49 protein-coding genes, 4 tRNA genes and 1 pseudogene (1 of these 54 running past the window's edge) are annotated in these 57,671 nt (G+C 71.3%); 15 read left to right on the forward strand and 39 right to left on the reverse strand.

Annotated features, from left to right (window positions below):
• A pseudogene (locus tag AB0I42_RS11590) lies at positions 1-90 on the forward strand (MaoC/PaaZ C-terminal domain-containing protein); the annotation flags it as partial.
• Positions 91-113: 23 nt separating this feature from the next.
• On the opposite strand, the gene AB0I42_RS11595 reads toward AB0I42_RS11590, so the two are convergent.
• The 17 genes from AB0I42_RS11595 to AB0I42_RS11675 all read right to left on the reverse strand — a co-directional run bounded on the left by AB0I42_RS11595 (position 114) and on the right by AB0I42_RS11675 (position 17,575).
• Entirely contained in the window at positions 114-4,001 is a 3,888-nt protein-coding gene (locus tag AB0I42_RS11595) for a DNA-directed RNA polymerase subunit beta' (protein ID WP_357536457.1), read from the reverse strand.
• 129 nt (positions 4,002-4,130) lie between these two features.
• Positions 4,131-7,562 carry a DNA-directed RNA polymerase subunit beta gene (locus tag AB0I42_RS11600; RefSeq protein ID WP_357536458.1) on the reverse strand — a complete coding sequence of 1,144 codons (3,432 nt, stop codon included), beginning with the start codon at positions 7,560-7,562 and terminating at the stop codon, positions 4,131-4,133.
• A gap of 539 nt (positions 7,563-8,101) precedes the next feature.
• A complete protein-coding gene (gene rplL / locus AB0I42_RS11605) occupies positions 8,102-8,491 on the reverse strand; it encodes a 50S ribosomal protein L7/L12 (protein ID WP_357536460.1) in 390 nt (129 codons plus the stop codon).
• 50 nt (positions 8,492-8,541) lie between these two features.
• Positions 8,542-9,090, reverse strand: coding sequence for a 50S ribosomal protein L10 (gene rplJ, locus AB0I42_RS11610; RefSeq protein WP_357536462.1), 549 nt, complete (start codon positions 9,088-9,090; stop codon positions 8,542-8,544).
• 419 nt (positions 9,091-9,509) lie between these two features.
• Complete coding sequence (gene rplA, locus AB0I42_RS11615) at positions 9,510-10,226, reverse strand: 50S ribosomal protein L1 (protein WP_357536464.1); 717 nt, start codon at positions 10,224-10,226, stop codon at positions 9,510-9,512.
• 86 nt (positions 10,227-10,312) lie between these two features.
• The gene (rplK, locus tag AB0I42_RS11620; protein ID WP_357536466.1) at positions 10,313-10,744 is read right to left on the reverse strand and encodes a 50S ribosomal protein L11; all 432 of its coding nucleotides are present in this window, start codon (positions 10,742-10,744) and stop codon (positions 10,313-10,315) included.
• A 162-nt stretch (positions 10,745-10,906) separates the two neighbouring features.
• A complete protein-coding gene (nusG, locus tag AB0I42_RS11625; protein ID WP_357536467.1) occupies positions 10,907-11,635 on the reverse strand; it encodes a transcription termination/antitermination protein NusG in 729 nt (242 codons plus the stop codon).
• Between the two features lie 38 nt (positions 11,636-11,673).
• Positions 11,674-12,072, reverse strand: coding sequence for a preprotein translocase subunit SecE (gene secE, locus AB0I42_RS11630; RefSeq protein ID WP_357536469.1), 399 nt, complete (start codon positions 12,070-12,072; stop codon positions 11,674-11,676).
• A gap of 229 nt (positions 12,073-12,301) precedes the next feature.
• Positions 12,302-12,374 (reverse strand) — tRNA-Trp (locus AB0I42_RS11635).
• A gap of 126 nt (positions 12,375-12,500) precedes the next feature.
• Complete coding sequence (locus AB0I42_RS11640) at positions 12,501-12,893, reverse strand: MaoC/PaaZ C-terminal domain-containing protein (protein ID WP_357536470.1); 393 nt, start codon at positions 12,891-12,893, stop codon at positions 12,501-12,503.
• 1 nt (position 12,894) lies between these two features.
• Positions 12,895-13,347: a MaoC family dehydratase N-terminal domain-containing protein gene (locus AB0I42_RS11645; RefSeq protein WP_357536472.1), complete on the reverse strand. Its 453-nt coding sequence runs from the start codon at positions 13,345-13,347 to the stop codon at positions 12,895-12,897.
• Between the two features lie 149 nt (positions 13,348-13,496).
• Positions 13,497-13,664: a 50S ribosomal protein L33 gene (gene rpmG / locus AB0I42_RS11650; protein WP_203860687.1), complete on the reverse strand. Its 168-nt coding sequence runs from the start codon at positions 13,662-13,664 to the stop codon at positions 13,497-13,499.
• A 128-nt stretch (positions 13,665-13,792) separates the two neighbouring features.
• Positions 13,793-13,865 (reverse strand) — tRNA-Met (locus AB0I42_RS11655).
• Positions 13,866-13,893: 28 nt separating this feature from the next.
• Positions 13,894-13,966, reverse strand: a tRNA-Thr gene (locus tag AB0I42_RS11660).
• 114 nt (positions 13,967-14,080) lie between these two features.
• The gene (locus tag AB0I42_RS11665; protein WP_357536474.1) at positions 14,081-16,639 is read right to left on the reverse strand and encodes a bifunctional diguanylate cyclase/phosphodiesterase; all 2,559 of its coding nucleotides are present in this window, start codon (positions 16,637-16,639) and stop codon (positions 14,081-14,083) included.
• Between the two features lie 45 nt (positions 16,640-16,684).
• Entirely contained in the window at positions 16,685-16,882 is a 198-nt protein-coding gene (locus AB0I42_RS11670; protein ID WP_357536476.1) for a hypothetical protein, read from the reverse strand.
• A gap of 612 nt (positions 16,883-17,494) precedes the next feature.
• Positions 17,495-17,575: transfer RNA gene (locus AB0I42_RS11675), tRNA-Tyr, on the reverse strand.
• Between the two features lie 145 nt (positions 17,576-17,720).
• Here AB0I42_RS11675 and AB0I42_RS11680 point away from each other — a divergent pair.
• Positions 17,721-18,215: a YajQ family cyclic di-GMP-binding protein gene (locus AB0I42_RS11680; RefSeq protein ID WP_357536479.1), complete on the forward strand. Its 495-nt coding sequence runs from the start codon at positions 17,721-17,723 to the stop codon at positions 18,213-18,215.
• Between the two features lie 66 nt (positions 18,216-18,281).
• Here the strand turns inward: AB0I42_RS11680 and AB0I42_RS11685 are convergent, their stop codons facing one another.
• The 10 genes from AB0I42_RS11685 to AB0I42_RS11730 all read right to left on the reverse strand — a co-directional run bounded on the left by AB0I42_RS11685 (position 18,282) and on the right by AB0I42_RS11730 (position 28,796).
• A complete protein-coding gene (locus AB0I42_RS11685; RefSeq protein WP_357536481.1) occupies positions 18,282-19,553 on the reverse strand; it encodes an MFS transporter in 1,272 nt (423 codons plus the stop codon).
• A gap of 96 nt (positions 19,554-19,649) precedes the next feature.
• On the reverse strand, positions 19,650-20,531 hold the full coding sequence (gene htpX, locus AB0I42_RS11690; RefSeq protein WP_357536482.1) for a zinc metalloprotease HtpX: 882 nt from the start codon (positions 20,529-20,531) through the stop codon (positions 19,650-19,652).
• Between the two features lie 107 nt (positions 20,532-20,638).
• Entirely contained in the window at positions 20,639-22,105 is a 1,467-nt protein-coding gene (locus tag AB0I42_RS11695; protein WP_357536485.1) for a proton-conducting transporter membrane subunit, read from the reverse strand.
• A gap of 111 nt (positions 22,106-22,216) precedes the next feature.
• Positions 22,217-23,743 (reverse strand): NADH-quinone oxidoreductase subunit M, encoded by a 1,527-nt coding sequence (locus AB0I42_RS11700; protein WP_357536487.1) that lies wholly within the window; start codon positions 23,741-23,743, stop codon positions 22,217-22,219.
• Positions 23,743-25,629 carry an NADH-quinone oxidoreductase subunit L gene (locus AB0I42_RS11705; protein WP_357536793.1) on the reverse strand — a complete coding sequence of 629 codons (1,887 nt, stop codon included), beginning with the start codon at positions 25,627-25,629 and terminating at the stop codon, positions 23,743-23,745. The genes AB0I42_RS11700 and AB0I42_RS11705 overlap by 1 nt, the downstream gene beginning before the upstream one ends.
• Entirely contained in the window at positions 25,626-26,003 is a 378-nt protein-coding gene (nuoK, locus tag AB0I42_RS11710; protein WP_357536794.1) for an NADH-quinone oxidoreductase subunit NuoK, read from the reverse strand. Before nuoK ends, AB0I42_RS11705 begins: the two co-directional genes overlap by 4 nt.
• Positions 26,000-26,518 (reverse strand): NADH-quinone oxidoreductase subunit J, encoded by a 519-nt coding sequence (locus AB0I42_RS11715; protein WP_357536489.1) that lies wholly within the window; start codon positions 26,516-26,518, stop codon positions 26,000-26,002. Before AB0I42_RS11715 ends, nuoK begins: the two co-directional genes overlap by 4 nt.
• A 13-nt stretch (positions 26,519-26,531) precedes the next feature.
• Positions 26,532-27,068 (reverse strand): 4Fe-4S binding protein, encoded by a 537-nt coding sequence (locus AB0I42_RS11720; RefSeq protein ID WP_357536796.1) that lies wholly within the window; start codon positions 27,066-27,068, stop codon positions 26,532-26,534.
• Positions 27,069-27,210: 142 nt separating this feature from the next.
• Positions 27,211-28,170: a complex I subunit 1 family protein gene (locus AB0I42_RS11725; RefSeq protein ID WP_357536491.1), complete on the reverse strand. Its 960-nt coding sequence runs from the start codon at positions 28,168-28,170 to the stop codon at positions 27,211-27,213.
• Positions 28,170-28,796 (reverse strand): NADH-quinone oxidoreductase subunit C, encoded by a 627-nt coding sequence (locus tag AB0I42_RS11730; protein ID WP_357536493.1) that lies wholly within the window; start codon positions 28,794-28,796, stop codon positions 28,170-28,172. Before AB0I42_RS11730 ends, AB0I42_RS11725 begins: the two co-directional genes overlap by 1 nt.
• Positions 28,797-28,899: 103 nt before the next feature.
• On the opposite strand from AB0I42_RS11730, the gene AB0I42_RS11735 reads away from it, so the two are divergent.
• On the forward strand, positions 28,900-29,952 hold the full coding sequence (locus AB0I42_RS11735) for a glucose 1-dehydrogenase (RefSeq protein ID WP_357536495.1): 1,053 nt from the start codon (positions 28,900-28,902) through the stop codon (positions 29,950-29,952).
• Positions 29,953-30,001: 49 nt separating this feature from the next.
• Here the strand turns inward: AB0I42_RS11735 and AB0I42_RS11740 are convergent, their stop codons facing one another.
• Together AB0I42_RS11740 and AB0I42_RS11745 are read right to left on the reverse strand one after the other, a co-directional pair.
• Positions 30,002-31,312: a DUF2252 domain-containing protein gene (locus AB0I42_RS11740; RefSeq protein ID WP_357536497.1), complete on the reverse strand. Its 1,311-nt coding sequence runs from the start codon at positions 31,310-31,312 to the stop codon at positions 30,002-30,004.
• Between the two features lie 29 nt (positions 31,313-31,341).
• Positions 31,342-31,887 (reverse strand): NADH-quinone oxidoreductase subunit B family protein, encoded by a 546-nt coding sequence (locus tag AB0I42_RS11745; protein ID WP_357536499.1) that lies wholly within the window; start codon positions 31,885-31,887, stop codon positions 31,342-31,344.
• A 152-nt stretch (positions 31,888-32,039) separates the two neighbouring features.
• On the opposite strand from AB0I42_RS11745, the gene AB0I42_RS11750 reads away from it, so the two are divergent.
• The 5 genes from AB0I42_RS11750 to AB0I42_RS11770 all read left to right on the forward strand — a co-directional run bounded on the left by AB0I42_RS11750 (position 32,040) and on the right by AB0I42_RS11770 (position 37,025).
• Positions 32,040-32,606: a SigE family RNA polymerase sigma factor gene (locus AB0I42_RS11750; protein WP_357536501.1), complete on the forward strand. Its 567-nt coding sequence runs from the start codon at positions 32,040-32,042 to the stop codon at positions 32,604-32,606.
• Positions 32,599-33,825 (forward strand): hypothetical protein, encoded by a 1,227-nt coding sequence (locus AB0I42_RS11755; protein ID WP_357536503.1) that lies wholly within the window; start codon positions 32,599-32,601, stop codon positions 33,823-33,825. Before AB0I42_RS11750 ends, AB0I42_RS11755 begins: the two co-directional genes overlap by 8 nt.
• Positions 33,826-33,986: 161 nt before the next feature.
• Positions 33,987-34,553, forward strand: coding sequence for a SigE family RNA polymerase sigma factor (locus AB0I42_RS11760; protein WP_357536505.1), 567 nt, complete (start codon positions 33,987-33,989; stop codon positions 34,551-34,553).
• A complete protein-coding gene (locus AB0I42_RS11765) occupies positions 34,546-35,769 on the forward strand; it encodes a hypothetical protein (protein ID WP_357536507.1) in 1,224 nt (407 codons plus the stop codon). The genes AB0I42_RS11760 and AB0I42_RS11765 overlap by 8 nt, the downstream gene beginning before the upstream one ends.
• Before the next feature lie 125 nt (positions 35,770-35,894).
• On the forward strand, positions 35,895-37,025 hold the full coding sequence (locus AB0I42_RS11770) for a hypothetical protein (RefSeq protein ID WP_357536509.1): 1,131 nt from the start codon (positions 35,895-35,897) through the stop codon (positions 37,023-37,025).
• A 44-nt stretch (positions 37,026-37,069) separates the two neighbouring features.
• On the opposite strand, the gene AB0I42_RS11775 is transcribed toward AB0I42_RS11770, so the two are convergent.
• From AB0I42_RS11775 to AB0I42_RS11785, 3 genes are all read right to left on the reverse strand, one after another.
• Positions 37,070-38,572, reverse strand: a complete 1,503-nt coding sequence (locus tag AB0I42_RS11775; RefSeq protein WP_357536511.1) for an aminotransferase class V-fold PLP-dependent enzyme — start codon at positions 38,570-38,572, stop codon at positions 37,070-37,072.
• Positions 38,573-38,603: 31 nt separating this feature from the next.
• Positions 38,604-40,061, reverse strand: a complete 1,458-nt coding sequence (locus AB0I42_RS11780) for an MFS transporter (RefSeq protein WP_357536513.1) — start codon at positions 40,059-40,061, stop codon at positions 38,604-38,606.
• A 125-nt stretch (positions 40,062-40,186) separates the two neighbouring features.
• Positions 40,187-40,495: an MGMT family protein gene (locus AB0I42_RS11785; protein WP_357536515.1), complete on the reverse strand. Its 309-nt coding sequence runs from the start codon at positions 40,493-40,495 to the stop codon at positions 40,187-40,189.
• A 61-nt stretch (positions 40,496-40,556) separates the two neighbouring features.
• Between AB0I42_RS11785 and proB the strand changes: the two genes are divergently transcribed.
• Both proB and AB0I42_RS11795 read left to right on the forward strand, forming a co-directional pair.
• Positions 40,557-41,666 (forward strand): glutamate 5-kinase, encoded by a 1,110-nt coding sequence (gene proB / locus AB0I42_RS11790; RefSeq protein ID WP_357536517.1) that lies wholly within the window; start codon positions 40,557-40,559, stop codon positions 41,664-41,666.
• A gap of 22 nt (positions 41,667-41,688) precedes the next feature.
• Complete coding sequence (locus AB0I42_RS11795) at positions 41,689-42,933, forward strand: glutamate-5-semialdehyde dehydrogenase (protein ID WP_357536519.1); 1,245 nt, start codon at positions 41,689-41,691, stop codon at positions 42,931-42,933.
• Between the two features lie 41 nt (positions 42,934-42,974).
• Here AB0I42_RS11795 and AB0I42_RS11800 read toward each other — a convergent pair whose 3' ends face one another.
• The 6 genes from AB0I42_RS11800 to AB0I42_RS11825 form a co-directional block, all read right to left on the reverse strand.
• Complete coding sequence (locus AB0I42_RS11800) at positions 42,975-43,853, reverse strand: prenyltransferase/squalene oxidase repeat-containing protein (protein WP_357536520.1); 879 nt, start codon at positions 43,851-43,853, stop codon at positions 42,975-42,977.
• A gap of 325 nt (positions 43,854-44,178) precedes the next feature.
• Complete coding sequence (gene moeZ / locus AB0I42_RS11805) at positions 44,179-45,426, reverse strand: adenylyltransferase/sulfurtransferase MoeZ (protein WP_357536523.1); 1,248 nt, start codon at positions 45,424-45,426, stop codon at positions 44,179-44,181.
• A 41-nt stretch (positions 45,427-45,467) separates the two neighbouring features.
• Complete coding sequence (locus tag AB0I42_RS11810) at positions 45,468-46,457, reverse strand: DUF3152 domain-containing protein (RefSeq protein ID WP_357536524.1); 990 nt, start codon at positions 46,455-46,457, stop codon at positions 45,468-45,470.
• A gap of 152 nt (positions 46,458-46,609) precedes the next feature.
• Entirely contained in the window at positions 46,610-47,491 is an 882-nt protein-coding gene (locus tag AB0I42_RS11815; protein WP_357536526.1) for a DUF3152 domain-containing protein, read from the reverse strand.
• A 70-nt stretch (positions 47,492-47,561) separates the two neighbouring features.
• Positions 47,562-48,521, reverse strand: coding sequence for an alpha/beta hydrolase (locus tag AB0I42_RS11820; protein WP_357536528.1), 960 nt, complete (start codon positions 48,519-48,521; stop codon positions 47,562-47,564).
• A 34-nt stretch (positions 48,522-48,555) separates the two neighbouring features.
• Positions 48,556-51,276 carry a hypothetical protein gene (locus AB0I42_RS11825; protein ID WP_357536530.1) on the reverse strand — a complete coding sequence of 907 codons (2,721 nt, stop codon included), beginning with the start codon at positions 51,274-51,276 and terminating at the stop codon, positions 48,556-48,558.
• Between the two features lie 298 nt (positions 51,277-51,574).
• On the opposite strand from AB0I42_RS11825, the gene AB0I42_RS11830 reads away from it, so the two are divergent.
• Positions 51,575-52,213: a TetR/AcrR family transcriptional regulator gene (locus AB0I42_RS11830; RefSeq protein ID WP_357536532.1), complete on the forward strand. Its 639-nt coding sequence runs from the start codon at positions 51,575-51,577 to the stop codon at positions 52,211-52,213.
• A 64-nt stretch (positions 52,214-52,277) separates the two neighbouring features.
• Positions 52,278-52,502: a DUF3107 domain-containing protein gene (locus AB0I42_RS11835; protein WP_357536534.1), complete on the forward strand. Its 225-nt coding sequence runs from the start codon at positions 52,278-52,280 to the stop codon at positions 52,500-52,502.
• A gap of 103 nt (positions 52,503-52,605) precedes the next feature.
• Here AB0I42_RS11835 and AB0I42_RS11840 read toward each other — a convergent pair whose 3' ends face one another.
• Positions 52,606-53,325 carry a ferritin-like fold-containing protein gene (locus AB0I42_RS11840; RefSeq protein WP_357536536.1) on the reverse strand — a complete coding sequence of 240 codons (720 nt, stop codon included), beginning with the start codon at positions 53,323-53,325 and terminating at the stop codon, positions 52,606-52,608.
• A gap of 314 nt (positions 53,326-53,639) precedes the next feature.
• Between AB0I42_RS11840 and AB0I42_RS11845 the strand changes: the two genes are divergently transcribed.
• The 3 genes from AB0I42_RS11845 to AB0I42_RS11855 form a co-directional block, all read left to right on the forward strand.
• Positions 53,640-55,361: a DEAD/DEAH box helicase gene (locus AB0I42_RS11845; RefSeq protein WP_357536538.1), complete on the forward strand. Its 1,722-nt coding sequence runs from the start codon at positions 53,640-53,642 to the stop codon at positions 55,359-55,361.
• Between the two features lie 146 nt (positions 55,362-55,507).
• The gene (locus AB0I42_RS11850; RefSeq protein ID WP_357536540.1) at positions 55,508-56,494 is read left to right on the forward strand and encodes an MBL fold metallo-hydrolase; all 987 of its coding nucleotides are present in this window, start codon (positions 55,508-55,510) and stop codon (positions 56,492-56,494) included.
• Positions 56,495-56,497: 3 nt separating this feature from the next.
• Positions 56,498-57,671: the 5' portion of an SAM-dependent methyltransferase gene (locus AB0I42_RS11855; protein ID WP_357536542.1), read on the forward strand. Its footprint extends 131 nt past the window's final position; the window shows 1,174 of its 1,305 coding nt (coding positions 1-1,174); the start codon lies at positions 56,498-56,500; the stop codon falls past the right edge of the window.

A 57,671-nucleotide genomic window follows, 5' to 3' on the forward strand; every position in this document is an offset into this window, starting at 1 on the left:
GGCGACCGCAACCCGCTGCACTCCGATCCCGCGGTGGCCGCCCGCGCCGGCCTGCCCCGGCCCGTCCTACATGGACTGTGCACGTACGGCCGCCCGGTTCCGTGCTTTCGTGCCTAGCGGTACGACCCGAAGTCGAAGTCGTCCAGCGGTACGGCCTGCCCGCTGGCCGGGCCGAAACCGTAGTCGGTCTCGGGGTATCCGGTCATCGAGTAGACCTTGGCCTTCGCCTCCTCGGTGGGCTCCACCCGGATGTTGCGGTACTTGCTGATGCCGGTACCGGCCGGGATGAGCTTTCCGATGATGACGTTCTCCTTCAGACCGATGAGCGAGTCGCTCCGGGCGTTGATCGCCGCATCGGTCAGGACCCGGGTGGTCTCCTGGAAGGAGGCCGCCGAGAGCCAGGAGTCGGTCGCCAGCGACGCCTTGGTGATACCCATCAGCACCGGCCGGCCGGCGGCGGGCTCGCCGCCCTCAGAGACGAGCCGGCGGTTCTCCGACTCGAACAGTGCCCGGTCGACCAGCACGCCCGGCAGGAACTCGGTCGCGCCGGAGTCGATGACCGTCACCCGCTTGAGCATCTGGCGGATGATGATCTCGATGTGCTTGTCGTGGATGAGCACACCCTGCGAGCGGTAGACCTCCTGGACCTCCTGGGTCAGGTGGACCTGGACCGCGCGCGGGCCGAGGATGCGCAGCAGCTCGTGCGGGTCGATGGTGCCCTCGGTGAGCTTCTCGCCGACCTCGACGCGGTCTCCGTCGTGGGCCCGCAGCCGGACCCGCTTGGAGATCTTGTCGTGGACGATCTCGTCGCTGCCGTCGTCCGGCACGATGATGATCTTCCGCGACCGCTCGCCGTCCTCGATCCGGATCCGGCCCGGGGTGTCGGCGATCGGCGCCTTGCCCTTCGGCACCCGCGCCTCGAAGATCTCCTGGACACGGGGCAGACCCTGGGTGATGTCCTCACCGGCGACACCACCGGTGTGGAAGGTACGCATGGTCAGCTGCGTACCCGGCTCACCGATGGACTGGGCGGCGATGATGCCGACCGCCTCGCCCACGTCGACGGTCTTGCCGGTCGGCAGCGAGCGGCCGTAGCACGCACCGCAGACACCCAGCTTCGACTCGCAGGTGAGCACGCTGCGCACCCGTACCGTCTCGACGCCGGCGGCGACGAGCTTGTCGACCAGGATCGAGTTGAGGTCCGCGCCCCGCTCGACGACCAGGGTGCCGTCGGCGCCCTTGATGTCGTCGGCGATGGTGCGGGCGTGCACGCCGGTCTCGGCGTGCTCGTGCACCACCAGCTTGCCGTCGAGGTATTCGCCGACCTGCATCGGGATCGCCCGGTCGGTGCCGCAGTCCTCTTCGCGGATGATGACGTCCTGCGAGACGTCGACCAGACGACGGGTCAGGTAACCCGAGTCGGCGGTCCGCAGCGCGGTGTCGGCGAGACCCTTACGGGCACCGTGCGTGGAGATGAAGTACTCCAGCACGGACAGCCCCTCCCGGTAGCTGGCCTTGATCGGCCGCGGGATGATCTCACCCTTCGGGTTGGCCACCAGACCACGGATCGCGGCGATCTGGCGGAGCTGGAGCAGGTTACCGCGGGCACCCGAGTTGATCATCTTCCACAGCGGGTTCTCCTGCGGCAGCGCGGTCTCCATCTCCTTGGCGACCTCACCGGTCGCCTTGGTCCAGATCTCGATGAGCTCGCCGCGACGCTCCTCGGCGGTCATCAGACCCCGCTGGTACTGCTTGTCGATCCGGTCGGCGTCGGACTCGTACCGCTCCAGGATCTCCCGCTTGCGCGGCGGAGCGATGACGTCCTCCATGCCGATCGTGACACCCGACCAGGTGGCCCAGTGGAAACCGGCCTCCTTGAGCCCGTCGAGGGTCGCGGCCAGCGCCACCTTCGGGAACCGCTCGGCGAGGTCGTTGACGATCGCCGACAACTGACCCTTGCGGATCTCGTAGTTCACGAAGCGGTAGCCCTGCGGCAGCGTCTCGTTGAAGAGCACCCGGCCCAGCGTCGTCTCGACCGTCAGCGGCTCGCCCGGCGTCCAGTCCTCCGGCTCGGTCCACTTGGTCGCGCCGGCGCCGTTGTCGACCCCGACGACGCCGTGCAGGCGGATCTTCACCGGCGCCTGCAGATCCAGCTCGCGGTTGTCGTACGCCATCCGCGCCTCGGCGTCCGAGCTGAACGCCCGGCCCTCGCCACGCGCACCCGAGGTGAGGTGGGTGAGGTGGTAGAGGCCGATGACCATGTCCTGGGTCGGCATGGTGACCGGCTTGCCGTCGGCGGGCTTGAGGATGTTGTTGGACGACAGCATCAGGATCCGCGCCTCGGCCTGCGCCTCGGCGGACAGCGGCACGTGGACCGCCATCTGGTCACCGTCGAAGTCGGCGTTGAACGCGGTGCAGACGAGCGGGTGGATCTGGATCGCCTTGCCCTCGACCAGCTGCGGCTCGAAGGCCTGGATGCCCAACCGGTGCAGCGTCGGTGCCCGGTTGAGCAGCACCGGGTGCTCGCCGATGACCTCTTCCAGCACGTCCCACACGACCGGGCGGTGCCGCTCGACCATCCGCTTGGCGGACTTGATGTTCTGCGCGTGGTTGAGGTCGACCAGCCGCTTCATCACGAACGGCTTGAACAGCTCCAACGCCATCTGCTTGGGCAGACCGCACTGGTGCAGCTTGAGCTGCGGGCCGACGACGATGACGGAACGGCCGGAGTAGTCGACGCGCTTACCGAGCAGGTTCTGCCGGAACCGGCCCTGCTTGCCCTTGAGCATGTCGGACAGCGACTTCAGCGGACGGTTACCCGGGCCGGTGACCGGACGACCGCGGCGGCCGTTGTCGAACAGCGCGTCGACGGCCTCCTGGAGCATCCGCTTCTCGTTGTTGACGATGATCTCGGGGGCACCGAGGTCGATCAGCCGCTTGAGCCGGTTGTTCCGGTTGATGACCCGACGGTAGAGGTCGTTGAGGTCCGAGGTCGCGAACCGGCCACCGTCGAGCTGCACCATCGGGCGCAGGTCCGGCGGGATGACCGGTACGCAGTCCAGCACCATGCCGAGCGGCGAGTTGCGGGTGTTGAGGAACGCCGCGACGACCTTGAGCCGCTTGAGCGCCCGGATCTTCCGCTGGCCCTTGCCGGAGCGGATGATCTCGCGCAGGTTCTCGGCCTCGGCGTTGAGGTCCATGTTCTGGACCAGCGCCTTGATCGCCTCGGCACCCATGCCACCGGTGAAGTACTCACCGAAGCGGTCCCGCAGCTCGCGGTAGAGCAGTTCGTCGGTGACGAGCTGCTTGGAGTCCAGCTTGCGGAAGGTGTCGAGGACCTCGTCGAGCCGGTCGATCTCGCGCTGCGCCCGGTCGCGGATCTGGCGCATCTCGCGCTCGCCGCCCTCTTTGACCTTGCGGCGGACGTCGGCCTTGGCGCCTTCGGCCTCCAGCTCGGCGAGGTCGGCCTCCAGCTTGGCGGCCCGCTTCTCGATCTCCGAGTCGCGGCTGTTCTCCGACTGCCGCTTCTCGGCGAGGATCTCGTTCTCGAGCGTGGAGATGTCCCGGTGCCGGGCTTCCGCGTCGACGCTGGTGACCACGTACGAGGCGAAGTAGATGATCTTCTCGAGATCCTTGGGCGCCAGGTCGAGCAGGTAGCCCAGCCGGCTGGGAACGCCCTTGAAGTACCAGATGTGGGTCACGGAGGCGGCCAGCTCGATGTGGCCCATCCGCTCACGCCGCACCTTGGACCGGGTCACCTCGACGCCGCAGCGCTCGCAGATGATGCCCTTGAAGCGGACGCGCTTGTATTTACCGCAGTAGCACTCCCAGTCCCGCTGCGGACCGAAGATCTTCTCGCAGAAGAGCCCGTCCTTTTCCGGCTTCAGAGTGCGGTAGTTGATCGTTTCAGGCTTCTTGACCTCGCCGTGCGACCACTGACGGATGTCGTCTGCGGTGGCCAGGCCAATGCGCAGCTCGTCGAAGAAGTTGACGTCGAGCACGTTACGTGTCCCCTATGTCGTCGTCGTCATACTGCTGAAACTCGGGGCTGGAGCTTGGGGGCGGGCCGTCCCGCGCGGGGATCAAGCCTGACCGCCCGGAGCGGGTGGCCCGCCCCCAAGCTCACAACCTCACACCTCTTCGACCGAGCTCGGCTCCCGCCGGGACAGGTCGATGCCGAGTTCCTCCGCGGCCCGGAAGACCTCGTCGTCGGTCTCGCGCATCTCCAGGGCCACGCCGTCGCTGGAGAGCACCTCGACGTTGAGGCACAGCGACTGCAGCTCCTTGAGCAGCACCTTGAACGACTCCGGGATGCCCGGCTCGGGGATGTTCTCGCCCTTGACGATCGCCTCGTAGACCTTCACCCGGCCCAGGACGTCGTCGGACTTGATGGTGAGCAACTCCTGGAGGGCGTACGCGGCGCCGTACGCCTGCATCGCCCAGCACTCCATCTCACCGAAGCGCTGGCCACCGAACTGCGCCTTACCACCCAGCGGCTGCTGCGTGATCATCGAGTACGGTCCGGTCGACCGGGCGTGGATCTTGTCGTCGACCAGGTGGTTGAGCTTGAGGATGTAGATGTAGCCGACCGCGATCGGGTCCGGCAGCGGCTCGCCGGACCGGCCGTCGAACAGCTGCGCCTTACCGGAGCCACCGACCAGCTGCACACCGTCCCGGTTGGGCAGGGTGCTGCTGAGCAGACCGGTGATCTCCTCTTCCTTGGCGCCGTCGAAGACCGGCGTCGCCACGTTGGTGTCCGGCTCGGACTCGTGGGCGTCGATCGAGCGGAGGGCCTTCTTCCACTCGGCGTCGTCCCCGTCGACCTTCCAACCGGTCTTGGCGACCCAGCCGAGGTGGGTTTCCAGCACCTGGCCGATGTTCATCCGGCTCGGCACGCCGAGCGGGTTGAGCACGATGTCGACCGGGGTGCCGTCCTCCAGGAACGGCATGTCCTCGACCGGCAGGATCTTGGAGATGACGCCCTTGTTGCCGTGCCGGCCGGCGAGCTTGTCGCCGTCCTGGATCTTCCGCTTCTGGGCGACGTAGACCCGGACCAGCTCGTTGACGCCCGGCGGCAGCTCGTCGCCGTCCTCACGGGAGAAGGTGCGTACGCCGATGACCGTGCCGGTCTCGCCGTGCGGCACCTTCAGCGAGGTGTCCCGTACCTCACGCGCCTTCTCGCCGAAGATCGCCCGCAGCAGCCGCTCTTCCGGGGTCAGCTCGGTCTCGCCCTTGGGCGTGACCTTGCCGACCAGGATGTCGCCGGGTACGACCTCGGCACCGATCCGGATGATGCCGCGCTCGTCGAGGTCGGCGAGCATTTCCTCGCTGACGTTCGGGATGTCGCGGGTGATCTCTTCCGGGCCCAGCTTGGTGTCGCGGGCGTCGACCTCGTGCTCCTCGATGTGGATCGAGGTGAGGGCGTCCTGCTGCACGAGGCGCTGCGACAGGATGATCGCGTCCTCGTAGTTGTGGCCCTCCCAGGTCATGAACGCCACGAGCAGGTTGCGCCCGAGCGCCATCTCGCCCTCGTCGGTGCAGGGACCGTCGGCGATGACCTGGCCGGCCTCGACCCGGTCGCCCTCGAAGACGACCGGCTTCTGGTTGACGCAGGAGCCGGCGTTGGAGCGGCGGAACTTGTGCAGCAGGTAGGTGCGACGGTGGCCGTCGTCCTGGTGCACGGTGACGTAGTCGGCGCACAGGTCCTCGACCACACCGCCGACCTCCGCGACGACGACGTCGCCGGCGTCGACCGCGGCCCGGTATTCCATGCCGGTGCCGACCAGCGGCGACTCCGCCTTGACCAGCGGCACCGCCTGGCGCTGCATGTTGGCGCCCATCAGGGCGCGGTTGGCGTCGTCGTGCTCGAGGAACGGGATCATGGCGGTCGCGACCGACACCATCTGGCGCGGCGAGACGTCCATGTAGTCGACCGCCGCCGGGGCGACGAAGTCGACCTCACCGCCCTTCCGGCGGACGAGGACGCGGTCCTCGGCGAACTGGCCGTCGCTCATCAGCGGAGCGTTGGCCTGCGCCTTGACGAACCGGTCCTCTTCGTCGGCCGTCAGGTAGTCGATCTGGTCGGTGACCCGACCGTCCACGACCTTGCGGTACGGCGTCTCGATGAAGCCGAACGGGTTGACCCGGCCGAAGGTCGACAGGGCACCGATCAGGCCGATGTTCGGGCCTTCCGGGGTCTCGATCGGGCACATCCGGCCGTAGTGGGACGGGTGCACGTCACGGACCTCGAAGCCGGCCCGCTCCCGGGACAGACCACCCGGGCCAAGCGCGCTCAGCCGGCGCCGGTGGGTCAGGCCCGCCAGCGGGTTGGTCTGGTCCATGAACTGCGAGAGCTGCGAGGTGCCGAAGAACTCCTTGATCGCAGCCACCACCGGGCGGATGTTGATCAGGGTCTGCGGCGTGATCGCCTCGACGTCCTGGGTCGTCATCCGCTCGCGGACCACGCGCTCCATACGGGAGAGCCCGACCCGGACCTGGTTCTGGATCAGCTCGCCGACGGTACGCAGGCGACGGTTGCCGAAGTGGTCGATGTCGTCGGCCTCGTAGCCCTCCTCACCGGCGTGCAGCCGGCAGAGGTATTCCACGGTGGCGACGATGTCGTCCTCGGTCAGCGTGCCCTTGTTCATGGGGACGTCGACTTCGAGCTTCTTGTTGAACTTGTAACGACCGACCTTGGCGACGTCGTACCGCTTCGGGTTGAAGAAGAGGTTGTCGAGCAGGGTCTGGGCGTTCTCCCGCGTCGGCGGCTCGCCCGGCCGGAGCTTGCGGTAGATGTCGAGAAGCGCCTCGTCGACCCCGGCGATGTGGTCCTTCTCCAGGGTCGTCATCATCAGCTCGGACCAGCCGAACCGTTCGCGGATCCGCTCGCCGGTCCAACCGATCGCCTTGAGCAGGACGGTGACCGCCTGCCGGCGCTTACGGTCGATGCGGACACCAACGGTGTCGCGCTTGTCGATGTCGAACTCCAGCCAGGCACCCCGGCTCGGGATGACCTTGACGCTGGAGAGGTCACGGTCGGAGGTCTTGTCCGGCTGCTTGTCGAAGTAGACGCCCGGCGAACGGACGAGCTGGCTGACCACGACGCGCTCGGTCCCGTTGATGATGAAGGTGCCCTTGGGCGTCATCATCGGGAAGTCCCCCATGAACACCGTCTGGCTCTTGATCTCGCCGGTGGTGTTGTTGGTGAACTCCGCGGTCACGAACAGCGGCGCGCAGTAGGTCAGATCCTTCTCCTTGCACTCCTCGATCGAGGCCTTGACCTCGTCGAAGCGTGGCGCGGAGAAGGAGAGCGACATGGTGCCGGAGAAGTCCTCAATGGGGCTGATCTCATCGAGGATCTCCGCGAGACCCGAGCGGGCGTGCGGGTCGTCAGACGACCGGCCCTGCCAAGCCTCGTTGCCGACCAGCCAGTCGAAGGACTCGTTCTGGATGGCGAGGAGGTTGGGGACCTCGAGGTGTTCCGTGATCCGACCGAATGAAATTCGGTGAGGAGCGAATGCGCTCGACGTACGGCTGGTCTTCGCAGGGCGGGAAGCTGCCAAGATGCGTCCTTCCGAGGACCGTGCTGCAAAACGGCTGTTACGCGTGCACTCCAATGGACCCCACTCTGAACGTCCACATTCGGACATTCTGGACAGGGGTCAAGTCGGAAGGCAGCGCAAACTAGCAGTGTAGCCGAGAGGCTAACCGCTGTCCAGCCCGCCGGGCAGGCCGTCGCGGAACGTGCCTCGGAGCACCTGGACCGGTGCCTCCGGGCCGCTCAGAACGCGGCGGATCCCGCTGGGGTCACCCGAATGCCGCAGCGACAGGCGGGCTGCCGTTGCGTTACCCGGATGAGGGCCGTTGCAAGCGCGGAAGGTCTTGCTGGTGTCAGCGTGCCTGGCACCAGGAGCCGCGTCAAGGGTTGTCGCGCGGGTCGGGCCAGGTGTTTGTGTGACGTACGGGTGCCTCCGGCGGCCCCGTGGGTCCACAGACCGCGCTGATTGCCTGTTCACCGCGTGGTTGCACGCTGTCAGCAGACGAAAGCGGGCGGCGATCCAAACCTGGATCGCCGCCCGCTTCGAACGCGGTGTGCGTCAGCTCACTTAAGGGTGACCTTCGCGCCCTCGGCCTCGAGCTTGGCCTTGGCCTTGTCGGCGGTCTCCTTGTTGACCTTCTCCAGGATCGCCTTCGGCGCGCCCTCGACGGCGTCCTTGGCTTCCTTCAGGCCCAGGCCGGTCAGCTCACGCACGACCTTGATGACCTGGATCTTCTTGCCACCGTCGGCCTCGAGAACGACGTCGAACTCGTCCTTCTCCTCCTCGGCCGGAGCGGCGGCGGCGCCGCCGCCCGCACCCGCGGCGGCCACGGCGACCGGCGCGGCGGCGGTGACGTCGAAGGTCTCCTCGAACTGCTTCACGAACTCCGACAGCTCGATCAGCGTCATCTCCTTGAACGCGTCGAGCAGCTCGTCGGTGCTGAGCTTCGCCATGTCTGGCGTCCTTCCTACTTTTGAATGACTGGGTACGGATGCGGGAAGGCTCAGGCGGCCTCCTCCACACCCTCCTTTTCGCGCTTTTCCTGCAGGGCAGCCGCCAGGCGGGCGGTCTTGGACAGCGGCGCCTGGAACAGGGCCGCGGCCTTGCTCAGGTTGGCCTTCATCCCACCGGCCAGCTTGGCCAGCAGCACCTCACGGGACTCGAGGTCGGCGAGCTTGTTGACCTCTTCGGCCGAGATGGCCTTGCCCTCGAATACGCCGCCCTTGATGACGAGCAGCGGGTTGGCCTTCGCGAACTCGCGCAGGCCCTTCGCCGCTTCTACGACATCGCCGGAGACGAAGGTGAGCGCGGTAGGACCGGTGAACAGCGTGTCGAGGCCCTCGATGCCAGCATCCGCCGCGGCACGCTTCGCGAGCGTGTTCTTCGCGACCGCGTAGGTGGTTTCCCGACCCAGCGCGCGCCGCAGCTTGGTCAGCTGAGCGACAGTGAGACCGCGGTACTCGGTCAGCACGGTCGCGCCCGAGCTACGGAACTGCTCGGTGAGCTCAGCGACGGCGGTGGCCTTGTCGGCCCGAACCGGCTTGTCCGCCATGTCCCTCCTCTCTCGTTACTCCAGGCTGGTCGACTTCACAGTCCGTGGAGAAGGGACCCGAAAACGGGAAACGCCCCGGCGCAGGGCGCACGGGGCGGACAAGATCATGCGAACATGACCGGTACGCTGCCGTCTCCCCCTGCGCGGGCCGCCCGCCGAAGCGGGACCTTCGACCGTGCCGAAGCACGGCTACCAGCGGTCTCTGGGTGGTTACGATTTGCCGTCTGACTCACGGCCAGACGCATTCGACACGGTACGCGACCTGATGCCCGACCACCAAATCGGGGTCCGGCACACAGTTTCACCCGGCCCGTCGGACCTGCTCCCTGACCGGCCGGCAAGCATCCCGGCGGCAAAGACGAACCGGGGTGCCCCGAAATCGGGGCACCCCGGTTCGTGATCCGCTGCGGCGGTCGGCGTCACGCCTCGGCGCCGGCCTCCTGGAGGTTCTTCACCAGGTTCGGGTCGACCGGGACACCCGGGCCCATCGTGGTGGTCAGGGTCACCTTCTTCAGGTACTTGCCCTTGGCCGCCGACGGCTTGGCCCGCAGTACCTCGTCGAGCACCGCGACGTAGTTGTCGATCAGCTGCGCCTCGGAGAACGACGCCTTGCCGATGATGAGGTGCAGGTTGGAGTGCTTGTCCACCCGGAAGGTGATCTTGCCGCCCTTGATCTCGGAGACGGCCTTGGTGACGTCCATGGTCACGGTGCCGGTCTTCGGGTTCGGCATCAGGCCGCGCGGGCCCAGAATCCGCGCGATCCGGCCGATCTTGGCCATCTGGTCCGGGGTGGCGATGGCCGCGTCGAACTCCAGCCAGCCCTCCTGGATGCGGGCGACCAGCTCGTCGGTGCCCACCTCGTCGGCGCCGGCGGCAACGGCCTCCTCGGCCTTCGCGCCGGCCGCGAACACGATCACGCGGGCGGTCTTGCCGGTGCCGTGGGGCAGGTTGACCGTGCCACGGACCATCTGGTCCGCCTTACGCGGGTCGACCCCGAGGCGCATCGCGACCTCGACCGTGGGGTCGAACTTGACGGCGGTGAACGCCTTGGCCAGCTTCACGGCCTCGGCCGGGGTGTAGAGCCGGTCCCGGTCGATGGCTTCGGCGGCCTTGCGGTAAGCCTTGCTGCGCTGCATTTCTGTCTACTCCTGTGGTGTCTGGCGGGACGCGCGGCGCGCGTACCCTCCCACGGTCGGGTCGTGCTCGGAAAGGCTCGGCGGCCTCAGTCCTTGACGGTGATGCCCATCGAGCGGGCGGTGCCAGCGATGATCCGCTCGGCGTGCTCCACGTCGTTGGCGTTGAGGTCGGCCATCTTCCGCTCGGCGATCTCCCGGAGCTGGGTACGGGACACCGAACCGACCTTGTCCTTCTGCGGCACGCCGGAACCCTTCTGCACACCGGCGGCCTTGAGCAGCAGGCGGGCAGCCGGCGGCGTCTTCAGCACGAAGGTGAAGGAGCGGTCCTCGTAGACGCTGATCTCGGCGGGGACGACGTCACCGCGCTGCGACTCGGTCTGCGCGTTGTAGGACTTGCAGAACTCCATGATGTTCACACCGTGCTGACCGAGGGCCGGACCGACCGGCGGCGCCGGCGTGGCCTGGCCCGCCGGCAGCTGCAGCGTGAACGTCTTGACCAGTTTCTTCTTCGGAGGCATGTCTCTTCCTGGGCTTGATTCTGGTGGATTGCACCGGGGTGGATTGCACCTGACGCTGCCCGCAGAGCGCGCGCACGGTCAGCGCGGCCTGCGGGCCGACGTTCTAGGTTAACGCAACAGGCAGCCCGGCTGTTCACCGAGGCGGTTGCCGGGGCCGGATCCTCAGATCTTGGCGACCTGGTTGAAGTTGAGTTCCACCGGAGTCTCCCGACCGAAGATCGACACCAGCACCTTGAGCTTCTGCTGGTCGGCGTTGATCTCGCTGATCGTGGCAGGAAGCGAAGCGAACGCCCCGTCGGTGACGGTGACCGAGTCACCCACCTCGAAGTCGAGAACCTTGACCTCCGGCTTGGCCTTCTTCTGCTCCGTCTCGACGGCCGGCGCCAGCCACTTGAGCACCTCGTCGAGCGAGAGCGGCGCGGGACGGTCGGCCCGGTCGGTCGCGCCGACGAAGCCGGTCACGCCCGGGGTGTTCCGGACGCAGGAGTAGGACTCCGCCGTCAACTCCATCCGGACCAGGATGTAGCCAGGAAAGACCTTGTTCTGCACCTGGAGGCGCTTGCCGTTCTTGACCTCGACCTCTTCGCGGGTCGGCACCTCGACCTGGAAGATGTAGTCCTCCATGTCGAGGCTGGTGATACGGGTTTCCAGGTTGGTCTTGACCTTGTTCTCGTATCCGGCGTAGGAGTGCACGACGTACCAGTCGCCCGGCGCGTAGCGCAGCTTCTGCCGCAGCTCCGCGACCGGGTCGTACTCCTCGTCTGGTTCCGGCGTCGCGACGGGCGCGTAATCCGGCTCGCTGGCGGCCTCGACCGACTCGTCACTGGCCGCCGTCGCCACCGCGGACTGCTCGTCGGCGGCTCGTCCGGCGGTCTCGTCGTACTCAGGCACGCTCGCTCACTTCCGTTACTGTCAGCTCGGTTCTGCGGTCAACTGGGGTTGCCGAAGACCCACAGCACGCCCTTGGCAAAGGCGAAGTCGAGCCCGGCCACGATCGCCAGCATCACGGACACGAACACGACCACCACGGCGGTGTAGGTCAACAGCTCCTTGCGGGTAGGCCAGATGACTTTACGCAGCTCGGCCACGACCTCGCGGACGAACCGCACGATCCGTCCGAAGATGCCGACCCGACCGCCCTCGGTACGGGCCTTCGACTTGCTGTCGGCCGACTCCGCCTTCGGGCGGGCCCGGGTGGCGGTGCCGCCCCGGGATACCGGCTCTTCCTCGTCGTCGACGTCCGAGTCCTTTTCGGCTGCGTCGTCCAACGCCTCGTCATCGAGGTGGTCGTCCGCGGCGTCCTCGCCGCGCCGATTCTTGTCGGCCACTTCGCCCTCCGTCGCGGGATGGTCGGATCGCACGTCGGTGGACGCACGCTGCGCTGGTCACGCCGGCCGCCCGGACCGATCCCGGGGCTGGCCGCGGCCGGCGGACCGGACGGAGATCGCCCGACCGGCGCATCGCGCCACGGGCGGCTTCCGCCGGACACCACCGCCACGGGACGGCTGCCGCCCCGTGAGACGACTCCGACCCCCGGGGCCGGTCAGGCCTTAGGCGCAGGGGTGACAGGACTTGAACCTGCAGCCTGCGGTTTTGGAGACCGCTGCTCTGCCAATTGAGCTACACCCCTGTGCGGCAGCTTGGACCTACCTCAGGCGCAGACACCTGAGGTAGGGGCCACTACCCCACGGCGGACCAGTGTACGGGTAGACCGGGGACTTTCCCAACCGGTCTGCCACCGGCCGCCGGCAAACCGTCATCCAGGCAGCCGGACCAGCGCTTTGGCCTGCGACAGCACCTTTTCCCCGAGGCACGTCACGGTCAGGTTGAGCTGGGTCAGACCGTCTTCGGTGACTCCCTTGACCACTGCCGCCACCTGCACCTCGACCCCCTCGTCGTCATCCGGCACCGGCACCGGCCGGGCGAAGCGCACGCTGAACTCCGCCACGGTGTCCGGCCGGCCGGCCCACTCGGTCACCGCCCGGCCGGTCAGCGCCATCGTGAACATGCCGTGCGCGATCACCCCGGGCAGGCCGACCTCGGTGGCGAACCGCTGGCTCCAGTGGATCGGGTTGAAGTCGCCCGAGGCGCCCGCATAGCGGACCAGGTCGGCCCGGGTCACTCGGTAGGTCTTGACCGGCAGATCCATCTCAGCCACCCTCCCCACGTACGACGAGCTTGGACCAGACCGACACCACCGGCTCCTCGGCGACCGTCGAGACCTCGCTACGGATGGTCAGGAAGTCGTGCCCACCCCGCGAGGTGATCTCCTCGATGGTGCTCACACAGACCAGCTCGTCACCCGCCACGATCGGGCGGGTGTAACGGAAGCGCTGGTCGCCGTGGACGACCCGGCTGTAGTCGACGCCGAGCGCCGGATCATCGACGATCTGACGGCGGCTCGACTCCATGGTGACGACCACCGGAAAGGTGGGCGGAGCGACCACGTCGGCATGCCCGAGCGCCCGGGCGGCCGCCGGATCGTGGTACGCGGCGTCGGTCGCACCGATCGCGGTGGCGAACTCACGGATCTTCTCTCGGCCCACCTGATAGGGGGCGGTCGGCGGGTACGTACGGCCGACGAACGACGGGTCCAAGGGCATGCGGCGAACCTACACGCGCAAAGCAGGATCGCCGTTTCGGGGCCGGTGTCGCTGGTCATCCCAGACTGTCCGGTCTCGAAACGGCGATCCTGACGGAAGCTGTACGGCTCCGCGGCGCCTGCCTGCGCCGGCCTACTGCCGGCGCGGGATCAGCGGGTCTCGCGGTGCAGGGTGTGCTTGCCGTCCCGGGGGCAGAACTTCTTCATCTCAATGCGGTCCGGGTCGTTGCGGCGGTTCTTGCGCGTGATGTAGTTGCGCTCCTTGCACTCCACACACGCCAAAGTGATCTTTGGACGGACGTCGGTCGCCTTGGCCACGGCGGGGTGCCTTCCTCGCTAGCGAAACAACTACGACGAGCCAGCGTAGACCTTGCCTACCTGGACACGCAAAGCGGGTGCCCGTGGCACCCGCAGATCCGGTCGCCGGAGTCATCCGGCACCGAAAGTAGCGGTGGCCGGACTTGAACCGGCGACACAACGATTATGAGCCGTTTGCTCTACCAACTGAGCTACACCGCTGTGGGCGGGTCCCAACGAGAACCCTTTGAGCCCCCTTACGGAATCGAACCGTAGACCTTCTCCTTACCATGGAGACGCTCTGCCGACTGAGCTAAGGGGGCGCACGCTATCTCCTCGAAAGGCGCGCAGGAGAAGAATACACGGCCCCCGGCGGGAGGAGAAATCAGATCCCCCGGTCCCCGGCCGGCGGACCGACCGGAGGACAAAACAGCAGGTCAGGGCACTGCCCGCAGGCGGCGTACGTCGCTGGTGAGCGACAGGTCCGACTCGGACTGGGCGCCGAACCACGCCTCCAGCCGCTCGTACGGCAGCGGCCGGCTGAAGAGGAACCCCTGCCCGATCTGGCAGCCGATGTCCTGAAGCAGCTCCAGGGTCAGCTCGCTCTCCACCCCTTCGGCCACGACGGTCAGCCCGAACTGCTGCGACAGCGTCACCACGGCGTTGACGATCGCCAGGTCCCCCGGGTCGGTCGCCATCCCCTGCACGAACGAACGGTCGACCTTGACCTCGTGGACCGGCAGCCGGCGCAGGTAGGACAGCGACGAGTAGCCGGTGCCGAAGTCGTCGACGGAGAGGCGTACCCCGATGTCGCGCAACCGGCGCAGGGTGGGCATCGGCCGGTCGGTGCCGTCCAGGACGCCGGCTTCCTTGATCTCGAAGGTCAGCAGCTCGGGCGCGACCTCGAACTCGGCCAGCAGCTCCTGGACCCGGGCCGGGAAGTACGGGTCGGTCAGCGTGCGCGCCGACAGGTTGACCGCCACCGCCAGCGGGTGATTCGGATCACTCCACTCCCGGGACCGGCGTAGCCCCTCGCGGAGCACCGACTCGGTCAACCGGCCGAGCTGCCCGGTGTGCTCGGCCACCGCCACGAAGTCCTCGGGCGAGACCGCGCCGTGCGCGGGGTGCTCCCAGCGGGCCAGGCACTCCACGCCCACCAGGCGCCGGTCGTCGTCCAGCGTCACCTTGGGCTGGAAGTAGACCTTCAACTCGTCGTTGTCGAGCGCGCGGCTCAGGTCGCCGGCGAGCCCGAGACGGCGTACGGACCGGGATTCCAGGCCGGCGTTGAACAGTTGGACGCTGCCGGGCATCGACTTGGCCGCGGTAGCGGCCAGGCCGGCCCGCTGCACGAGGGTCGCCGGATCGCTGCCATGGTCCGGATGGATCGCCACCCCGACCGCCGTGTCGACGTCGAGGGTGAGGGTGCCGAACACCATCTGGTCGTGGGTCTGCTCGCGCAGCTCGGTCGCCAGCGCGAGCGCCGCCTCGGCGCTCTCCGCCCGCAGGGTCACCACGAACTCGTCGCCACCGATCCGGCCGACGAGCGCGGCCGACGGCGACGACGACCGCAACCGGGCCGCCACCTCGACCAGCACCCGGTCACCGGCGGCGTGCCCGAGGGACTCGTTCACCTGACGTAGCGCGTCGACGTCGAACAGCAGGACCGCCACCACCTCGTCGGGAGCGCAGACCTGTACGGCCTCCTCCAGCGCGCCGAGGACCCGCCGACGGTTCGGCAGGGCGGTGAGCCCGTCGTGGTAGGCGTCGTACCGCAGCCGGTCGACCAGCCGGGAGTTCTCCAGCGCGACGGCGGCGTGCGCGGCGATCGTCTCGAAGATCGGCACGTCGCCGGGCAGGAAGTGGCTGGTCTCGCCGAGCCGGTTGACCACCTCCAGCGAGCCGATCACGGCCTGGCCGGACCGCAACGGTACGACGATGACGTCCTTGACGCCGTCTGCCTCCCGCAGGCCGGCCCGCAGTTCCTCGTCGCCGCCGAGCCGGCTGCCGACCGCCACCGTCTTCTTCGCCTTGATCGCCCGGGCCCGGGCAACCGCCGGCGTACGCGCCAGGTCGAGCAGGCCCGGATCGTCGACCCGGGCGGTCAGCAGCACCTCGGGGTGCCGCCCCTGCGCCGGCAGCCACAGCGTCGCGTATTCGGCCTGCATGAGGACGCGTACCCGGCCCAGCAGCGAGTCGGCGAGCGTTCCGTCCTGACCGCTCTCGCTCATCGCCCGGGTGAGGTCGTACATGTCGGCGAGGGTGCGGTGCTGGCGGAAGAACTGGGCGTACGAGCGGTAGACCAGCCCGAGCGCGCCGGTCAGCACGATGACCAGCACGATCGCCCACCAGGTGGTTTCCAAGGCGATGAGGACGACCAGCCCGAGCGACACGTTGATCGCCGCGGTGATCAGGGTCGGCGCGGCGGTGCGGGCGACCTCCAGCCCGGCCGGCGACCCCTGGACCACCGTGATGACCCCGATCACGGCCGCGAGCCCGACCAGGGTGTGGGTGCTCACGGCGGCGAACAGGATTCCCCAGGTGCCCGGTCCGACCCCCTCGATCGGCGGGAAGGCGTAGAGCACGAGGCCGGCCAGTGAGGTGCTGGCGGCCTCCTTGGCCACGTTGAACCAGAGCTTCGTCGGACTGACCCGGCGTCTGATCTGGGTGACGAAGGCCGCGATGGTGGCGATCACCACGACCGTCAGCGGCCGGAAGTAGAACAGGGCCAGGACGAAGGAGATCTCGGTCAGCGTGAGAACGAACGCCTGGCGGCGAATCACGAAATGGAGATTCGGGATCGCCACCGCCACCATGACGGCGAGCAGTAGGAGGGAAAGGAACAGTTCGGTGCCGGAATCCCGGGCGACTCGACCCGCCTCCTGGTCGTCGATCAGCCCGAGGGCTGTCGACATCACCACAGCGAGAAGCGCCAGCGGCCCCGTGATCAACCAGGCGTGGTCAGGGGAACGCCGGGGTGACGGCTGGGGCCTTGGCATCCGGCTCCTTCGCCACTCGCGCCGGAGTGTCCGCGCGGACGCGGATTACGGTGCGATGGTGAGACTCTGAGGCGTAGCGGGGCTGTCGACGACGACCGTGTCGGTGACCTTCGCCCAGTCGTAGCCGGCCCAGTCGTAGCCGGCCTGGGGCCTGTTGATGAGTTGGGCACCGACGATGCCACCGACGAGCGCGACGAGCGCCAAGCCCGAGCCGATCCGGCGGCCCGACCATTTTGCACGCATCTGCTGCTCCTATCGAAAAGGCCAAGGAAGGTGAAGGTTCCATGATGGTGCCACAGCCTGGTGAACCGGCAAAGCCGTTGCGCGGTGTCAACCGAACAGTGCGCCGAACTTTAACCGTTCGGCAGCACGGATGACCCGCCCGGACGCAACGTACGAGGTCCGCCGCCCGTCAGCGATCATTCGTGGTTCGTCCAATAAGACCTCTCAGTCAAACCTCTGCCGGTCTGACAAACGACATCTTTCGGATTTTAGTCCCTGTCGAACCTTCGTGCCGGTTTTCGCCGATCGCCGAAGCGGGCGACCAACGAGCCGGGGCAATCCAGGGCTCGCGGACGCAGCCCTCGGAGAATTTCGATACTCACCTATGTAACATGGCGCAGCTCTTCCGCCCAGGGTCTCCGGCCCCTAGCCGAGCCACCCGCTCGGCGACTACGGACCGACCGACTCCCCGACTCCCCGGCGGCGGACGACACGGGCGAGCCGACTGGCACGGTGACACCGGAGCGGGCGACCCCGGTGGCCGCCTTCGTCGCCCGACGAACCGGCGACCATCCCCAACGGAAACAGCCCCGGTCCAGCTCTGCTGGACCGGGGCCGTGTCACCTGCTCCTGTGGCGGGTAGAGGATTCGAACCTCTGTAGCTTTCGCGACGGATTTACAGTCCGCTCCCATTGGCCGCTCGGGCAACCCGCCTGGGCGTGCCGCCGTGTTTCATGCGGCAGCGGAAGCAAGGATAGCGGTACCACCCGACCCCAACGCAACCGGGTACGGTCGGCATGTCGCAGCACCGACGAACAGCCCAAAACACCTTCATATCGCCAGACGCAGGAGCATGATCATGGCAGCGAACCCGTCGTTCGACATCGTCAGCAAGGTCGACCGGCAGGAGATCGACAACGCCCTCCGACAGGCCGAGAAAGAGCTCTCCACACGCTTCGACTTCCGGGGCACCGGCGCGGAGATCAACTGGGCCGGTGAGGAGGCGATCAGTCTCCAGGCCGAGACGGAGGAGCGGGTCAAGGCCGCCCTCGACGTCTTCAAGGACAAGCTGGTGAAGCGCAACATCTCGCTCAAGGCGCTGGACGCCGGCGACCCGCGGGCATCCGGTAAGACCTACCGGATCGACGCGAAGGTCATCCAGGGCATCGACTCCGACAAGGCGAAGGCGATCAGCAAGAAGATCCGCGAGGAGGGCCCGAAGGGCGTGCAGGCGCAGATCCAGGGCGACCAACTCCGGGTCACCGGCAAGAAGAAGGACGACCTCCAGGCCGTCATCAACCTGCTCAAGGCCGAGGACTTCGGCGTCGCGCTCCAGTTCACCAACTACCGGTAGCGCCGTACGACCGCCGCCGCCCGCCTGGCCGGAGGGCCGGCCGGGCGGCGGTTCGCATGACCGGGATCAGACCGGGTCGGTCGCCAGCGTCTGCTCCAGCCGGGCGACCGCGAGCGCGTCGGCACGGGCGATCGAGCCGGCCGGCAGGGCCGCGACGAGGGCGGCGAACGCGACCGCCGTACCGGCGAAGACGAACGCCCACGGCACTCCCCCGCGCTGGTCGACGATCAGGCCGGCCACGGAGCCGCCGACCGCGCTCGCCGCGACCGCGGTCGTGACGACCCAGGTGTACGCCTCGTTGAGCATGCTCCCGGGCGAGATCCGGCCGACCATCGTGTTCTCCAGGGTGAGCGCCGGTGCGATCACCGCGCCACCGATGACGAGCGCGATCCCCAGTGCGATCGGGTCGGGCATGACGGCGAACACCAGGAAGCTGGCGGCGACCGCGGCGAGCAGCCAGGCGAACTGGCGGGCCATCCGTCGCGCCGGTCGCCGGGTGCCGAACCAGATGCCGCCGGCGGCACTGCCGACGCCCCAGACGGCCAGCAGCACGCCGGCGAGGCTCTCCGCGTCACCGGCACTGTGCGAGGTGGCGTACGCCGGCACGGTGACCCCGGCGGCGCCGAACGCGATGCCCAGCCCGCCGACGCAGAGCAGCAGGGCCGGGAAGCCGGTGAGCCGCAGCGGGCCGAGCCCACGGGCGTGGCCGTCGGCCGGGTGCGGCCGCCAGCCGCGCATAGCCCGGCCGAGCGCGACGGTGATGGTGCCGACCAGCGTCACCACGGCCGCCCCGACCAGCGCGGTGGCGGCGTCGGCGAACAGCACGAAGGCGGCCACCAGGAGCGGGCCGAGCACGAAGACCACCTCGAAGAGGGAGGTTTCGGCGGCCAGCGCCGTGTTGCGCAGGTGGTAGCGGCCGGAGGCGGGCTCGGTGTGGTCGTTCCAGGCACCGCGGATGGCGGCGCTCAGCGGCGGGTACGTCGCACCGGCCAGCGCCGCGGCGATATAGATGGCGGTCAGCGCGTCGGCGCCGAAGCCGCTGGCGATCAGCAGGCCGACCAGGGCCAGCGGGTGGGCGACGGCGGTGACCAGCAGCACCGGGGTCGGGCCGACCCGGTCGGCGATCCGCCCGGCGATCGGGCTCAACGCGGCCCCGGCGAGGGCGTAGATCCCGCCGGCGACCGCGGCGAGCGCGTAGCTGCCGGTGACTCTCTCGACGACCAGGAGGAGGGCGAGCGGGGTGATGCCGATCCCGAGCCGGGCCAGCACCCCCGCGGTCAGCAGCAGGGGCGCACCCGGAATCCGCCACACTTCCACGTACTGACGCAACGCGGCCACAGCCGTCTACCCCCTCCGTGACGTAACGAGCGAAAGCCCCCGCGACCCTAACGTGAGGGCCGCGGGGGCGGGAGGAGATTACCGGTGATCGCCGTCTCAGCGTTGGTAACGCACCGGGCCGGCGGACTGGGCCGCCATCCGCTCCAGCCGGCTCACCCGCTCGCTCATCGGCGGGTGGGTCGAGAACAGCCCGGCCAGGCCGCCACCACGCAGCGGGTTGTCGATCATCAGGTGGGCGGTGCTGGCGAGCTGGCCCTGCGCCGGCAGCGGAATCTGCTGCGTACCAGCGTGGATCTTGCGTAGTGCGCTGGCCAGCGCGAGCGGGTCGCCGGTCAGGCGGGCGCCGGACGCGTCGGCCTGGTATTCGCGGTTCCGGCTGATCGCGAGCTGGATCACCGTCGCGGCCAGCGGGCCCAGGATCAGCATCATCAGCAGGACCGCCGGGTTCGGCGAGTCCTCGTCGTTGCCGCCGAGCGGCAGGAACAACGCCAGGTTGGCCAGCGTGGTGATGATGCCGGCCAGACCGGCGGCGACGCTGGAGATCAGGATGTCCCGGTTGTAGACGTGGGACAGTTCGTGGCCGATGACTCCGCGCAGCTCCCGGTAGTCGAGGATCTGTGTGATGCCGTGGGTGACGGCGACGGCGGCGTTGCGCGGGTTACGGCCGGTGGCGAAAGCGTTGGGCTGGGCGGTCGGGCTCATGTAGAGGCGCGGCATCGGCTGGCCGGCCTCGGTCGAAAGCTCCCGGACCATCTGGTAGAGGGCCGGGAACTCCGCCTCGCTGACCGGGCGGGCACGCATCGCACGCAACGCCAGCTTGTCCGACCAGAAGTAGGTGCCGGCGTTCATGGCGAGCGAGACGACCACGGCGATGACCAGACCGGAACTCCCGCCGAACCAGTAGCCGACGCCCAGGATCATCGCGGTGAGCAGGCCCAGAAGAGCGGCTGTCTTGAGTCCGTTGCGGTGGTTGTGCACGATCACTCCTTCGGTGCACGGGTCTCGTGGACCCGCTGACCGGTACAACACCGAACTACCCAGCAACCATCCTGGTTATCACTGTGAGTTACCTGAAAGTAGGTTGGTCAGAGCTGGACGGCGTCCAGGACCGTCTGCGGGGCGAACCCGACGACCACGGCGACCGCGGTCGCGCCCGCCAGCGCGAGCCCGACCGTCCAGGGCACCCGCCGGGCGGTTCCGGCCGCCTCACCGGCGGCGTAGAGGGTGCCGCAGACGCGCAGGTAGTAGGCGAGCCCGACCACCGCGTTGAGTGCCACCACGACGGCCAGCCAGCCGGCGCCGCCGTCGAGCAGCGAGCGGACCACGACCACCTTGGCGAACAGACCGGCCAGGCCGGGCGGCAGCCCGGCGAGCCCGACCAGGGCCAACACGAACGCGGCGGCAACCACCGGGTGCCGCCGCCCGGCCCCCCGGTAGGCGGCGATCTCGCCGCCGTCGGCGTCCGGCGGACGCAGCGCCACCACCGACGCGAAGGCGGCGAGTTCGAGGACGACGAAGAAGACCGCGTACGCGACGGTCGCGGCGACAGCCACCGACAGCGCGTCAGCGTCGCGCCCGGCGATGGCAGCGGCCGCCCCGAGCGGAGCCAGGATGTAGCCGGCCTGGGCCACCGACGACCACGCCAGCAGCCGCACCATCCGGGTCTGCCGCAACGCGACGAGGTTACCGACAGTCATCGTCAGTACAGCGAGCACGGCCAGCGCCGGGCCGCTGACGGCCAGCCAGGGCCCGAGGCCGTCGACGACGACCGCGATCACGGCGACGACCCCGCCGAGCTTCGACGCGGTGGACAGGTAGGCGGCGACCGGCAGCGGTGCCCCGTCGTAGGTGGCCGGTGCCCAGGCGTGCAGTGGCACGGCCGCCACCTTGAACGCCAGGCCGGCAAGCAGCAGGACGACCGCCACCCGGCCCAGCCGGCCCTCGGCGCCCGAATCGAGCGCCGGGGCGGCGGCGAGCGTGGCCAGGTGCAGCGTGCCGCGTACGGCGTAGAGCAGCGCCGCCCCCAGCAGGGTGACCGCCGTCGCCACGACACTGACCAGGAAGAAGGTCATGGCCGCCTCGGCGCTGGCGACGGTCCGGCGGCGCAGGCCGACCAGGATGTAGAGCGGGATGGTGAGGGTCTCCAGCGCCACGATCAGCGTGATCAGATCGCCGGCCGCGCCGAGGACGACACCGCCGGTCATCGAGCAGGCCAGCAGGAAGCAGTACTCCCCCGCCGGCACCGCCCCGGCCCGCAGCAGCGGCCCGGACAGCAGGAGCACGCCCAGCGTGAGCACCGCGAAGACGGTGGCGACGAGCGCCCCCCGGCTGGTGGCGAGCCAGGAGCAGCCGTCGATGGTGCAGAACGTCTCCCGGTCGGCACCCCGACCGACCAGCACCGCACCGACCGCCGTACCGGCGGCACCGATCATGGCGACCGCGAGCGTCGGGCCGCGCCGGCCGACGAGCAGGTCGGCCAGCAGCACGAGTACGGCGGTGCCGGCCGCGAGGTATGCGGGCAGCAGCGCGACGTGGTCGATGGTCTGGGTCATGTCGCCCCTTCGATCGCGACTGCGGGGCTCCGCTGCGCTGCACTCCTCGCGCTCACGAACCCCACCTTCCGTTCGCGACTGCGGGGCTCCGCTGCGCTGCACTCCTCGCGCTCACCGACCGAGCACCCCCGTCAACGCCTCCACCGGGGCGCCGGCAAAGCCGATCACCAGGGCGGGTACCAGGCCGACGGCCAGCGCCAGGACGATCAGCGGGGACCAGGCGACCAGCTCACCCGCCCCGAACCGGCTGGCCGGAGCGGCGGCGACGACCGGACTGGCCGGGCCGTGGGTGAGCCGGCGCAGCAGCCGCAGGAAGTAGGCGGCGGTCAGCGCGCCGCCGACCGCCGCGACCACCGCCAGCGTCGTCCACAGCGGGCCGCCCCGTTGCAGCGCCGCGACCACCGCGAACGCCTCGCCCCAGAAACCGGCCAGCCCGGGAAGGCCGAGCGACGCGACGGCGGCGAACGCAAACAGGCCGGACAACGCCGGCATCCGCTCCCGCAGACCACCCAACTCGGTCAGGCTGCCGGTGTGCAGCCGGTCCTTGATCGCGCCGGCCAGGAAGAAGAGCAGCCCGGTGATGACGCCGTGCGCGACGTTGCCGATCAGCGCCGCCTCGATACCGGTCGCGGTCAGGGTCGCCACGCCCAGCAGCACGAAGCCCATGTGGCCGACGCTGGAATAGGCGATGAGCCGCTTCAGGTCGGTCTGCCGCAGACACACCAGCGAACCGACGACGACCGCGGCCACGGCGAGGACGCCGAGCACCGGTGCCGCCCACCGGGCGCCCTCCGGCGCGACCCCGACCGCGACCCGGATGATGCCGTACGTGCCCATCTTGAGCAGGACCCCGGCGAGGATCACGCTGCCGACGGTCGGTGCCTGGGTGTGCGCGTCGGGCAGCCACGTGTGCAGCGGCCACAGCGGACTCTTCACCGCGAACGCGACCGCGAGCAGCACGAACGCGGCGAGCTGGGTGGTCCGCGACAGGTTGCCCCCGCCGGTGAGCGCCACGATGTCGGCGGTGCCGGCGGCGGAGACGACGGTGACCACCCCGACCAGCAGCAGCACCGAGCCGAAGAGCGTGTAGAGGACGAACTTGCGGGCCGCCCGGCGCCGGTCCTCGCCGCCCCAGCCGGCGATGACCACGAACATCGGCAGCAGTACGACCTCGAAGAAGACGAAGAAGAGGACCAGGTCGAGGGCGAGGAAGGTGCCGACGATCCCGACCTCGATCACCAGCAGCAGCGCGACCAGGTATCCGCCGGGTCCGCCGGCCGGGACGTGCCGGATCGAGTACACGCAGCAGAGCAGCGTCAGCAGCGTGGTGAGGACGACCAGCGGGTAGGAGATCCCGTCCACCCCGAGATGGAACCGCAGGTCGAGCCCGGGTACCCAGGTGAGGTCCAGTTCGTGCCAGGGCAGGATGCCCGGGCCGGCCGTCGCCGCCTGGTACCGGAACCATCCCCGGTCGCCGGTCCCGTAGAGCGACAGGCTGACCAGGAAGGCGATCGCGGCCACGACGGTGGCGACGATCCGGGCCGCCCGGTCGGCGCGCCGGGTGAGCCCGGCGACGGCTACGGCACCTACGGCGGGTATGGCGAGGACCGCAACCAGCATCACCTGACCGGTCGTCATCACAGCACTCCCAGGGTCGCGGCGGCCACGGCGACGAGCAGCGCGCCGACCAGGACCGCGGAGGCGGCCCGGGGCAACCCGGCCCGGTGCAGCACCGCCAGGCCCCGGCCGAGTGCCACGGTCGCCCGCCCGGTGCCCGTGACGGTGCCGTCGACCGCGGTCTCGTCCGTACGGCGGGCGGCCCGGGCCAGTGCGACGACCGGCCGTACGACCACGGCCCGCTGGAGCGCGTCCAGCCCGAACGCGGCGGCGAACACCCGCCGGGCCGGGCCGAGCGCGGTCGCGGGATCGGCGGTTGTGTCCCGCCGCCACAGCAGCCACGCGCCGACCCCGCCGACCAGCAGCGCGGCCAGCGGCAGCGCCACCTCGGGGCCGAGGTGCATGAGGTTGGTGTGGGCCGGCAGCAGGTCGGACGGGTGTTCGGCGGTCGCCGGTGGCAGCAGCCGGCCGGCGAGCCAGTCGGTGTATCCGGCCAGCCCCAGCAGCGCGCTCGGCACCACCAGCAGCAGGACCGGACCGGCCATCGCGGCCGGCGGTTCGTGGGCGGTCCGGGCCCCCGCCGAGCGGGGTGCGCCGAAGAACGTACGCAGCCACAGCCGGGTGGCGTACCAGACGGTGATCGCCACGGTCACCAGCCCCACGGCGTAGACCAGTGGCGGCAGCCAGCCCGCCCCGGCGGACGAGGCGGCGTGCAGGACCGCCTCCTTGCTCCAGAACCCGGCCAGCGGGGGCAGCCCGACCAGGGCGGCCAGCCCGACCGTCATCGACCAGAAGGTCGCCGGCATACGGCGCCGCAGCCCGCCCATCTCGCCCATCGAGTTGCTGCCGACGGCGTGGATCACCGAGCCGGCGGCGAGGAACAGCAGTGCCTTGAAGGCGGCGTGGGTGAGCAGGTGGAACAGGGCCGCGCCGGTCGCGCCGACCGCGAGCGCGCCGGCCATGTAGCCGATCTGCGACACCGTCGACCAGGCGAGGACCCGTTTGATGTCGTCCTGCGCGGTCGCGGCGAGGCCGCCGAGCACGATGGTGACCACGGCGAGCACGCCGAGCACCAGCAGCGCCGGATCACCGGCGGCGAAGACCGGGTCGAGGCGGGTCACCACGTAGATCCCGGCGGCCACCATCGTCGCCGCGTGGATCAGCGCCGAGATCGGCGTCGGGCCGGCCATCGCGTCCGGCAGCCAGGTGTGCAGCGGGAAGAGGGCGCTCTTGCCGGCCACGCCGGCGAGCAGCAGCAGCGCGGCGGCGGTCAGCGTGCCGCCGCCGACCTCGCCCGAGCCGACCGCGGCCAGCACGTCGGAGATCCGGAAACTGCCGGCGGCGATGCCCAGCAACGCGATGCCGAGCAGGAACCCGACGTCGCCGACCCGGGTCACCAGGAACGCCTTGACCGCGGCGGCGGGCGCCGCCGGCAGCCGGCGGTCGTGGCCGATCAGCAGGTAGGAGCAGATGCCCATCACCTCCCAGCCGACCAGCAGCAGGATGAGGTCACCGGCGACGACCACGATCAGCATCGCGGCCGTGAAGAGGCTGACCTGGGCCGCGTACGGGGCGTAGCGGCTGTCGTCGCGCAGGTAGCCGACCGAATAGATCTGCACCGCCAGCGCGACCACGGTCACCGCCAACGCGACCAGGGCCGCGGCGCCGTCGAGGCGGATGCCCAGGGTGACGGTGAGCCCGCCGAACTCGACCCAGCGGGTGCTCGCCTCGACCGGGCCGTCGACGGTCACGGCGAGGCCGACCGCCACCAGCAGCGCCAGCGCCGACCCGCCGATGCCGAGCGCGGCGGCGGCCGTACGCGCCCCGCGGGGCAGCAGCAGGCCGACGGCGGCCGCCAGCAGCGGGGCCAGCGGCAGCAGTGGGCCGAGCGTCTCCGGCGCCATCAGGACACCGCCGCCCGGCCCGGGTCGGCGAGCGCCGTCGAGCCCTTGTCGGCGGCCGGGGTGAGGCCCGGTGCGGTGTCGAGGCGTACGTCGTCGACCGAGACGGTGGCCCGCAGCCGGTAGAGCTGCAACACGATCGCCAGGCCGACACCGATCTCGGCGGCGGCGATCACGATGATGAACAGCGCGAAGGTCTGGCCGGTGTGCGGCAGCGCGGCCCGCACGGTGGTGTCGGCGGTGATCAGGAGCAGGTTGACCGCGTTGAGCATCAACTCGACCGCCATCAGCACCAGGATCGCGTTGCGGCGGCGCAGTACGCCGTAGACACCGATGCCGAAGAGCAGGGCGGCCACGACGTACGGGATGACAGGTCTCACCGGCGCTCCTCCCCGCCCCGGGCGCCGATGTCGTGCCGGGAGATGACGATGGCACCGACCAGTGCGGACAGCAGGAGCACCGACAGCAGCTCGAACGGCAGCACCCACGAGCCGAAGATCCCGGCGCCCAGCCGCTCGGCGGTGCCCGGCTCCGGCAGTTCCACCACCGACCAGCGGAAGGCGTCGACGAGCAGGGCCGACAGGCCGAGGCCGGTCCCGGCGCCGATCAGCACGGCCGGCCAGCCGGGGCGGTCGAGGTCGTCGGAGGCGCCGATCGGGGCCCGGGTCAGCATCACGGCGAACAGCAGCAGCACCACGACCGCGCCAACGTAGATCAGCACCTGTACCCAGGCGACGAGTTCGGCGGTCAGCACGAGGTAGAGGCCGGCGACCGCGCCGAGGCACACCACGAGGTAGAGACCGGCGCGGACCAGGTGCCGGGTGGTCACCACCAGCAGCCCGGCGCCCACCGCCACCAGCCCGAGCGCGATCAGCAACACATCCGCCCCGGTCATGTGCAGGGCCCGGTCATGACGGATCGGCGGTGCCGGTGGGCCGCTGTGGACGTACCCGGGGGGTGGCCGGACCGCCCGCGGCCCGGCCGGGCGCGGGGCCACCGGCGGCCTTGCGGGCCGCGGTGGCCTCCTCTTTGGAGGGTTCGCCGTTCGGGTCGTGGGCCGGCGGCGGGGGGACGGTGGCCATCCACTCGCCGAGGTGGTCCTTGTCGTGCAGGAGATCCCGGATGTCGTATTCGGCGTATTCGAACTCCGGCGACCAGTAGAGGGCGTCGAAGGGGCAGACCTCGACGCAGATCCCGCAGTACATGCACAGCGAGAAGTCGATGTCGAACCGGTCGAGGACGTTGCGCTGCCGGGCCCGGGCCGCCCCCGGCACCACGACCTCCTCCTTGTGCGAGTCGATGTAGATGCACCAGTCCGGACACTCCCGGGCGCAGAGCATGCAGACCGTGCAGTTCTCCTCGAGCAGGGCGATCACACCCCGGCTGCGGGGCGGTAGGTCCGGCTCGACGTCTGGATACTGCTGGGTGCCGGCCCGGCGGGTCATCGTCTTGAGCGTGACCGCGAGCCCCTTGGCCAGTCCCTCACCGGGCACGCTCACGGCGTCACCCCGCTCATGCCGCCACCTCGCTGTGCATGGCCCACATCCTCCCCCTTCGTCCCGCCGTACGCGAGCACCCCGGGCCGCCTCAGAGGGCGACCCGGACCGCGGCGGTCAGCACCAGTTGGCCCAGCGCGACCGGCACCAGCACCAGCCAGCACAGCCGTTGCAACTGGTCTTCGCGCAGGCGGGGATAACTGACCCGCACCCAGATGATCACGAATGACACCGCGAAGACCTTGACCAGGGTCCACAGCCAACCGAGCTGGTCGTCGAACGGGCCCTGCCATCCGCCGAGGAACAGCACGGTGGTCAGCGCGGCGATGACCACGATGCCGACGTATTCGGCGAGCAGGAAGAACGCGAACCGCAGCCCGGTGTATTCGGTCAGGTAGCCGAAGACCAGCTCGGAATCGGCGATCGGCATGTCGAACGGCGGCCGGCGGATCTCCGCCAGCCCGGCCACGAAGAAGACGAACAGCGCCGGTGCCTGCCACAGCAGCCACCACGGCCGCCACGCCTCGACGATGCCGGGCAGCGACAGCGTGCCGGCCGCCATCGCCACGCTGGCCGCGGCCAGCACCAGCGGGAGCTCGTAGCCGAGCAGTTGCGCGGCGCCGCGCAGCCCGCCGAGCAGGCTGTATTTGTTGGCCGACGCCCACGCCGACATCAGCACCGCGACCACCCCGATGCCGACGACGGCCAGCACGAAGAAGAGTCCGATGTCGAGCGGCTGGGCGACCAGGTCGTCGGGGCCGAGCGGGATGACCAGCAGCACCAGCAGGTAGGGCACCAGTGCCACGACCGGTGCGAGCCGGAACACCGGCCCGTCGGCCGCGCGCGGCGTGACGTCCTCCTTCTGCACGAACTTGACCCCGTCGGCGACGAGCTGCGCCCAGCCGTGGAAGCCGCCGGCGTACATCGGGCCGAGCCGGCCCTGCATGTGCGCCATCACCTTGTGCTCGACCTGGCCGACGATCAGCGGCAGGGCGAGGAAGGCGACGACCACACCGACGATCCGGATGGCCAGCTCCACCCACAGCGGCATCAGGAGTCCCCGTCCGGGTCGGTCGCCGAGGGCTGCCGCCGGTTGGGCCCCCACTCGGCCGGATCGGGCACGCCGGGCGGCCGCACCGGTGCCCGCCGGCCCCCGCCGGCCTCGGACTCGCCGGGCTCCTTCGCCCCCGGCCACGCCTTGGCGACCCGCGCGGCGAGCACGAACTCCTTGCGGAGCGGATGCCCCTCGAACTCCGGGGGCAGCAGCAGGGGCGCGAGATCGGGATGGCCGGTGAAGCCGATGCCGAACATCTCGTGCGTCTCCCGCTCGTGCCACGCCGCGCCCGGGAAGAGATCCACGACGGACCGCGCGGCGGCCGCGTCGCGGGGCAGCCGGGTCCGCAGCAGTACGCCGTGCCTGTGGTCGGTCGACCACAGGTGCACGACCAGGGTGAAGCCGTCGGGCAGCTCGTCGACGGCCGACAGCCAGTCGAAGAAGTCGAGGGCCAGTTCGGTGTCGTCGCGGGCCGACCGGACGGCCGCGTGCCAGTCTTCCGGCGGCACGTCGACGGTGGCCCGGGCGTGGGGTCCGCCACCGGACACGCTGACCGCGACGTCGCCGATGCCGGCGGCCCCGCACACCGCGGCCAGCCGCGCACCGACCTCTTCGGGCGTCATGCCCGCGATCCTATGGTGGTCGGGCGCCGCCGCGAAGCCCTGAGCTGCCGGGCCGGTGGCGTTTCCGGTGTGCCGCGGCCCGGGCCGGGCGACAATGGCGTCCGTGTACGCAGTCACCGTGATACCCGGCACAGCGGACTCGCTCCGGCTGGTCGACAACTACCCGGAGCCATCCCCGCAGGAGGGCCCGGTCCTGGTCGAGACGCTGTCGGTCGGGGTCTGCGGCACCGACCGGGAGATCATCGACGGTGCGTTCGGCGAGGCCCCGCCGGGCAGCGACACCCTCGTCCTCGGCCACGAGTCGCTGGGCCGGGTGATCGAGGACCCGACCGGGCAACTGCGCCCCGGTGACCCGATCGCCGGGATCGTGCGCCATCCCGACCCGGTGCCGTGCCCGAACTGTGCCGCCCGGGAGTGGGACATGTGCCGCAACGGGCTCTACACCGAACACGGGATCAAGGCCCGGCAGGGGTTCGCCCGGCAGCGGTGGCGGACCCAGCCCGAGTTCGCCGTACCGCTCGCGCCGGGCCTCGCCGAGGTCGGGGTGCTGCTCGAACCGGCGAGCGTGGTGGCCAAGGGATGGGAGCACGTCGACCGGATCGGTGCCCGGTCGGTGTGGCGGCCACGCCGGGTGCTGGTCACCGGCGCCGGCCCCATCGGTCTGCTCGCCGCGCTGCTCGGCCAGCAACGCGGGCTGGAGGTGCACGTACTCGACCGGGCCGAGGTGGGGCACAAGCCGGAGCTGGTCGACCGGCTCGGCGCGACGTACCACGCCGGACCGGTCATGGCGCTGGACTTCGAACCGGACATCGTGCTCGAGTGCACCGGCGCGCCGACCGTCGTCATCGACGTGATGGACAAGGTGGGCCGCAACGGCATCGTGTGCCTCACCGGCGTGTCCACCGGCGGGCGGACCATCGAGATCGACGCGGGTGCGCTGAACCACTCGCTGGTCCTGGAGAACAACGTCGTCTTCGGCTCGGTGAACGCCAACCGCCGGCACTGGTTGCAGGCCGCGGAGGCGCTGGCCCGGGCCGACGTCGGCTGGCTCGCCGGGCTGATCACCCGCCGCGAGGACCTCGACCACTACGCCGAGGCGTACGAGGGGCAACCGGACGACATCAAGGTCGTGCTGGAGTTTCCCGCCGCCCGTTGACCCACCGCGACCCGTGCCGGCCCGGGCGGCCGGCACGGGTCGCGCGCGTTCAGAGTCCCGGGAACCGGCCGTTGCGGAAGAGGTCGACGAAGATCTGGTGGTCCTCGCGGGCCCTCAGGCCGTACGAGTGGGCGAACTCGACCAGGTGCGGGACGAACGCGACCTCGTCCTTGTCGACCGCGGCGACGATCGCCTCCTCGGTCGAGTAGTCGACCAGGTCGTGGCTGGACTCGTCGTCGGCCACCGAGTGCATCCGGGCGACCGCCCGGCCGAGGTCGGCGACCACCGCGGCCAGGTCTTCCGGTTCGTTGACGTCGGCCCAGTCGAGGTCGGCCGCGTACGGCGACACCTCGGCGACGAGCTGCCCGACGCCGCCCAGCTCGGTGAACCCGACCCACGGGTCGGCGTGCGCCTGCAGCGCCCGCTGCGACTCGGCCGTCCGGTGGCCCTGGTGGCGGAAGTAGCCACGGACCCGTTCGTCGTCGATGTGGCGGGCCACGGCCGGCACCTGGGCCTGCTTCATGTAGATGATGACGTCGTTCTCCAGCGCCTGCGTGCTGCCCTCCAGCAGCAGGTTGTAGGACGGCAGGCCGGCCGAGCCGATGCCCACCCCCTTGCGCAGCACGATGTCCTTGATGTGGGTGGCGACCGGGCGCAGCGTGGCGCCGGCCGCCGGCAGCGTGCCGAGGTAGCGGTGGTACGCGTCGGCGACCTGCTCCCAGGTCTCGTCGTCGATCTCGAAGACGCCGTCGCCGATGGAGAACCGCCGCTCGAAGTTGTCGATCGTGGTCTGCTCGCGCAGCAGGTCGACGCGGGTGTTCAGCCGGGCCTGCTGGAGCACCGTACGCAGCACCCCGTCGGCGTTCGCCAGCGTGATCGAGCCGATCGCGTCGTCGCCGCCGGTGGCGATCGCCCGCAGTTCGGTCAGGTAGGAGGTGGCGAACCGGGTCACCAGATCGGTGATCACGTCGTCGGACAGCGCCTTGGCGTAGCCGATCAGCGCCACGCTCGCCACGAACCGCTTCAGGTCCCAGGAGAACGGACCGACGTACGCCTCGTCGAAGTCGTTGACGTTGAAGACCAGCTCACCGGAGCTGTTCATGTAGGTGCCGAAGTTCTCGGCGTGCAGGTCGCCGTGGATCCACACCCGGCTGGTCCGCCCGTCGAGGAAGCGGTCGTCGGCGAAGTCGCCGGTCAGGTCGGCGTAGAAGACGGACGCGCTGCCCCGGTAGAACGCGAACGGCGAGGCGGCCATCTTGCGGAACTTGCGCCGGAACGCGGCCGGGTCGAGAGCGATCAGCTCCCCGAACTCGGCGATCAGCACCTCGACGAGGCGTTCGGCGCGTTGCTCAGTCGTCATGCCCGGCAGGCTAGCCGCCGGGAGCCAGCCTAGGTGGCCGGCGGACGTACGGGGGCCGCGGTGAGCGCGGCGGTGTCGGCGGGCGACGCGAGCGGGTCGGGCCGGGACACGCCGCCGGGCCCGGACTGCTCGGCGGCGATCTTCTCCTGCAGACGCAGGATGCCGTGCAGCAGCGCCTCCGGCCGGGGCGGGCAGCCCGGCACGTAGACGTCGACCGGGATGATCTGGTCGACCCCCTTGGTCACCGAGTACGAGTCCCAGTACGGCCCACCGCAGTTGGAGCAGGCGCCGAACGAGATGACGTACTTCGGCTCCGGCATCTGGTCGTAGAGACGCTTGATCGCCGGGGCCATCTTGTCGGTGACGGTGCCCGAGACCACCATCAGATCGGCCTGGCGCGGCCCGTGCGCGAACGGGATCACCCCGAGCCGCATGAAGTCGTGCCGGGACATGCTGGCCGCGATGAACTCGATCGCGCAGCAGGCGAGCCCGAAGTTGAAGACCCAGAGCGAGTATCGGCGGCCCCAGTTCAGCACGAACCGGATCGGCTCACCCAGCACCGCGGGCAGTTGCACGTCGCCCCCTCTCGGCTACGCCGGCTCCTCGGTCGGCCACCCGACAGTGAACCACAGTCCACCGGCACCGGACGTGCGCAACCTTCGCCTCCGACGGGACGTGTTACCAGCAATCTGGGACACGCGCCCAAAGGGCCACGGGGGAGGACAAAGTGACGGTGACGATAGATCCGCGCCTCGACGAGCCGCCAGGCGAACCGGACCGAGCCGAACCAGCGGCAGCCGAGACCGACGCGATCGGGTTCGACGAGTTCTACCACGCCCACTACCGAGCACTGACCGTGCAGATGTACGCCTACACCAACGACCTCGGCCAAGCCCAGGAACTCGTACAGGAGGCGTTCTGCCGGGCATTCGCCCGCTGGGACAAGGTCATCCGGTACGACGACCCACTCGCCTGGGTACGCCGGGTCGCCTGGAACCTCGCCACCAGCCGGTGGCGCCGACTACGCACCGCACAGGCGTTCCTGCGCCGGCAACGCACCGAAGACCACGTACCCGAGCCCAGCCCGGACCGGGTCGTACTTGCCGCCGCCCTCGCCCAACTACCACCAAAACACCGCCGGGCCATCCTTCTCCACTACCTCGCCGACCTCACCATCGCCGAGATAGCCCACCAGGAAGGAGTCGCCGACGGAACGGTCAAATCCTGGCTGCACCGCGGCCGCACCGCCCTCGCCACCCAGCTCGCCGAGCGTAAGGAGGAGAACCATGGCTGACCACGACAACCTTGACCTCGACCACCAGTTCGCCGCCTTCCGCAATGAGATCTTCCACCAGGTCCTGCCGGCCGGGCCGACCGCTGTACGCAGCGCCGTACGCCGGCACCGGCGACGCGTCGCCGTCACCACCGGCGCAGCCCTGGCCCTGGTCCTCGTCGCCGGCCCGATCGCCGGCTACGCGGCGCTCAACCCGGAGTCGGCCCCCCGCCCCGAGCCTGGGGTCAGCGTCAGCCCGACCGAGCCCTCGACGCCCCTGCCCCTGACGCCGACCCCGACCCCGACACCGTCCGATTCGGCCAGTCCGAGCAGTGCGCCGAACGGCCGGATCAGCCGTGCCGAGCTACTCAAGTCCAAGATCGACCTGCCGCCCTGGCAGCGGGATTTCGGCTGCAAGACCTCCCAGGCGCGGCTTGTGGACCACTATCAGACCCGGCCGGCGAACCTGCTCCGCGAGGTCGCCTACGGCGACATCGACCAGGACGGGGCGACGGAGACGCTGGCGATCGTGCAGTGCATGGTCAACCAGGGCGGGCCGGTCCAGGTGATCGCCCTCGACCGGGACGCCCGCGGCCGGATCACCACGGTGGGCCGGGTGGTCCGCACCGGGACAGGAGGCATCGACGACGTGCTCAAGCTCGATCCACGGGCCGACGGCTCGATCCGGATCGAGGTCAGCGACTACAAGCTCTGCTGCGGCCAGCGTGCGGAGTGGCTCCAGCGGCAGTGGCGAACCTACGCGCTCGTCGGTGCCGAGTTCGTCCAGACCGGCGGCCCGGCCTCGTTCGGTCCACACCCGTCCTCCACCGACCTGCGTCTGATGAGCGTCAGCGACGTGACGTTCGAGGAACGCCCCGACGACCCGGTGAGGAGGTACGGGTCGATCACCGTGACGATCCGCAACGCGGGACCGACCGCCGCGAACGTGCGGCTGGATCTCCAATGGGGCACCGCGCCCTCCGGGCCGGTGATCGTGATGGCCAACGGCGACGGCTGGTCGGCCTGCACCGAACGCTACGCACATCCCGGCCTCTCCCCGAAGGAGTCGCCGAGCTGCGGGTTCCGGCTCGGCGTCGGTCAACAGCGGACCCTCGTTCTCGGGCTGACGAACGGCAGGACGCTGGTGAACAGCGGCGTCGCGACGGCGAGCATCTATGCGACCAACGCTCCGATCGACCGGGCACTCGACGACAACGAGAAGAAGTTCAACTTCCGCTGAAGTCCATGAACGTGGCATCCGGTCCAGATCGGACGCCATTGCGGTAACGGGGGTTGACGGCCGCCGGGAAACCGGCGGCCGTCAGCGCAACCTGAACCGGCCTCGGAACGTGTAACCGGCAACCTGGGACGCGCGCCCAAAGGGCCACGGGGGAGGACAAAGTGACGGTGACGATAGATCCGCGCCTCGACGAGCCGCCAGGCGAACCGGACCGAGCCGAACCAGCGGCAGCCGAGACCGACGCGATCGGGTTCGACGAGTTCTACCACGCCCACTACCGAGCACTGACCGTGCAGATGTACGCCTACACCAACGACCTCGGCCAAGCCCAGGAACTCGTACAAGAGGCGTTCTGCCGCGCATTCGCCCGCTGGGACAAGGTCATCCGGTACGACGACCCACTCGCCTGGGTACGCCGGGTCGCCTGGAACCTCGCCACCAGCCGGTGGCGCCGACTACGCACCGCACAGGCGTTCCTGCGCCGGCAACGCACCGAAGACCACGTACCCGAGCCCAGCCCGGACCGGGTCGTACTTGCCGCCGCCCTCGCCCAACTACCACCAAAACACCGCCGGGCCATCCTCCTGCACTACCTCGCCGACCTCACCATCTCCGAGATAGCCCACCAGGAAGGAGTCGCCGACGGAACGGTCAAATCCTGGCTGCACCGCGGCCGCACCGCCCTCGCCACCCAGCTCGCCGAGCGTAAGGAGGAGAACCATGGCTGACCACGACGACCTTGACCTGGAACGTGAGTTCGCTGCCTTCCGCAACGAAGTCCTCCCCCGGGTGACGGCGGCGGGCCCGACCGCCGTACGCGCCAGGGTGCGGCAGCACCGACGCCGCGTCGCCGTCACCACCGGCTCCGTGCTGGCCCTGCTCCTGGTCGCGGGCCCGATAGCGGGCTACGCCACCCTCAAACGGGACTCGGCGCCCAAGCCCGAACCCGCGGTCACCGTCGACCCGACCGCTCCGCCCACGACCCTGCCCGGCCCGTCGCCCAGCCCATCGGCCTCGACCTCGACCTCGGCCTCGGTCAGCCCGAGCGCCGGCGTACCGGACGGGCGGATCAGCCGGGCGGACCTGCTCGCCGCCCGGGTCGACCTGCCGCCCTGGCCCGGCGGCTCCTGCCGGACGAACCAGGCACGGCTGGCCGAGGGCAACCCGCGCCCGCCGACCGCCGCGCTGCGCGACATCCGGTACGGCGACGTCGACCGCGACGGGGCACAGGAGACACTGGTGATCCTGCGCTGCAACGACGGCCAACCCGGGCCGGAACAGGTGGTCGCATTCGACCGGGACGCCGCTGGCCGGATCGTCACGATGGGACAGGTCGCGGCCACCGGCCAGCGGGGCATCGAACACATTCCAGGCATCAACCCGCATCCGGACGGCAGGATCCTGGTGCTGGTGTCCGACCACCGGGACTGCTGCGGCTACATACCTGGCCTGATCCAGAACCAGTGGCGAACCTACGAGTTCAACGGCACCGGATTCGTCCAGACCGCCGGCGAGACCGAGTTCGGACCGAACCCGCTTCTCACCGACCTGCAGGTCACCGCGACCGATGTGCAGTTCACCGAGCAGCCGGGCGACATGATGCGGCACGGCACGGTCACCGTGACGGTCCGCAACGCCGGACCGGCCATCGCGAACGGCGTCCGCCTCCGCTTCGACTGGGACACCGGGGTGACCCTGTTCGCGGAGGGCGGTGGCTGGTCGACCTGCACCGGCCGCGGTGACCCGGTCGGCATCACTCCGGCGGAGAATCCGGTCTGCGAGTTCGGCCTGCTGCGGCCCGGCCAGCAGCGGACCTTCGTCCTGGGCATCAGCTACAACAAGGACTGGGCGGCGGCCGGCACCGGCACCGCCGTGGTCGAGCGGACCAACGAACTGCCCGACCGCAATCCGGCCGACAACCAGGCCCCATTCGCCTACCGCTGACGGCACGCCGAGCGCGGTCCGGCCGGGCACCGTCCGGCCGGACACCATCCCACGGCAGCTGGGCCGTTTCAGCAGGCCGACAGAGGTCGCGGGAAGACGGTACGAGACAGTAAGGGAGGAAGGACATGGCAGCCATCGACATCGCCCTCGACCACGAACCCACCCCCCGTCACCAGCAGGCCAGCCAGCGCTGGCGCCGGGCCACCATCGTCACCGGTACGACCCTCGCCCTGTTCCTCACGGCCGGCTGCGGCGGGTCCGCCCCGGACGCGGCGACCAGCCCCGCACCCACGATCTCGATCGCACCGACCGACTCGATCGCACCGACCACTCCCCCGCCGACGCCCTCCGCCTCGGCCAATCCGGGCGCCGGCGGGTCAGCCCCGGACGGCCGGATCAGTCGGGACCAACTCCTCAAGGCCCGGCTGGACCTGCCCCGATGGCCCGGCGACGTTTGCGCGACCTCCCAGGCGCGGCTGACGGCCAAGGGATCAGGATCGCCCTCCAACGTCCTGCTCGGAGTCGAGTACGGCGACGTCGACCGGGACGGGGCGACCGAGACACTGGTGATGCTGCGGTGCAACCTGGGCGAGCCCGGTCCGGCCCAGGTGGTCGCCCTCGACCGGAACGCCGCCGGTGGCATCGTCACCCTGGGTCGGGTCGTCGGCACCGGGGAGCGCGGCGTGCAGACCATGTTCGCGATCGATCCGCAGAAGAACGGCTCGATCCGGGTGCAGGTCGGCGACCACGGCGGATGCTGCAACTATCCAGAGGACTGGATCCAGCGGCAGTGGCGGACGTACTCGTTCGGCAACGGCCAGTTCCGCCAGACCGGTGGCCCGACGTCCTTCGGCCCGCACCCGCAAAGCGCCGACCTACGGATCAGCGTCACCGACGTGACCGTCGTCGACGGTTCGGACCCCACGACCCGGCGCGCCACCGTCAAGGTCACGATCCGTAACACCGGCCCGCGCGACGTGGACGAGGTGCACCTCAACCTCTACACGGTCGGTGGGTCGATGTTGGACGCGACAGGAACGGGCTGGTCCTCCTGCACGGGGCGCGATGGCAGGGGTGCCAAGGACCCGACCTGCGTTTTCGGCCCGCTACGCGCCGGCCAGCAGCGGACGATGGTGCTGGGCATCGGCTACCTCAAGCAGTCGGTGGGCGACACCGCGATGGCCATCGTACGGCGCGTCGACCACGCGCCCGACCGCAACGAGAACGACAACTTCACGCGGTTCAGCCTCCGCTGAATCACCACGGAACGGGGTGATGGCCGCCGGGAAACCGGCGGCCATCAGCGGTATGTGGGCCGTTGCAGCAGGCCGACGAACTCGATCAGCAGGCGTTCGCGCATCCGGGGCGGGGCCACGTTGAGCACGGTGTTCACCACCGCCGACCGGTCCGGCAACGCGGCCCCCGCCTGCGGATCGCCGAAGCCGAGGCCGAGCCCGCCGGCGAGCCCTTCGACCAATTCGGAGGTCAACTGCTCCGGCGCGAGGGCACCGAGCAGGGCGGCCACCTCGTCGGGCAGCCGTACCGGACCGTGATCCCGCGCGGCGGTCGCGGCGGCTTCCAGGGCCGGCCCGAACTCGGCCACCCGCGGCGCGACCGCGGCGGTCACCGTCAGGTGGATGGAGGCGGGCAGGTCGCCGTACGCCATCTGGGGTTGGGTGTGCCAGCCACGGACGGTGAGTTCGTCGGCGAGGACGAACAGGTCCAGCGCCGGGTCGTCGGACGTGAAGGCGACCACCGTGGACTCGGGTTCGGCCATCAGCCGCAGTCCGTCGACCTTGGTGACGGCGGCGGCGAGGCCGCGTACGGCGTCCAGGGTCCGGCCGGCCAGCGCCAGGTAGCCGTCGTCGCCGATGTGTCGCAGGGTCGCGTACGCGGCGGCGATCGGGCCGCCGGACCGGGTCGACGAGATCACCGGATTGATCATCGTGTAGCCGGGCCAGTCGGCGAACGCGAAGTACTGCGGTGCCCGCAGCGCGGCGTCGCGGTGCAGCAGGACCGAGACCCCCTTGGGGCAGTACGCGTACTTGTGCAGGTCGACCGAGATCGAGGTGACGCCGGGTACGGAGAAGTCGAACGCCGGCCCGTCGACGCCGAGCCGGCGCAGGTAGGGCAGCGTCCAGCCGCCGAAGCAGGCGTCGACGTGGCAGCGTACGCCGGCCGCCGCCGCGACGGCCGCGATCTCGGTGACCGGGTCGACGACGCCGTGCGCGTACGACGGCGCCGAGCAGGCGACGAGCACGGTGTCGGGGCCGATCGCGGCGGCGACGTCGGCCGGATCGGGGCGCAGCGTGGTCGCCGACACCGGCACCAGATCCAGGGCGACGCCGAGGTAGTGGGCCGCCTTCGCGAACGCGGCGTGCGCACTGACCGGGATCACCAGCCGGGGCGTGGCCACTTCGGGCCGGGCGTCGCGGGCCGCCTTCACGGCCAGGATCAGCGACTCGGTGCCGCCGCCCGTGACGCTGCCGACGACATCGGGTGCGGCCGTGCCCGGGCCACCGCCGAGCACCGACGCGGCGGCGCCGACGAGGATGTTCTCCATCGCCAGCAGCGACGGGAACGCGGTCGGGTCGAGGCCGTTGACGTGCGCCGACAGCGCGTACGCGGACATCGCCAGGTCGTCGAGGCCGGGAACGGCCGGGTCGTAGACGTAGGCGAACAGCCGGCCGCCGTGCGTGGGCCGGTCGGCGGACCGCAGCGCCCGGATCTCGTCGAGGACCTGGTCCGCCGGTACGCCCCGCGCCGGCAACGCCCACGCCACGCGATCATCCCGCTCGCTCATGCCGTCCACTCACTCCGCTCGCTCATGTCGATCACGCTACCGGCTCGGCGGGTCGTGCCTGGTCAACCGGCTTTGTCGGACCGGCGGCGGCGAGGCGCTGCGGGGTGAGGTCGTAGCCGCGCAGCAGCAGCACCGCCAGCCCGACCGCCAGCGCCGGCAGGACGGTGAAGCCGAGCAGCACCCCGAGCCGGGCGGTGTCGGACTGCGCGGCGGCGACCCCGGTGTCCGACGACACGTAGCCGAACAGTTGCAGCACCAGCGCGAACACCCCGGGGCCGAGGGCCAGGCCAAAGGTCTCCCCCGCCGTCCACAGGCCGGTGAACACCCCCGCCTGACGGCGGCCGGTTCGCGCGGTGTCGTACGCGATGCAGTCCGGCAGCATCGCCAGGGCGAAGACCTGCTGGCCGGCGTACCCGCAGCCGATCACCGCGACCAGCAGGTAGACGACCACGGCCGGCAGCACCGGCGCGGCGACCAGCAGCAACGCCGCGACCGCGAAGAGCAGCGACGCGGCGACGAATGCCCGCAGCTTGCCGAGCCGGGCGCCGACCCGGCTCCACACCGGCATGACCAGTAGCGCCGGGCCGACGAAGCAGGCGAAGAGCACGGTCGGCCCGGTGTCCGGGCTGTCCAGGATCTGGCCGGCGAAGTACGCGACGCCGGCGAGGACCGTGCCGATGCCGACGGACTGGACGACGAAGCAGATCAGCAGCGCCCGGAACGGCCGGTTGCCGGTGGCGACGGCGAGCTGGGCGCGCAGGCTCGGCTCGCTCTCCTGCACGGCACCGGTGGGGGCGCCCCGGGTGCCGAAGAAGACGCCGAGGGTGCCGATCACGATCAGCGCCCCGACGAACAGGCCCATCAGGCGGTGTCCGGCGATCCCGTTGCCGCCGGCGGTGACCACGGCCGGCGCGACCGCCCCGGAGACCAGGATGGCCAGCGCCAGTACGGCGATCCGCCAGGTCATCAGCCGGGTGCGTTCGCTGTACGAGTCGGTCAGCTCGGCCGGCATGGCGACGTACGGCACCTGGAAGAACGCGAACGCGGTGGCGGTGAGGAGGAAGGCGACGGCGACGTACCCGCCGGCCGCCGAGCCGTTGCCGAACGGCGCGGCGAAGATCGCGGCGAACAGCACGGCCAGGGCCAGCCCGCCGACCAGCAGGTATGGCCGCCGGGCGCCCCACCGGGTGCGGGTGCGGTCGGAGATGCGGCCGGCGACGGGGTTGACCAGTACGTCCCACGCCTTCGGCAGCACCACGAGCAGGCCGGCGAGCCCGGCGGCGATGCCGAGCGTGTCGGTCAGGTACGGCAGCAGCAACAGCCCGGGGACGGTGCCGAACGCACCGGTCACCAGCGAGCCGAGGGCGTACCCGCCGTGCACCCGGCGGGGCAGCCCGCCACCCGATGCCACACCGCCACCCGCCGGGCTACCGCTCCCACCGCCGGGACCGGCGCCGCTCCCGGCGCCCCGGACATGAGACGCATTCATGAATCGGCATGCTAGCCGGCACCGGTCCCGCTGGACAGCGTCCGGCCGGCCATGATCCGGGTGATCAGGGAGCCCGTCGCGCGGCGCACCGACGACACGCCGGACTTACTCCCCGATCATGCGGATCAAGGGGTGGGGTACCAGGAGGAGGCACGCATGTCGACCTTCAGGCCGTTCAGGCGGGCGCCCTCGCCGATCAGGCGGGCCGCGGCCTCGGCCTCGTGGCCCGGCGGCAGCCGGCCGCCGGCACCCACCACCCGGTGCCACGGCACGCCGGAGCCGTGCCGGGCCATGATCCCGCCGACCAGCCGCGCCGAGGCCCGGCCGGACCGGTCGGCGAGGTAGTCGGCGATCGCGCCGTACGTCATCACCCGGCCCGGCGGGATGCGCTCGACGAGCGTCAGGACCTCTTCGACGTACTCCTCAGGCGTCACGACCCGCCACGATATGGGAGCCGCGACGCCCGCCCGTACCCGAACCGCGCAGAATGGGCGGGTGCGCGAAGCAGTCCTGTCAGCGCGGCGGATCGTGGTCAAGGTCGGTTCGTCGTCACTGACCACCGCCCTCGGCGGACTCGACACCGGCCGGGTCGACGCCCTCACCGACGTACTCGCCGGGCTGGCCGCCGACGGCCGGGAGGTCGTACTCGTCTCGTCCGGCGCCATCGCCGCCGGCCTGGCCCCGCTCGGGCTGCCCCGCCGGCCGCGCGACCTCGCCACCCAGCAGGCCGCCGCCAGCGTCGGGCAGGGGCTGCTGATCGGCCACTACACGGCCAGCTTCGGCCGGCACGGCCGGACCGTCGGCCAGGTGCTGCTCACCGTCGACGACGTCACCCGGCGGGCGCACTACCGCAACGCCTACCGGACCCTGCGCAAGCTGCTCGACCTGCGGGCCATCCCGATCGTCAACGAGAACGACACGGTCGCCACCGACGAGATCCGGTTCGGCGACAACGACCGGCTCGCCGCCCTCGTCGCCGCCCTGGTCGACGCCGACCTGCTGGTCCTGCTCTCCGACGTCGAAGCGCTCTACACCGGCGACCCGGCCCGGCCGGATAGCCGGAAGATCGACGAGGTACGTACCGACGCCGACCTCGCCGGGGTGGCGGTGGGCCGGGCCGGGCGGGCCGGAGTCGGCACCGGCGGCATGGTCACCAAGGTCGAGGCGGCGAAGATCGCCACCGGGTTCGGCATCCCGGTCGTGCTCACCGCCGCGCCGCTGGCCGGGCCGGCGCTGGCCGGCGAGCCGGTCGGCACGTTCTTCCACCGGATGCCGAAACGCCCGGCCGCCCGGCTGTTCTGGCTCGCCCACGCCACCTCGCCACGCGGCCGGCTGCACCTGGACCCGGGCGCGGTGCAGGCGGTGGTCAACCGCCGCAAGTCGCTGCTGCCCGCCGGGATCACCTCGGTCGACGGCACCTTCACCGCCGGTGACCCGGTCGACCTGGTCGACGCGGCCGGCGCCCCGGTGGCCCGCGGGCTGGTCAACTACGACGCGGTGGAGCTTCCCGGACTGCTCGGCCGGTCCACGGTCGAACTCGCCGCGACGCTCGGCCCCGGATACGAACGAGAGGTCGTCCACCGCGACGACCTGGTACTGCTGTGACGGCAACCGTGCTGGAGGAATCATGAGCGTCACCGAACAGGCGCGCCGGGCCCGCGAGGCGGCCGCCGAACTGGCGACCGCGCCCCGCAAGGTCAAGGACGCGGCGCTGCACGCGATGGCCGACGCGCTGGTCGCCCGTACGGAAGAGATCGTGACCGCGAACGCCGGTGACATCGAGGCGGGCCGCGCGGCCGGCCTGTCGACGGCGATCATCGACCGGTTGACGCTGACCGGGGCCCGGATCGCCGCGATCGCCGAGGCGCTGCGCGAGATGGCGGCGCTGCCCGACCCGGTCGGCGAGGTGGTCCGCGGCTCGACCCTGCCCAACGGGCTCGAACTGCGCCAGATCCGGGTGCCGTTCGGCGTCGTCGGCATCATCTACGAGGCGCGACCGAACGTGACCGCCGACGCCGCCGGCATCTGCCTCAAGTCGGGCAACGCGGCCCTGCTGCGCGGATCGTCGTCGGCCGCCAACTCCAACGCCGCCATCGTGTCGGTGCTGCGCGCGGCGGTCGCCGACACCGGCCTGCCCGCCGACGCGATCCAGTTGCTGGACAGTTCCTCGCGCGACTCGGTCAAGGAGCTGATGCGGGCCCGCGGGCTGGTCGACGTACTCATCCCGCGCGGCGGAGCGTCACTGATCAGGACGGTGGTCGAGGAGTCGACGGTTCCGGTGATCGAGACCGGGGTCGGCAACTGCCACGTGTACGTCGACGCGGACGCCGACCTCGACAAGGCGCTGGCCGTGGTGCTCAACGCCAAGACGCAGCGGCTGTCGACCTGCAACACCGCCGAGTCGCTGCTGGTGCACGCGGCGGTCGCCGACGCGTTCCTGCCCCGGGTGCTGGCCGCGTTCGCGCAGGCCGGGGTGATCGTGCACGGCACCCCCGAGGTCGCCGCGTACTCCCCCGACGTGGTGCCCGCCACCGACGAGGACTTCGGCACCGAATACCTGTCCGCCGACATCTCGGCCGCCGTCGTACCGTCGCTGTCGGACGCGGTCGCCCACATCCGCCGGTACGGCTCCGGGCACACCGAGGCGATCGTGACCGACTCGACGACGGCGGCCCGCGAGTTCGTGGCCCGGGTCGACGCGGCGGCGGTGATGGTCAACGCCTCCACCCGCTTCACCGACGGCGGCGAGTTCGGGTTCGGCGCCGAGATCGGCATCTCGACCCAGAAGCTGCACGCCCGCGGCCCGATGGGCCTGCCCGAACTGACCTCGACCAAGTACGTCGTCACCGGCGACGGCCACATCCGCACCTGACCGGGGTCCGGCGCCGGGCCGGTCCGGCGGACGCGTAGCGCTCAGCGGCAGGCGCGGATCGCGGCCAGCGTGGTGTGTACGTCGAACGCGTCACCGTCGTCGCTGGTCCAGCCGCCGTCGCTGCGCTGTGTCTCGGCCAGTCGGCGCCGGGCGGCGGTGAGCAGCCAGTCCTGCGTGGCGACGCCGACCCGGCGCAGCACCGCCGCCATGGTGGCCACGTCGGCCGGCGTCATCCCGGGCAGCCGCTCGCCGAGCACGACCTGCATCCGGGCCGACTCGTGGAACAACTCCTGCCGGTGCAGCACCGCCGCCCCGAGCCAGCCGGCGGCGAGGAAGGACGGCCAGGTCCCGTCCGGGTTGATCCGGTAGGCCAGGGCCTGCGCGGCGGCGAGCACGACGCCGGCGTACACGCCGCCGACCCGGTGGTCGAGCGGCCCGGCGGACCGGGCGTCGTGCCCGGCGACGGTCAGCCAGAACCCGGCGTTCGCGGTGAGGTAGAGCCGCGCCTCCGGGTTTCCCGGCTGTGCCCACGACGGCGCCTGGTTGGCCAGCGCCGCGTCCTCCTCCCAGCTGCCGTCCGGCAGCTGCCGGCTGGCCAGCCAGTCGAGCGCCTTGCGGGCCGCCGGCCGGCCGAGGGCACCGAGGTCGTCGAGTTCGGCGAGCCGGAAGCAGGTCGCGTCGACGGACGCGATCTCGCCGGCCCAGAAGGCGGGCCATCCGCCCTCGGCGGTCTGCCCCACCTCGGCCTCGTCGAGCACGCCCGGCTGCGGGGCGGCCCCGGTACGCAGCCACGAGAGCCGCGCCCGGTCGACCAGGTCGCCGTGCGCGACCACGAAGCCGATCGCGGCATCCATGTCGATCACGGTCGAGACGCTACCGCCGCCGAACCGCCCCCGCCTCGGTAGGACAGTCAAGGTCATCTGTCCGCCCGGCGGGCTGACCTGCCAACCTTTACGTGTCCCCGCACCAACCGGCGCAATGTTGACCTGAGCGGCAGAGACCTAACAGAAGCCCAATAAGGTCCCTCACGCCCAGATCGACACAACCAACCCCGCCCACCCACCGGCGAACCAAGCGACGGACAGCACGAGACCGCAACTCACGTCGCGAGTCGACCGAGCGCCGCCGCACCGTCTGGAGCCCGAGGACATGCGGCGAAGCCGTCATGCCCGCAGGGCGAAGACGGTGCACTTAGGCGGCGCGAAGCGGAGCGAGCCGGCCCCGCCGGAGGCGGGGCCAACCAACTCAGTACGCCGGCAGGGACGGGTCGATCTGGTTGACCCAGGCGATCACGCCGCCCTGCACGTGTACGGCGTCGCGGAACCCGGCCGCCTTGAGGGCGGCGAGTGCCTCGGCGGAGCGTACGCCGGTCTTGCAGTGCAGCACGATCTGCCGGTCCTGCGGGAACTTCGCCAGCGCCTCGCCGGACATGACCTCGCCCTTGGGGATGAGCGTGGCGCCGGGGATGCGGACGATCTCGTATTCGGCGGGTTCGCGCACGTCGACGAGGAAGACGTCCTTGCCGGCGTCCTGCCATTCCTTGAGTTCGCGGGCGGTGATGGTGGCGTCGACGACCGCCGCCTCGGCTTCCGGCGAGACCGCGCCGCAGAAGTCCTCGTAGTCTTCCAGCAGGTCGGTCACGGTCGGGTTGTCGCCGCAGAGCACGCAGGCCGGGTCCTTGCGGACCTTGATCTTGCGGTACGTCATCTCCAGCGCGTCGTAGACGGTCAGCGCGCCGACGAGCGGCTCGCCGATGCCGGTCAGCAGCTTGATCGCCTCGGTGACCTGGATCGAGCCGACCGACGCGCAGAGCACGCCGAGCACGCCGCCCTCGGCGCACGACGGGACCATGCCGGGCGGCGGCGGCTCCGGGTAGAGGCACCGGTAGCAGGGACCGTGCTCGGCCCAGAACACCGACGCCTGGCCGTCGAAGCGGTAGATCGAGCCCCAGACGTACGGCTTGCCGAGCAGGACGGCCGCGTCGTTGACCATGTAGCGGGTGGCGAAGTTGTCGGTGCCGTCGACGATCAGGTCGTACTGGGCGAAGATCTCGCGTACGTTGTCGCGGTCCAGCGCGGTGTTGTGGATCTCCACCTTGACCAGCGGGTTGATCTCGCGGATCGAGGCGGCGGCCGACTCGGCCTTGGGCCGGCCGACGTCGGACTGGCCGTGGATGATCTGCCGCTGGAGGTTGGACTCGTCGACGGTGTCGAAGTCGATGATGCCGAGCGTGCCGACACCGGCCGCGGCGAGGTACATCAGGGCCGGGGAGCCGAGGCCGCCGGCGCCGACGCAGAGCACGCGGGCGTTCTTCAGTCGCTTCTGCCCCTCGACCCCCACGTCGGGGATGATCAGGTGGCGGGAATAGCGACGGATCTCGTCTACGGTCAGCTCGGCGGCGGGCTCGACGAGCGGGGGCAGCGACACGGTGAACTCCCCGGAATCGACAGTGGTGTCGGGCCATTGTTGCTCGTTCCTGACAGGTTCGACCATGAGGTGCAACACCCGACCACGATGCGGAACAGGGGAATATCTCAGGGCAGGGCCGGGCCGACGTACCGGCGGCCGTCGAGGTAGGGCCAGGCGTTGGCCAGGCACCCCTCCAGGCCGTACGTCTGCTGCTGCATGACCGGGGCGGGGCCGCCGGCGGACGGGCACGCCTCGTGGCCGTACCCGAGTTCGTGGCCGACCTCGTGGTTGATCACGTAGGCCCGGTAGGTGTCGAGCGGGGCGCCGTAGTCGGGTACCGCCTCCTGCCAGCGGGCCACATTGATGATCACCTGGCCGGGCAGCCGGCAGGAGGTGTAGCCCTCGGTCCGCAGCCCGCCGGCGGCGCACATCCGCTCCGACGTGGCGGGGGTGGCCAGGTAGAGGGTGAAGTCGGCGGCCGCCGTTCGCGGCACGTGCTGCAGCCGCACCTGGCCGGACGCGGTCCAGCTCCGCGGATCGCCGAGGATCGTGTCGGCGGCGCTGGCGAAGGCCGCCGCGTCCTGTCCCATGCCGTGCTCGACCGCGACCCGGAAGCGGCGCAGCGTTCCGGCGGTGCCGAGTACGGCGCCCTCGTCGGCGGCGAACCCGAAGGTGCCCGGCCCGGCCGTCGGATACCCCGGGCCGGGGGTGGGCGTGGACGGCGCGGGTGCCGCCGCCGACGCGCCGCTGGCGGGTGCGGCTGCGGATGCGGGTGCCGGTGCGGGTGATGCGGTGGCCGGCGCCGGTTCGGCGGACGCGCCGGTCGCGGCGGTGACCGGTAGCCCGGCGGCGATGCCGTCCCGGGCGGCGGCCGCCGGCTCGGCACCGGAGCGGTTGCCGTTGCGGGCCAGGTCGACCCCGACGAGTACGCCGGCGGCCAGCACCAGCAGGAGCACGAGGAGTCGGCGCCGCCGCTTCCAGTGCCGCTGGCGGGCACCCCGGCCGCCCGTACCGCCGGCTCCCGGGCCGGGGCCGATCGGCGCCCCGGGGTCCGGGGCGCTGGCCCGCCCGCTCGGGGCCGGGACGCGCGATGAGTCGGTCTCTGGCGTCGTCATGCCTTTCGACCCTGCCACGTACCAGGTGCCCGAGGCGCACTACGCCACGCCTTATCGTCCAGATTGGGAGTGTTTTGGCACGACCAACCGGTACGGCGTCCCTCGCGGCACCGTCCACCGGACCGGCGGACCCGCGCTTCCGGCCGAACGGCTCAGAGCGGCGGACCCGCGTACCGCTTGCCGTCGAGGAACGGCCACGGGTTGGCGACGCAGCCGTTGAGGAAGAGGGTCTGCTGCATCATCACCGGTGCGGGCTTGCCCCGGCCGGGGCAGCGCTCGTGGTTGTAGCCGAGTTCGTGACCGACCTCGTGGTTGACGACGTACTCGCGGTAGACGTCGAGGGGTACCTCGGCCTCGACGTAGTGCGGGACCGAGGTCCGCCACCGGTCCAGGTTGAGGATCACCTTGCCCTGCGCCCGGCACGACGTGTACGGCTTGCCGTCGACCCGGATGTCGACCCAGCCCGCCTGGCACATCGTGTATGCCGTCTGCGGGGTGACCAGGTAGACGGTGAAGTCGTGCCCGGCCCGGTCCGGGACCCGCTGCAACCGCAGCCGGCCGCTGCCGATCCAGCTCCCCTTGTCCGCCAGTGCCGCGTCGACGATCGCCCCGACCGCCTCCACGTCCTCGCCCGCGCCCTTCTCGACCGCGATCCGGTAGCGGCGCAGCGTGCCCGCGGTGCCGGCCACCTCGCCCTGCGTGGTGCCGTAGTCGAAGGTGCCCTCCCCCTTCGACGGCACCGGCCCCGGCAACTGGAGCACCGGCGGCGGCTCGGTGGACGGTTCGGGCGCCGGCTCGGTGGACGGCGGCAGCGCGATCGGTGATTCGGCGGCCAGCGGCACCTCGGCCGTCCGGGTCTTCTCCCCTCCGGTGAACCCGGGCACCGCCAGTCCGACCAGCACCAGTCCGGCCGCCACCGCGAGGGTGGCCAGGGACACCAACTGGGCGACCGGTCGCCGGCCGGGCGCGCTACGGCCGGACCTACCGACCTGTGGCGGCGACGCGGAGGGGCGGATCGGTGACGAGGTACGCATCGCCGGACAGCTTGCCACACCGCCCGCCGGGGCCGGGTGTGAAGATCACGACTGCCGGGGCAGCCGGCGGTCAGGCCCCGGCCGGGCCCCGGTGTTCGTCGAGGAGGGCGAGCACGGCCCGGGCGACCGTACGGGGCACCTCCATCTGCGCCACGTGCCCGACCCCGTCGAGCATCAGCAGCCGGCTGTCCGGGATCACCCCGGCCACCTGCGGCGCGACCCGTACGTCGACCAGCCGGTCCTGCCGGCCGCCGATGACCAGGGTCGGTGCGGTGATCCGGGCCGCGGTCCGCCACAGCGACCGGTCGCCGGGCAGGTACGCCCGCACGAACTCCGAGACGATGCCGCGCAGCGTGCCGAGGTAGGCGCTCGCGTAGTGGGCCGCCGTGCCCCGGATCCGGATCTCCTCGATCGTCTCCAGCCGCCGCTGCTCACCGATGCGCGAGGTGTCGGCGACGCACGCCTCGATCACCTGCCGGGCCATCTCCTCCGGCGGGATCTGCGCCAGCCGGCGGGCCATCAGGCGTTCGGCGCGGGGGATCGCCAGCAGCGGCAGCATCCGCCCCTGTAGCGAGCGCCGGGGGTCGAGGAACGGCATGGCCGGCGAGATGAGCGTGAGGGTACGGACCAGGTCGGGGCGGAGCCCCGCGACGCGTACGGCGATGGCCCCGCCGAGCGAGTTGCCGAGCAGGTGGACGGGGCCACGGCCGGACTGGTCCAGGTGCCCGATCACCCGGTCGGCGAACGACGCGATCGTGTAGCGGTCGCCGGGGTCGCTGTTGCCGAAGCCGGGCAGATCGATCGCCTCGCCGTCGAGGCGGCCGGCGAGCAGGCCGGCCAGGTCGGTCCAGTTCTGCGAGGAGCCGCCGAGGCCGTGCACGTAGAACGCCGGCTCGGCGTCGGCCGTGGTCGCCGGGGTGTCCCGGATGTAGACGGTCGAGCCTTCGGGGCCCACCCGGCGCCCGAGCCACGGCGGGGGCATCCGGTCCTCCGGCAACAGGTCGTCGGCCGCCAGGAGTGCGTCTCTCATACCTCCAGTGTGCGTCGCCGGGGAACCGGCCGGCTCACTGTCCGTCGGAGAGCAGCGCCTCCAGGCGGCGGTTGACCGCGGCCAGGGTGGCCCGTACGACGGCCTGGCGCGGGTCGCCGGAGACCAGTGCCGAGCCGGCGAGTTGCTCGACCCAGCCGCCGCAGACCAGCAGCACCACGACGACGGCGACCTCGCTGCTGCCGAACGGAACCACTGCGGCGTGCTCGACGAAGCACCGCCCCCGGCCGCTCACCTGCTGCGAGGTGAGCAACAGTTCGTCGATCGCCAGGGCGGCCGATACGGCGCACAGCCGCAACACGTAGCCGTCGACGGCCGGTCCGGTGGCGACTCCGGCGGCCTGTTTCGGTCCGGCGGCGAGCCGGACCTCGACCGTGGCGTCGAGCCCGAACGTGCTGACCTGGACGTGGTCGATGACCACCCGCGGGCCGGGGTTGACACCGGGGTTGAGCGGCCGGGACGGCGCGGACTCGGTGGTGGTGATCTGACCACCCTGGTACGAGACACCGGCGGTCGTCGGCTCGACGGTGCCCCGGCTGCTCGCGGCCACCGGGTAGCCGCCGACCGTGCCGATGACACCGGCGGCGACGCCCGGCTCGGGGAACCGGGGGGCGCGGGCCGGCTCCTCGACCTGTGCCCGGCCCCGGTGGGGCGCCGTCGCCGGTTGCCGGCGCCGACGCGGCACGTCGGGGCCGATCTCGCTGGCCGGTGGCACCGGGGGCGGCTCGGCCGGTGCCGGCTGGGGCGGGCTCGGCGGAGCGGCGGCCAGCCCCATCCGGTCCTGGAGCAGCCGGGCGACGAGCCGGCTGACCTCGGCCGGGTCGGCGCCGTCGTGCAGGTCCAGGCGCAGGCTGTGCGCGCCGGCCGGGGTGGTGCGCAGCGAGGCGTCACGTACGCCGGCGACCTCGCTCACGGCGGCGACGATCGCCGCAACGTCGAATTCCTCGGGGGGCTCGTGTGTCGTGGGCGGCCCGTCCCCGCGGCGCAGATGCGTGGCGATACGCGCCAACTCCGGTGTTTCGGCGGGGGGCGGCTCCACGGCTTGCTGCTCCGGCACGGTGGGCACGTCGGGTTCGGCGGGCACGCGCTGCGGCAGCACGGCGGTGGGCGGGTTGATCGCGCGGCTCGGCGGGCCGGGAGCCGGGGTGGACCCGCTCACCGGTTGGCCCGCCTGGGTGGGCCGCCCTGGCGCCGGGAACCGGTCGTCCCGATTGCCGGGGGCGCCCGGGCCGGGGGCGCCCGGGCCGGCGGTGTCCCGGGCCGGCGGTTCGTAGCCGGCCCGCGTGGCCGGCCCGTCGGACGGCGGGTCGTAGCTCGGCCGGGTGGCCCGACCGGGCCAGCCGGCCGACCAGGGGCGGGGAACCCCGGGCCGCTCGGTGGCCGCCTGGTCGTCGGGGATGCCGGCCGGCGTGCCGTCCGGTCCCGTGCCCCGGCGGGGGCTGTCAGGGCGGTTGGCGTCGTCGTCGCGGGATGCCCCGGGACGCCAGGTTTCCGGCCAGGTCGGCGCCCAGTCGGCCCGGGTCCGCCGGTCGTCGCCCGGGTCGTCGCCGCCGCCCCGCCGACCGGCGGTCGCATCGGGCTCTGTCCGCCGGAAGGTGGGCGTACCGGATTCAGTCCGCCGGGAGGCGGTCATGCCAGGTTCGGTCCGCCGAGCGGCGGTCGCATCGGGCTCAGTCCGCCGCGAGTCGGTCCGCCACGGGCTGGGGCCGGCCGGGTCGGCCCGCCGGCCCGTCGGGTATGTCTCCCGGGCGCCCGGGTCGCTGTCCTGCGGGTCGGTGCGGGAGCTGTCGTGCCTGGTCGGGGCGGGGTCGCCGGAGCGACGGCCGTCCTCCGCGGGCTCGCCCGGCCAGCGGGTGGCCGCCGCCGGCTCACCGGTCCAGCGGCCGGCCGGCGCCGGGGAGTCGGCCCAGTGCGCCGGTGCCTCGGCCTCGGCACGGCGTCCGAAGGCCGGCCGCTCGTCGCTGCCGAGGTCAGGGCGTTCGTCCGACGACGCGCCGAACAGCCGGGGTGCGGGACCGCGTCGCCGGCCGTATCCCTCGGGACGGCCGGGGGCGGTCGGACCGACCTGGCCGCCGGAGGTGGGGGCGTCCCGGTCGGTGGGTGGCTCGGACCCGTCGGGCCGGTCGACGTCGGGCTCGCCCGACTCGCGAGACCGGTCCAGAGTGGGGCCGGGGTAGCGGTCGGCCGGGTCGCGGTCACCCGGCTGCGGACGGTCGCCGTAGCGGGGTGCCGGCCCCGGGCGGTCGCCGCCGGGCCGGTCCTGCCGGCTCGTCGGTGGCGCGGCCGGAGCGTCCGGCGACGCCGTCTCGTCGTGGCTCTCGCCCGGCGTGCCGCGGTCGGACCGCCAGCGCGGCACCGCCGGCAGCCCGCCGGACGGCGTCGGCTCCCCGATCGCGTGCCGGGCCTGCTCGGCCGGGTCGGGTTCGGCGGGTGGCTCCGGGTCGGGCCGCCGGCTCGTCGGGCCGGGGCGGGCGGCGGGAATGACCGTCCGCTGTTCGCGCAGGGCATCTTCGAGGTCACCCTCGTACGGGTAGGGCGGGGCGCTCGCCGGCGCGCGGACGGCGACCGGGGCGGCGTCGCCCGCGTGGTGGCCGGGTCCGGAGCCGTTGACCGGCCGGCGGATCTCGTGGACGGGCCGGATCGGGTCGTCGTAACGGACGGTCGACTCGGACCAGCCGCGCAGCGCCGCCTCGCCCGATCGGTGCCAGGGGGAGTGATCGGCATCACCGTCCGACATCACTTCCGCCCGGTCGGACCACCCGGCGTCGGCGCCCGGCCAGCCGCCGGCCCGCCGGGCGCGATCACCCCGCGGACCTGCACTGTCTGCGCCATCGCCTGGCGTGGTGCCGCCGGGTTGCCCTGCTTCGTCCACCGTGCGCTCCTCCGTCGCCCCCGCTGAGGCTACCGTGTGGGATCAGGGGCGATAAGTTGCAACGGCTGGGTAATTCGGAGGTCGGGTGGCGTACACCCTCGGTTCCCGTCGGGCATGGTCGCCCGCCGGCCGAAAGCTCCGCCAGCCGAAGGAGAGGTGCTCAATGACCGCACCGTCGAGCGGCGCACAAACGGCTGGCCGGCCGGCACGGCTGCCGCGCTCGGCGCGCCGGAAGCAGTTGCTGGCTGCGGCGCAGGAGGTGTTCGTCGCCCAGGGTTACCACGCGGCCGCGATGGACGACATCGCGGAACGGGCCGGGGTGTCGAAACCAGTGCTCTACCAGCACTTCCCCGGCAAGATGGACCTATACCTGGCACTGCTCGACACGCACTGTGAGGCGATCGTCGCGCAGGTCCGGGCCGCGATGGCCGCGACCAGTGACAACAAGGAACGGGTCAGTGGCGCCGTACGGGCCTACTTCGACTTCGTCGACCACGAGAGCGAGGCGTTCCGGCTGGTCTTCGAGTCGGACCTGCGCAACGACCCGGCGGTGCGGGAGCGGATGGCCAAGGTGGAGAGCGGCTGCATCGCGGCGATCACCGACACGATCATCTCGGACACCGGGGTGAGCCGGGCGCGGGCCGAGTTGCTGGCCTCGGGTCTGGTCGGGACCGCCGAGACGGCGGCGAAGTTCTGGCTCGCAAGTGGACGGCAGGTGCCCAAGGCGGAGGCCGAGGCCTTGCTGACCGCTCTCGCGTGGCGCGGGATCGCCAGCTTTCCGCTCCAGGGCGAGTCGGCCTGACCATCGCCTCCCGGAATCGGCTAGCCTCGCAACGGCGCAGTTTTCGCCCGGATAAGGAGGGCCCGTGGAGGTCAAGATCGGTGTGCAGTACGCGCCGCGAGAGCTCGTGGTCGACAGCGCGCAGTCGCCGGCCGAAATCGAGCAGATCGTGACCGATGCCATCGCCAACGAGGGCACTCTTTCACTGACCGACGAGAAGGGCCGGCGGATCATCGTCCCGGTGAACAAGATCGCCTACGTCGAGATCGCCGAGTCGTCGCCCCGGGTCGTGGGTTTCACCGCCCGCTGATCCACCGGCTGCCGGCCGGGAGCGGTCTGGTGCGTTGTTCGCACCGCTGACCGTCTCCCGGCCGTAATGCTGTCTGGCGTCGGCAGTTTTGTCCCGATATGGGCTAGTTGTTCAGTTCGACGGCCGCCATCCGGGCGGTGTGCGCCGCGGTGAGCCGCCGGAGCAGACCCTGCACGCCGGTCTCGTCCTCGACCTCCGCCACGATCAGGGCGGTGAGCGCGATCCGCTCGGCGGCGACCCGGCCGGCCTGCGACAGGGCCTCCCCCACCAGCCGGCGGGCCCACATCGAAAGCCGGTTGGCCAGCTTGGGGTCGGCGGCGATCGCGGCCCGGATCTCACCGGCGGCGAAGTCGGCGTACTGCGAGTCGTGCAGCACGTCGAGGACGAGTTGCCGGTCCGGTTCGGCGAGCAGGTCGGCGACCGCCCGGAAGAAGTCGTCGGCGATGGCGTCGCCGACGTACGCCTTGGCCAGCGCCTCCAGCCAGTCCTTCGGCTCGGTCGAGTCGTGGTAGCCCTGGAGCGCCTCGACGTACGGCGCCATCGCCGCGCCCGGCTCCACGCCCAGTTCGGTCAGCCGGTCGGCCAGCCGGCGGTAGCTGACGATCTCCACCGCCGCCATCTCGCTGAGCAGCGCCCGCCGGGGCAGGTCGGGGGCGAGCCGCGCGTCGGCGGCCATCCGGTCGAAGGCGAGCAGTTCGCCGTACGCGACCAGGCCGAGCAGGTCGATGACGGCGGCGAACCGGGTCGGGTCGACCGGCGCGGAGACCGCCCCGGAGGCGGTACGGCCGACCGACGGGCCGGCTCCGGGTGAGGGATCGGACACGTGCGCAGGCTACCGCCTGGACCTGGCTACGGCCGGACAGCCGAGCGACACCGCCGCAGGGCATCAAATGGTGACCCACGTCACGACGAGGCGCCCCCGGACACCCGCCGGCAAAGAACCGAGGCGACGTTTGAGCAAGTCAGGTAACATAGGGGAGTTGTCGTGGGCGTTCAGGTAATCACCCCCTCACCCACGACGCGCGTGCGGCCCGGAACGACGCGAGCGCAAGCCGTCGGTCCGTGTGGCCCGCGCCCCGACCCATACCGCGCCCCAGGTCAGACGGGCGCACCACGAGAGGGCACCCCTAAAACCTGATGAGTGACAACAACGTACAAACACCGGTCGACGAAGACACAGCGACAGCGGTCGAGGAAGCCACCATCGTCCCGGTACCGGTCCGTCCGGAAGCCCCGACCTTCGCCGACCTCGGCGCCCGGCAGGAGACCGTCGACGCACTGGCGGCGGTCGGCATCACCCGCGCCTTCGCGATCCAGGAATACGCGCTGCCGATCGGGCTGCGCGGCACCGACCTGATCGGCCAGGCCCCGACCGGCACCGGCAAGACGCTCGGCTTCGGCATTCCGCTGCTGGAGCGGGTCTTCGCGCCCACCGAGGGCGGCGAGGGCCTCCCGCAGGCCCTGGTCGTCGTCCCGACCCGCGAACTCGGCCTGCAGGTCGCCAAGGACCTGGCCGCGGCCGGCAAGACCCGCGGCGTACGCGTGCTGCCGATCTACGGCGGGGTGGCGTACGAGCCGCAGATCGACGCGCTGCGGCGCGGCGTGGAGATCCTTGTCGGCACGCCCGGGCGGCTGATGGACCTCGCCAAGCAGAAGCACCTGCGGCTCGACCGGATCCGCGCGCTCGTGCTCGACGAGGCCGACCGGATGCTCGACCTCGGCTTCCTCGACGACGTCGAGAAGATCCTGGCGATGCTCCCCGAGGACCGGCAGACGATGCTGTTCTCGGCCACGATGCCCGACCCGATCGTCGCGCTGAGCCGGCGCTTCCTGCGCCACCCGGTGACGATCCACGCCGGACACACCGCCGAGACCGGCCCGTCGCCGCTGACCAAGCAGGTCGTCTACCGCACCCACCCGATGAACAAGATCGAGGTGGTGGCCCGCATCCTGCAGGCCGAGGGACGTGGCCTGACCATGGTGTTCACCCGCACGAAGCGGGCCGCCGACCGGGTCGCGGAGGACCTCGACTTCCGCGGGTTCGCCGCCGCCGCCGTGCACGGCGACCTCGGGCAGGGCGCCCGGGAACGGGCCCTGCGGGCGTTCCGGGCCGGCAAGATCGACGTACTGGTCGCCACCGACGTGGCGGCCCGTGGCCTGGATGTCTCCGGCGTCACGCACGTAATCAACTACGACTGTCCGGAAGACCCGGACACCTACACCCACCGGATCGGCCGCACCGGCCGCGCCGGGGCGACCGGGGTGGCGGTGACCTTCGTCGACTGGGAGGACATGCCCCGCTGGCGACTGATCGACAAGTCGCTGGGCCTGGACATGCCCGAGCCGCCGGAGACCTACCACACCTCGCCCTACCTCTACGCCGACCTCGACATCCCGACCGAGGTCACCGGCACGTTGCCGACCGCCGACCGGACCCGGGCCGGGCTGTCCGCCGAGGTCGAGGAGGACCTCGGCGGTGGCCGCTCGCGCACCAACCGTCGCGGCGAGAGTGCCGGCCGCGGCCGCACCACCCGCAACCGGCGCCGGGCCGGCGACGGTGGCGGTGGCGGCGACGCGCCGCGCAACGAGGTGCCGATGGAATCCGAGGAGGCGCCACGCGCCCAGCGGCAGCGGCGCCGCCGCCGGGCCGGGCAGCTCGTCTCCGGTGAGACGACCGGCGGCACCGACACGGCCACCGAGAACGGCCCGGCCGAGAGCGTCCACGCCGGCGAACCGGCCGGCGACGGCGACGTGGCGAAGCCGCGTGCCCGCAGGCGGCGACGCCGGGGCGGGCGGACCGGCCGGGACGGCTCGGCGGCCGGTGCCGCCGAGGCCGGCGCCGGATCCGTCGACGCCTGATCCACACAACCCGACCATCAGGGGACCGGCCATGCCGGTCCCCTGATCCATCTCCGCCGGCGGGCCTCGGCACACCGGGATGGATAGGCTGGAACCGCCGGCCCGCCGCACGCTGCGCAGCTCCGCCGGCGGCGAAGGAGACACCGATGTTCAGCCTGCACCGGGTCCGTAAGGACCTCGACGGGGCGCGGAGCTCCCGCGATGCCGCACGCCGGCCGGCCCGCTTCGACGACCGGCTCACCGCGCCACTGCCCACGTTCCGCGACATGGTGCGGATGTTCCGGGAGAGCGGTCCGCGGATCACCCATCCCGACCACGTGGCACGCATCCCGGTCGAACGGTCGACCGCACTGCCGCCGGTGACCGCCGACGAGGTGCAGGTCACCTGGGTCGGCCACGCGACCTACGTGGTGCAGATCGGCGGGCTGACCGTGCTGACCGACCCGGTCTGGACGGACCGGATTCCCGGCGTACGGCCCCGCATCACCCCGGCCGGTCTCGACTGGGCGGCCCTCCCCCGCGTCGACGCGGTGGTGATCAGCCACAACCACTACGACCACCTCGACGCACCGACCATCCGGCGGCTGCCGAATGACACCCCGATCCTCGTGCCCGCCAACCTGGCCGGCTGGTTCCGGCGGCGCGGCTTCGGCGACGTCACCGACTTCGACTGGTGGGAGTCGCGCGAGATCGGTGGTGTGCGGTTCGACTTCGTGCCGGCCCACCACTGGAGCCGCCGTACCCTGACCGACACCAACCGCAGCCTGTGGGGCGGGTGGATGTTGACCGCCGGCGACGGGTCCCGGGTCTACTTCGCCGGCGACACCGGCTACGGGCACTGGTTCGCCGAGATCGCGGCCCGCTATCCGGGCATCGACCTGGCGCTGCTGCCGGTCGGGGCGTACGAGCCGAACTGGTTCATGAAGCCGGTGCACATGAACCCGCCGGAGGCGGTCCGGGCCTGTCTCGACCTCGGCGCCAGGCGGATGTCACCGATGCACTGGGGGACGTTCGTGCTGTCCGCCGAGCCGGTGCTGGAGCCGCTGGAACGCACGGTGACGGAGTGGGCGGCCGCCGGCCGGCCCCGCGAGGACCTGTGGGACCTCCCGGTCGGCGGGTCGAGGAAGATCTGATCCATGCCCGAAGAGTTGACGGCGGTGCTCGCCGAGGTACGGACCCTCCTGCTCGCCCCGCACCTGACCCGGGCGGTGGCCGCCGGCCGCCGGCGCGGACAGACCCCGTCGGTCGTGCGCGCCGAACTGCGCCCGATCGCGATCAAGGCCGGCCCCCGTCTACAGATCGTCACCAGTGACGGCGTCCGGCCGTACACCCGCAACGTGGCGGCGGGCGCGGAGGCCGAGGCGGCGGTCGACGCCCTGCTGACCGAGCCGTTCGGCAACTGGCACGTGGAGACCTCCGACGGCACGGTGCAGGTCCGGGTGACCAAGAAGGGCGACGCCCAGGTGCACCGGGCCGGCCCGGTGCCCGCCCAACCCATGACGGCACCCGCCGGGCCGGCGGCCACCACACCGGCGGCCATCCCATCGACCCTCGCCGCACCGGCAGCCACCGGGCCGGCACCGGAGGCCGGCACCGCGCCGGTCGGGCCGGCGCCGGGCGGCCCGGCGCGGCCGGTCGCGACGGTGCCGACGGATGTCCTCGCCCACGACCGGCGCAAGGAGCACCTGCTCGCGCCGGGAGATCCGCTGTTCACCACGATCGGCGCCAGCGCGGCGAAACGACGGCAGGTCGACGCCTTCCTCCGCGCGCTGGCCGCGACCCTGCCCGAGGGTGACCTGCCCCAGCCGCTGCGGGTCGTCGACCTGGGCTGCGGCAACGCCTACCTGACCTTCGCCGCCTACCGCTACCTGACCACCCGCGGGATCGACGCCCGGGTGGTCGGCGTCGACGTACGGGAGGACCAGCGGGAACGCAACAGCACGCTCGCGGCGATGCTGGGGTGTGAGGACTCGGTGGAGTTCGTCGCCGGCACGATCCTCGACGCCGCCGTCGACCCGGCGCCCGACCTGGTCCTGGCCCTGCACGCCTGCGACACGGCGACCGACGAGGCGCTGGCCCGGGCGGTGCGCTGGCGGGCCCGCTGGGTACTGGCCGCGCCGTGCTGCCACCACGACGTCGCGGCCCAACTGCGCCAGGTGCCCCCGCCGGAGCCGTACGACCTGCTCACCCGGCACGGCATCCTGCGGGAGCGGTTCGCCGACGTGCTCACCGACTCGTTGCGCGCCGCGCTGCTGCGGTTGAACGGCTACCGGGTCGAGGTGGTCGAGTTCGTCGAATCCCGGCACACCC

This window comes from Polymorphospora sp. NPDC050346, from assembly GCF_040655695.1.
Lineage (GTDB): Bacteria > Actinomycetota > Actinomycetes > Mycobacteriales > Micromonosporaceae > Polymorphospora > Polymorphospora lycopeni.

What these genes read in the sequence shown, in the direction of transcription:
- rplL (WP_357536460.1), bottom strand. Translation starts at nt 8,491, where the DNA reads ATGGCGAAGCTCAGCACCGACGAGCTGCTCGACGCGTTCAAGGAGATG.
- rplJ (WP_357536462.1), bottom strand. Translation starts at nt 9,090, where the DNA reads ATGGCGGACAAGCCGGTTCGGGCCGACAAGGCCACCGCCGTCGCTGAG.
- rplA (WP_357536464.1), bottom strand. Translation starts at nt 10,226, where the DNA reads ATGCAGCGCAGCAAGGCTTACCGCAAGGCCGCCGAAGCCATCGACCGG.
- rplK (WP_357536466.1), bottom strand. Translation starts at nt 10,744, where the DNA reads ATGCCTCCGAAGAAGAAACTGGTCAAGACGTTCACGCTGCAGCTGCCG.
- AB0I42_RS11640 (WP_357536470.1), bottom strand. Translation starts at nt 12,893, where the DNA reads ATGGATCTGCCGGTCAAGACCTACCGAGTGACCCGGGCCGACCTGGTC.
- AB0I42_RS11645 (WP_357536472.1), bottom strand. Translation starts at nt 13,347, where the DNA reads ATGCCCTTGGACCCGTCGTTCGTCGGCCGTACGTACCCGCCGACCGCC.
- AB0I42_RS11665 (WP_357536474.1), bottom strand. Translation starts at nt 16,639, where the DNA reads ATGCCAAGGCCCCAGCCGTCACCCCGGCGTTCCCCTGACCACGCCTGG.
- AB0I42_RS11670 (WP_357536476.1), bottom strand. Translation starts at nt 16,882, where the DNA reads ATGCGTGCAAAATGGTCGGGCCGCCGGATCGGCTCGGGCTTGGCGCTC.
- AB0I42_RS11680 (WP_357536479.1), top strand. Translation starts at nt 17,721, where the DNA reads ATGGCAGCGAACCCGTCGTTCGACATCGTCAGCAAGGTCGACCGGCAG.
- AB0I42_RS11695 (WP_357536485.1), bottom strand. Translation starts at nt 22,105, where the DNA reads ATGACCCAGACCATCGACCACGTCGCGCTGCTGCCCGCATACCTCGCG.
- AB0I42_RS11700 (WP_357536487.1), bottom strand. Translation starts at nt 23,743, where the DNA reads ATGACGACCGGTCAGGTGATGCTGGTTGCGGTCCTCGCCATACCCGCC.
- AB0I42_RS11715 (WP_357536489.1), bottom strand. Translation starts at nt 26,518, where the DNA reads ATGACCGGGGCGGATGTGTTGCTGATCGCGCTCGGGCTGGTGGCGGTG.
- AB0I42_RS11720 (WP_357536796.1), bottom strand. Translation starts at nt 27,068, where the DNA reads ATGACCCGCCGGGCCGGCACCCAGCAGTATCCAGACGTCGAGCCGGAC.
- AB0I42_RS11725 (WP_357536491.1), bottom strand. Translation starts at nt 28,170, where the DNA reads ATGCCGCTGTGGGTGGAGCTGGCCATCCGGATCGTCGGTGTGGTCGTC.
- AB0I42_RS11730 (WP_357536493.1), bottom strand. Translation starts at nt 28,796, where the DNA reads ATGACGCCCGAAGAGGTCGGTGCGCGGCTGGCCGCGGTGTGCGGGGCC.
- AB0I42_RS11740 (WP_357536497.1), bottom strand. Translation starts at nt 31,312, where the DNA reads ATGACGACTGAGCAACGCGCCGAACGCCTCGTCGAGGTGCTGATCGCC.
- AB0I42_RS11755 (WP_357536503.1), top strand. Translation starts at nt 32,599, where the DNA reads ATGGCTGACCACGACAACCTTGACCTCGACCACCAGTTCGCCGCCTTC.
- AB0I42_RS11765 (WP_357536507.1), top strand. Translation starts at nt 34,546, where the DNA reads ATGGCTGACCACGACGACCTTGACCTGGAACGTGAGTTCGCTGCCTTC.
- AB0I42_RS11770 (WP_357536509.1), top strand. Translation starts at nt 35,895, where the DNA reads ATGGCAGCCATCGACATCGCCCTCGACCACGAACCCACCCCCCGTCAC.
- AB0I42_RS11775 (WP_357536511.1), bottom strand. Translation starts at nt 38,572, where the DNA reads ATGAGCGAGCGGGATGATCGCGTGGCGTGGGCGTTGCCGGCGCGGGGC.
- AB0I42_RS11780 (WP_357536513.1), bottom strand. Translation starts at nt 40,061, where the DNA reads ATGAATGCGTCTCATGTCCGGGGCGCCGGGAGCGGCGCCGGTCCCGGC.
- AB0I42_RS11795 (WP_357536519.1), top strand. Translation starts at nt 41,689, where the DNA reads ATGAGCGTCACCGAACAGGCGCGCCGGGCCCGCGAGGCGGCCGCCGAA.
- AB0I42_RS11800 (WP_357536520.1), bottom strand. Translation starts at nt 43,853, where the DNA reads ATGACCTTGACTGTCCTACCGAGGCGGGGGCGGTTCGGCGGCGGTAGC.
- moeZ (WP_357536523.1), bottom strand. Translation starts at nt 45,426, where the DNA reads ATGGTCGAACCTGTCAGGAACGAGCAACAATGGCCCGACACCACTGTC.
- AB0I42_RS11810 (WP_357536524.1), bottom strand. Translation starts at nt 46,457, where the DNA reads ATGACGACGCCAGAGACCGACTCATCGCGCGTCCCGGCCCCGAGCGGG.
- AB0I42_RS11815 (WP_357536526.1), bottom strand. Translation starts at nt 47,491, where the DNA reads ATGCGTACCTCGTCACCGATCCGCCCCTCCGCGTCGCCGCCACAGGTC.
- AB0I42_RS11820 (WP_357536528.1), bottom strand. Translation starts at nt 48,521, where the DNA reads ATGAGAGACGCACTCCTGGCGGCCGACGACCTGTTGCCGGAGGACCGG.
- AB0I42_RS11825 (WP_357536530.1), bottom strand. Translation starts at nt 51,276, where the DNA reads ATGTCGGACGGTGATGCCGATCACTCCCCCTGGCACCGATCGGGCGAG.
- AB0I42_RS11830 (WP_357536532.1), top strand. Translation starts at nt 51,575, where the DNA reads ATGACCGCACCGTCGAGCGGCGCACAAACGGCTGGCCGGCCGGCACGG.
- AB0I42_RS11845 (WP_357536538.1), top strand. Translation starts at nt 53,640, where the DNA reads ATGAGTGACAACAACGTACAAACACCGGTCGACGAAGACACAGCGACA.
- AB0I42_RS11850 (WP_357536540.1), top strand. Translation starts at nt 55,508, where the DNA reads ATGTTCAGCCTGCACCGGGTCCGTAAGGACCTCGACGGGGCGCGGAGC.